This window comes from Azonexus caeni (genome assembly GCF_048146105.1).
Lineage (GTDB): Bacteria > Pseudomonadota > Gammaproteobacteria > Burkholderiales > Rhodocyclaceae > Azonexus > Azonexus aromaticus_B.
In genome coordinates this window covers 55,289-112,356 of sequence record NZ_JBKJAD010000010.1, presented here as the reverse complement: position 1 = coordinate 112,356, position 57,068 = coordinate 55,289, and the positions used below count along the sequence as shown (strand labels likewise).

The following is a 57,068-nucleotide window of genomic DNA, read 5'->3' as shown; positions in this document are numbered from 1 at the left end:
CCGGCAACACACCGCTCGAAGCCTTCGTCGCCGTCTGCGAACGGATGGGCATCGAGACCGGCTGCGACCTGTTCAAGCTGATGGACATGGCCGAAGACATCATCTTCCCGCTGATGGACCACATCGTCCGCGTCGACCGCTCGTCGCTGACGCTCGGTTTTGCCGGCGTCTATTCGACCTTTCTGCTGCACGCCAACCGGGCGGCCGAGCGCTTCGGCATCCCGGCGCGCGACATCCTGGTCGAACTCGGCCGCAAGAAGATGATCGGCGGCCAGGAAGACATGATCACCGACACCGCGATGACGATGGCCAAGGAACGCGGCCTGCTCCAGGACGCCGCAGCGGGAGTCGCGCCATGAAGCCCTACGCCGAACGCGAAGCCTGCGCCATCCTGGTCGGCGCCACCGGCGCCTTTGGCACGGCGATCACCCAACGCCTGCTCGACGCCGGCCTCGGCGTCATCGCTGTCGCCCGCTCGGCCGCCAGCCTGCAGGCGCTGACGGCGCAATACCCCGGCGTGCGTGCCTGTGCCGCCGACATCGGCAACGACTCGGCGATCGCCGCCATCGCCACCGCCATCGACAAGCCGCTGCGCATGGTCGTGCATGGTCCGGGGGTCGCGGTAGCGGGCGGCATCCTGACGGCGCCGACCGAATCGATGGTCGATGCGGTCAACATCAAGGTCGGCGGGCTGCTGCGCCTGGTGCGGGCGGCCGAGGCCCAACTGACGGCTGGCTCGCGCATCGTCGCCATCGGCGGCCACTACGGGCTGGAACCGACTGCCTACGCGGCCGCCGCCGGCGTCGCCAACGCCGCTCTGCTCAACGTCGTGCGCCAGTTGAGCATGGCCTACGGACAGCGCGGCATCACCGCCCACACCATCGTCCCCGGCCCGGCCGACACCGAGCGCCTGCGCCGGGTCGCCGCCAGCCGCGCCGAACAGCGCGGCTGCAGCACCGACGACGTGCTCGACGAAATGCGCGCCGAATCTTCGCTCGGCATCCTCAGCACACCGGAACAGATCGCCTGGGCGGTGACCCTGCTGCTCGCCCCGGAAGCCGATGCGATGACCGGTTCCAGCCTGATGCTCGACGCCGGCCGCCGCCGCGGTCTACCTTGATCAACGGAGAAAAACATGCCCGTCGCCAACCTGCACGCCCTCGCCGGCCATCCGCGCGAAAACCTCAAGCAGTGGATCCGCGAAACCTCGAACGCACTGTCGGAAATCCTCGCCGCCCCGAAAGATCGACTGGAAGTCTGGGTCACCGAAATCGATCCCGAACTCTGGGGCATCAACGGCCTGCCGGCAGACGAAGTGCTGGCGCAAACGCCGCGCCACGACGCCGAGATGCCCTTCATCCGCATGGTCCTGATGGAAGGCCGGACGACCGAGCAACTGCACCGGGTGATCGCCGAACTGACCGCCATCACCGCCCGCCTGCTCGACGTCGATGCGCAGCGCATCCGCGTCTACATCGCCCAAGCCCATCCCGACCGCTGGGGCATCGGCGGCGTCCCGGCCAGCATCCGCCGGGCTGCCGAACTTGCCGCCCGTCAGCCGGCCACCGGCTGAACCCGTCGCCTCAGCGACGCAGCCAGTCGGCCGCCAGACGGGTCAGACGCGGCATGACGAGGTAGGACATGATGACGGCGACCAGCGCCGTCACCACCGCCGTGCGCAACAGGAAAGGCAGGCCGGCGAGCAATGGCGCGACAAAGGCGAGCAAGAACGCCACCGTCGGGAAAATGCCGCACCAGCTGAGCAAGGTCATCTTCCAGCGCCGCGGCATCCGCTGCGCCGGCACCAGCGTCGGTCCGAACCAGGCATCGAGGCCGTGCAGCATCCGGTACTCCGGCTCGCCCTCGGCCACCGCCGCCAGCCGTTCCATCCATTGCGCGCGTACCGGCGACGCCTGCCAGCGCTCCAGATCGGCCTGCTGCGCAAAGCGTTGGATGATCTGGTAATCGCCCCCCGCGGCAGCCGGCGGAATCAATTCGGCCGACACGTAACCCGGGAAATGCCGCGCATCGGCAAACATCGCGCCGACCAGCGCCTCGTAAGCCTCGGCGCATCCCTCCTTGGCCCGCCGCCGTACAACACGAAACACCGCTGCGTCGCCCATAACAATCTCGACAAAATAATTAATATCGAGATTTTATAGAGTACATGCAATGAATAGCCAGCGGTTTTTCCGGATGCGCCCCGGAAAAACACCAACAAAAAACCCGCTGAGCCTTGCGCCGATGTGCCTTTTAGCAATTCTTGTCCCGAAAAAAGCAATTCCTGGCCAAAAAACACCCAAAGAATTCAATGAGTTTGCGAGCCTCAAGCACAAAATGATGGCCGCGACCAGTCGGCATCCGAAAAACCAGGAACGACACAAATCGAACTCGACGTTTTCGAACAATCGAATCGCCCAAGGGGGCGTACATGCCCTCCTGTTTGCCAAGCGCTGACGCCAAAGGATGCTGAACGACGCCCAGCGGATTCACAGTGCGGATCGACGTAGCGTTTGTCGACAGAAACCGCCGTGCTTGGAGTACCCGTGATCGGCACAACGCTTTCGGTTACATCTGCAACCCGTTCGCCGGTCAACAAAATAAGCAGCAGAAGATTGACTTGGGGATAGGCCGCAAACATGCAATAAGCGCCCGGCGAACCCAGGTTAATTTCTGACTCAGGTGGCGGATCCTGGCTTCCTGCGATGCGGGATTGACTCTACAACAGCAATGCATTGCAAGCTATGGCTTGCATTTGTACGATTTTTTCTTAAAATGCAAGCCATGACTGACAGTATACGATTGCCTGACGAATTGGGACGCCAACTGCGAGCAAGGCGCGAGGCGCTGGGCTTGAGTAAGTCTGCGCTCGCTGATAAAGCGGGCAAAGTTCGTGAGGTCGTATACAGACTCGAGGCAGGGGAGGACGTCACAGTATCGTCGTTGTTGGCTGTCATGGGGGCGTTGGGGCTGGTGCTTCGTATCGAACGTGCGGGCCTGCCATCCGCCAGTGAAGTTGCCGCCAGATTCTTGGATGAGGACGATGCTCCCTGAAAAAATTCGACTGCTAAATGTCTCCATTGGCGATGCTGACGCGGGCCAACTGCTTCGAACATCCACATACGAGTTCCGCTACCTTCAGCCCGACCCAGAGCAAGCCACTGTAGCATTGCTCATGCCCCCCCGAGAACAACTCACGTGGCAGGATGGAGACCTGTTTCCCCCTATGGACCAGAACCTCCCCGAAGGTGACTTGTTCATGAGGATTCGGGAACTCTTTCCAAAGCAACCCATGACGCCAATGCACATGTTGGCGCTGGTCGGGCGTAATGGTATTGGTCGTTTGGGTTACAGCTTGCCCGACCAAGCTGCAAGACCTTTGCCGCGCCCCCTGAGCAAAAGCGAATTGCTGGAAACGGCTTACACGCCGGAAGTGTTCAATGAGCTGGTGGCCGCCTACCTGAGTACAGGGGCAGGCATCGCAGGGATGCAACCGAAAATCATGGTACCTGACCGGCCGACAGTGCCAATTCCCTCGCTCATCGTGAAGGCTGCGAGTGCAGCCTACCCTGGACTGGCTGCGAACGAATTTCTTTGCCTGACTGCCGCTCATAAGGCGGGTATAGAGGTGCCGTCGTTCGCGCTGTCCGAGGATGGGCAGATGCTGGTACTGGACCGCTTTGACTTGGTCGTTCATGATAACGGACGGGTAGAGCGGTTGGGTTTTGAAGATATTGCGGCCCTAGCCGGCTTGCGGGTGCGCGACATCTTGTCAGACCGCAAGTACCACGGCAGCTATCAGCGCATCGCAGAACTGCTGCGCCAATTCCAGTTGCACAGCGACAACTTGCATCGATTCTTTGAGCAGGTGGCATTTTCCATCATGGTGCGAAATGGTGACGCACACCTGAAAAATTTCGGTTTACTCTACCGCTCGCCTGAAGATATGTGGCTGGCTCCCATGTTCGATGTAGTGACAACGAGCATTTACAAATACGCTCAATCACCGGGTGGGCCACTGCTTGAAGACCGAACGCTGGCCCTCAAGCTTTTCTCTGGCAAGCACCAGACAAAGGCGTATCCAACAACTGAAGAGTTACTGGATTTTGGCCGGCGGGTATGTGGTGTTGCCCAGCCCGCGCATGTGGTTCAGCGCATAGCGCATGCTATGCACCAGACGATGGCAGGGGCGAAAGAAGATTCGCGTGTTCCGAGGGAGTTGTGGGTGCAGATGAACCAGGCTTGGACCTCGGGTTACAGCTACGCGGAGTAGCCGAGAAATTGCTGTATCACTGCAGCACATTTCGCGCTATGCCATTACTTGGTAACTTTCGTTTTCGTGGGTTGGTAAGCCAGATGTGTCCCGGAACCGCGCTTTTGGTAAGCCAGGATGACAGGCCGGCGGCTTGACATACTGTGTTACCAAGTCGCCGGGACAGGCAGTCGCAGCACTCCCAGAATGCACACACATTCACTTTTCGGGAGTCTCGCGATGTCATCCATTCGTTACGCCAAATCCCAGATTGCCATTCACTGGCTGGCGGCGGCATTGATCATCTTCCTCTTGGTCACGGGCACTCTGGTGCTGGCCGACCTACCCAATACCGCCGAAAAAATCGGCAACCTGCGCTTCCACATGATCCTCGGCGTCCTCGCCGGGGTTCTGGTCATCGCCCGGGTCATCCTGCGCAAACGCCTGCCGGCGCTTCCGGCGGTGCACGGGGAGATGTTCGCCCGGCTCGGGCACATGGCGCTCAACCTGATCATCCTGCTACTGGTATTCAGCGGCGCCATGCTGATGCTGCAGAGTGGCGCGCTGGACGCCTTGTTTGGTAGCGCGGCCTTGCCGGCTGACTTCAAGGAATTCACACCGCGCCGGATTCATGGCCTGGCCTCACGGGCCGCCATGGCCCTGATCGCCCTGCATGTTCTGGCCGCCCTTTACCATCAGTTCATCGTCAGGGACGGGCTGCTCGCCCGCATGGGGATCGGTTCGAACAAGATCGGGCGGCAGTGATGAAACTGCATCTCGACAAGCGATGGAAGATCGCCATCGGCATCCTGGTGCTGGCCGGGATGGGCCTTCTGATTCTGCGCAACAGCCCGCTGGCGCCGATGACGAAAGTGACGACGGCGCCTGTGGAACGCGTCAGCTTGCAGGCTTCGCTGTTTGGCATCGGTATCGTCGAAGCGCGCCGCAATGTCCTGATTGGCCCGACGACCGCCGGACGTGTCGCCCGCGTGCTTGTTGACCAGGGCGAAATGGTGGCAGCCGGCCAGGTGCTCGCCGAAATCGACCCTGTCGATCTGCAGGCGCGCTTGGCTGCGGCTCGTCATGGGCAGGCCAGGGCCGACTCGGCGCTGGCCGCAGCCGAGGCCCTGGGCCGCGAGGCGGAAAGCCGGCTGGCAACCGCCGAGGCCAGCGCCCGGCGCTATGCCGCATTGCGTGAGCAGGGCTTTGTCAGTACCGAGGCGGAACGCGCCAAAGGCCATGAGTTCCGTGCCGCTGGCGCTGCCCAGGCGGCCAGTCTGGCCAACGTTGCGGCGGCTCGCGCCGAGAGCGAGCGCTCCAGGTCAGAGGCTGAGGCATTGGTGCGCCAACTGGGCAACATGCGTCTGCTGGCGCCGGTGGCCGGCCTGATCGTCGCCCGAGATATCGAGCCGGGCAGTACGGCTGTCGCCGGGCAGGCCGTAGTACGCATGGTCGAAACGGATTCTTTCTGGTTGCGGGTACGTATCGACCAGGGGCGTTCCGCCGGGCTGGCAACCGGCCAGACGGCCAGCATCGTGCTGCGTAGTCGACCGGGAGAGACATTCACCGGCAAGGTCGCGCGCATCGAACAGTTGTCGGATGCGGTGACCGAGGAGCGGATTGCCATGGTGGCATTCGACAGCCTGCCGGCGGGATTGACTTTGAACGAGATGGCCGAAGTCACGGTGAACATGCCGGCACGGCCGCCTGCACTGGCCGTGCCGCCGGCTGCGCTGGTGCGTCAGGACGGCCGCAGCGGTGTTTTCCTGGCCATCGACGGCAAGGCACAGTTTGTGCCGATCAGGGCCGGTTTGCGTGCGGCAAGCGGCATCGAAGTGCTCGAAGGTTTGCGTGGCGGTGAGGCCGTCATCGTCACCCGTGCCCGCCCGCTTGCCGATGGCGACCGGGTACGCGTGACGGATGCAGGGGGAGCGCAGTCGTGATCAATCTCGCTGCCCGGGATATCGGCCATCACCTCGGCCGCTTCATCTTCACCGGCATCGGCCTCGGGCTGTTGATCGGCGTCACCCTGACCATGGCCGGTGTCTATCGCGGCATGGTTGCCGACGGCCGCGCCGTGATTGCCGCCTCTGGCGCCGACATCTGGGTTGTGCAGAAGGATACGGTGGGTCCGTGGGCCGAGCCTTCGTCGATCCGTGACGACCTTTACCGCAGTCTGGCCGGGCTGGTTGGCGTCGCCGAGGCGGCCAACGTCGCCTACCTGACCATGCAGGTGCAGATCAATGGCAAGGATGTGCGCGTCATGCTGGCCGGCATCGAGCCTGGTGCGCTCGGCGAACCGGCGCAGGTGATCGCCGGGCGCCCGCTATTGCGCAGCCATTACGAAGCCGTCGCCGACGAGAAGGCCGGTCTGCTGGTTGGCGATGTCGTGCGCATCCGCCGTCACGAGTACACGGTGGTCGGGCTGGCACGGAGAGCGACCTCGTCTTCTGGCGATCCGATGATCTACATTCCGCTCAAGGATGCCCAGGAAGTCCAGTTCCTCAAGGACAACGACAGCCTGATCGCGGAGCGGGCGCGCACGACGGCGAATCCGGCCATCAATCGCCCGGGGGTGCCGGGCCTGCTCGATGCCGTAGTGGCTACGCAAACCAGCAGCCGCAACGTCAATGCCGTGCTGCTGCGTCTGGCTCCGGGCTATCCCGCAGAAGAAGTCAAAGCCGAGATCGGCCGCTGGAAACATCTGACCGCCTGGACCCGCGCCGACATGGAAGAGATCCTGGTGGCCAAGCTGATTGCCACCTCCGCCAAGCAGATCGGCATGTTCCTGGTGATCCTGGCAATCGTCAGTGCGGCCATTGTCGCTTTCATCATTTACACCATGACCATCAACAAGCAGCGGGAAATCGCCGTGCTCAAGCTGATCGGCGTGCGTGACCGGAGCATTGCCACGATGATCCTGCAGCAGGCGCTGGCCCTGGGCCTCATCGGCTACGTCGTCGGTCAGGTTTCGGCGGGCTTGTGGGCGCCCTTTTTTCCCCGCCATGTCCTGCTTGAATCGGGTGATGCCCTGCGCGGCCTGGTCGTCACCCTGGTGGTTTGTGCCCTGGCCAGCGTCCTGGCGATTCGGGCCGCCCTGCGCATCGACCCGGCCGATGCCATAGGAGGTTGATCATGCTGAATCCGACAGCAAACAAGGAAGTTGCCATCCGCCTGAGTGGCCTGACCAAGACCTACGGTCAGGGCGCAAATGCGGTGCATGCATTGCGCGGTGTCGACATGACCATCCATCGCGGCGAAGTCGTCGGTCTGGTTGGCCCCAGTGGCTCGGGCAAGAGCACCCTGCTCAAATGCCTGGGGGCGGTGATAGAACCGAGCGGCGGTCACATCGAACTCGGTGGCGAGCGCATTTTCGACGAGCCGGCCGGCGGCTGGCAGATCGATGACTTGCGTGCCCTGCGCCGTGACCGCATCGGTTTCATCTTCCAGGCTCCGTACCTGATTCCTTTCCTCGATGTGACCGACAACGTTGCCCTGCTTCCCATGCTCGCCGGCAAGCCAAACGAAAAGGCCCGGCAGCGAGCCCGTGAGCTGATCGAAGCGCTCGATGTCGGCCATCGCGTCGGGGTCCGCGTTTCCATGCTCTCAGGCGGCGAGCAGCAGCGGGTGGCAATCGCCCGCTCCCTGGTCAATCACCCGCCAGTGATCCTCGCCGACGAACCGACTGCGCCACTGGATTCGACTCGGGCGCTGGCAGTGATGCGGATACTCAACGACATGGCGCAACGCTACGGGGCTGCCATCATCGTTGTCACCCACGACGAAAAGATCATTCCGACTTTCAAACGCATTTATCACATCCGCGATGGCCGCACCGAAGAGGAAGCCGGTGAAGGCCGGGAAATCACATCATGACCCTACGCAAGCTTGTTTTGTCACTTACCCTGCTGGGCAGTGTTTCGCTGACCCAGGCCGCTGACCTGCTTGAGGTTTACCGTGCGGCGCGCAACTACGATGCAGGCTATGCGGCGGCCAGCGCCGCGCGCGATGCCGAGCGCGAGAAAGCCCCGCAGGCACGGGCCGGCCTGCTGCCCAGCATTGGCCTGGCAGCCAGCACCACCCGCAACCGGGTGGAATCCACACCGCGCGCCGGCGGGCTCGCCAGTCATGCCGAATACAACAGCAATGGCTGGACGATTTCCCTGAGCCAACCGCTGTTCCGCTGGCAAAACTGGCAGGGCTACCAGCAGGGCGAACTGCTGGTGGCGAACGCCGAGGCCAGGTTTGCGCAAGCCGGGCAGGAACTGCTGCTGCGTGTCACCCAGGCCTATTTCGATGTGCTGTTGGCGCAGGAAACCGTGGCCAGCGTTCAGGCGCTGAAGCTGGCCACGGTCGAACAACTGGCATCGGCCAGGCGCAATTTCGAGGTCGGCACTGCCACCATCACCGATACGCACGAGGCACAGGCGCGTCACGACCTGATCGTGGCCCAGGAAATCGCCGCCGCCAACGACCTGGCGGTCAGGCAGCAGTTTCTCCTTACCCTGACGGGCGAAGCGTACTCACAACTCGATGGATTGAAGCAGGACGTCAACATCGGCCGACCGGTGCCCGATGACATGGCGCAATGGGCCAGTCTGGCCGAGCACGGAAACATCGGCGTACAAGTTGCCGAAACCTCAAGGGAGGTTGCCCGTCGCGAGGTGGAAAAGCAGAGTGCCGGGCACTATCCGACTGTCGATCTGGTCGCCAGTCATGGCCGGAGTGCCACGGGCTTCAGCTCGACAGCACCGGGCGGCCTGGATAGTCGTACCACGACCATCGGGCTGCAGTTGAATTTGCCTATTTTTGCCGGCGGGTTTGTATCTTCAAAAAGCCGGGAGGCGGTCGCCCTGCACGAGAAATCACGGGCCGAACTGGAGAACGCGCGTCGCCAGGCGGTGTTGGCGGCACGCCAGGCCTATCTTGCCTTCAGCAATGGCCAGGCTCAGATCAAGGCATTCGAGGCCGGGGTCACTTCCTCGCAGTTGGCCCTGGATGCGAACAAGCTTGGCTACGAGGTCGGCATTCGCATCAACATGGATATCCTGAACGCCCAGAGTCAGCTATTCGATACTCGGGTCAAACTGGTCAAGGCACGTCTGGATACCATGCTATCGTTGCTGCGTCTGAAACAGGCGGCAGGGATTCTCGCTGAGGAAGACCTGGCGGCGATCAACACCCTCCTGAAACGATGATGACAGTACGTAGCGAGCACCTGCTGGTCGTCGATGACGACCGCGAAATCCGCCGTTTGCTGGAAGAATATCTTGAACAATCCGGCTACCGGATAAGCAGCGTTGCCGATGGCAAGGCGATGCGCAAGGCTCTGGAGAATCACCGGATCGATCTGGTGATTCTCGACCTGATGCTGCCCGGCGAAGATGGTTTGAGCCTGTGTCGCGAACTGCGGACCCATTCGAACCTGCCCGTCCTGATGCTGACCGCCCGTGGTTCGGAAATCGATCGCATCATCGGCCTGGAAATGGGGGCCGATGATTATCTGAGCAAGCCATTCAATCCCCGGGAACTGCTGGCGCGGGTCAAGAGCATCCTGCGGCGCGCGCATTCGCTGCCGCCAAATCTGCAAACCAGCGAAGCGGCAGCTTACCGTTTTGCCGACTGGACTCTGGATGTTTCGGCACGCAACGCCATTGCCCCGGACGGTCTTGTCGTCCCGTTGTCAGGGGCGGAGTTCCGGCTGCTGAGTGTCTTCCTCGAACACCCGCAACGTGTTCTGTCGCGGGACCAGATTCTTGAACTGATCGCCGGGCGGGAATCGCTCCCCTTCGAGCGCAGCATCGATGTGCTGATCGGACGCTTGCGCAAGCGCCTGCAGGATGATGGCAAGGAACCCGCCCTGATCAAGACGGTACGCGGTGAAGGCTATGTGCTGGCGGCTCAGGTGGAGGTCGTCTGATGTGCTGCTTGCCGCGCTCCCTGTTCGGACGTCTGCTCCTGCTGATGACAGCGGGACTGGTTCTCGCCCAATTGGCCGGAACCGCCATCCATTTACGGGAACGGCAACGTTCGCTGGGCGATATCGTCAGTCAGGAAATGGTCCAGCGCTTTGCCGCCATTCATCGGGCGATCGATGGCGAGCCCGAAGCGGTACGTCAGCGGCTGGCCGATCGCTTGTCGACCCCGCGGCTGGCCCTGAGTATCGAAGCATCGGCGCCGCAGGCGGGTCAGGCCCGGACGATGCTGACCGATTTTGCCCAGCGGATGCGCGAGCAACTGGGCCCCGGCATCGAGGTCCGAACCGTGGCCCTGCCGCGTTTTGGCGCCTTTGCCTTCGACATGTATCTGCAACTTTCGGATGGCAGCTGGCTGCGCATCAACGGCAGCGCACCCGATGACATTCTTGCCCAGCCCTGGCATGTTCTGATCAACCTGGGGGTGATGTTGCTGGCGATCGTCGTTCTGGTTGCCTTTGTCGCGCGCAGCACGGTTCGCCCACTGACGCGATTGGCTACCGCCGCCAACGACCTGGCTGAGGATCTGAAACATCCGCCACTGCCGGAAGAGGGACCGAGCGAAGTGCAGGAGTCGGCGCGGGCTTTCAACCTGATGCAAACCCGCATCCGCTCGGGCATCGAGGAACGCGAGCGCTTCCTTGCTGCGGTATCCCATGATCTCAAGACCCCGATCACGCGACTACGTCTGCGGGCCGAAATGATGGCCGACAAGAACCTGCGCGAGGACATCCGGCACGACGTCGACGACATGCAGCAGTTGATCGATGACGCCCTGGATTTCCTGCGCGGCAAGGCAGTCGACGAAGCCATTCAGCCCATCGACCTGGTGGCGCTGGTGGAAAGTGTGGCCGACGACTTTTCGAATGACGGCCTGGTTTCCCTGGAAGCCCCCGAGCAACTGCGTTTCAATGGGCGCCCCAGAGCACTGCAAAGGGCATTGCGTAACCTGGTCGACAATGCTTTGAAGTACGGCGGAAATGCCCGCGTCGCCCTCGGAACGAATGGCGCGGAGATCGTCCTTGGCGTGGAAGACGATGGCCCCGGCATCCCCGAGTCCGAGCTTGAATCGGTGTTCGAACCTTTCCACCGCGTCGAGAGCTCCCGCTCCCGCGAAACCGGCGGGACCGGTCTTGGTTTGGCCATCGTCCGCCAGGTAGTGCGTGGCCATGGGGGTAGGGTCGTGCTCTGCAATCGCCCCGGTGGGGGACTGCGGGTCGAAGTGAGGATTCCTTCCTGAAGACCACACACCAGCGGGTTTCAAGTGTTTCTCCGATGGTGGGCGGTACTGGGTTCGAACCAGTGACCCCTGCCGTGTGAAGGCAGTGCTCTACCGCTGAGCTAACCGCCCATCGAGGAAGGCGCGAATTTAACCATAAGTCGCGAAGCGGGTCAAACCTCGCTCAGCTAAAATAGCGAACTTTGTTTCACACAGATCGAACCGATTCCCATGAAGCCTGTCCGCACCCGTTTCGCCCCCAGCCCCACCGGTTACCTGCATATCGGCGGCGCCCGTACCGCCCTCTTCTCGTGGGCCTATGCCCGCCGCCACGGCGGCACTTTCGTCTTGCGCATCGAGGATACCGATGTCGCCCGCTCGACACCGGAAGCCGTTCAGGCCATCCTCGACGGCATGGCCTGGCTCGACCTGGGGCACGACGAAGGCCCGTTCTACCAGATGCAGCGCATGGACCGTTACAAGGAAGTGATCCAGCAGATGCTGGCGGCCGGTACCGCCTATTACTGCTACACGACGCGCGAAGAACTCGATGCGCTGCGCGCCGAACAGGAAGCCCGTAAGGAAAAGCCGCGTTACGATGGGCGCTGGCGTCCGGAAGAAGGCAAGACGCTGCCGCAACCGCCGGCCGGCGTGTCGCCGGCGATCCGCTTCCGCAATCCGAAGGACGGCGTCGTCGCCTGGGACGATGCGGTCAAGGGCCGGGTCGAGTTCGCCAACAGCGAGCTTGACGACCTGATCATCGCCCGCGCCGATGGTACGCCGACCTACAACTTCTGCGTCGTGGTAGACGACTGGGACATGGGCATCACCCACGTCATCCGCGGCGACGACCACGTCAACAACACGCCGCGCCAGATCAACATCCTCAAGGCGCTGGGTGGCGAGGTGCCGACCTACGCCCACCTGTCGATGATCCTCGGCGACGACGGCGCCAAGCTCTCGAAGCGCCACGGCGCGGTATCGGTGATGCAGTACGACGACGATGGCTACCTGCCGGAAGCGGTCATCAACTACCTCGCCCGCCTCGGCTGGTCGCACGGTGACGACGAAGTCTTCTCGCGCCAGCAATTCGTCGAATGGTTCGACCTCGACCATATCACCGCCTCGGCGGCCCAGTTCAACACCGAAAAGCTGCTCTGGCTGAACCAGCACTACATGAAGCAGCTGCCGGCGACCGAACTGGCAGCCCGCGTCAAGCCGCGGTTGGCGGCACGCGGCGTCGATACCGACAACGGCCCCAGCCTGGAAAAGGCGGTGGCGCTCTACGTCGATCGCTGCAACACGCTGAACGTCCTGGCCGATGCTGTCGAAGTCTTCTACACCCCGGTCACCCCGTCGGCGGAACTGCTGGCCCAGCATCTCACCGACGAAACGCGCCCGGCGCTGGCCGACTTCGCCGCCGGCATCGCCGGCGTCGCCTGGGAAATCCCGGCCATCGCCGCGCTGATCAAGGAAACCATCGCCAAGCACGGGCTCAAGATGCCGAAACTGGCGATGCCGCTGCGCGCCCTGCTGGTCGGTCAGACGCAAACCCCGTCGGTCGACGCGGTGATCGAACTGTCCGGTCGCGAACGCGTTGCCGCCGCCCTGAAAAAATATCTCTAAAATCTCGCGAAGGCCCTTTACAAGGGGAAAGTCGATCCCTATAATGCGGCCTTCTTTCGAGCAGGGGGGTATAGCTCAGCTGGGAGAGCGCTTGCATGGCATGCAAGAGGTCAGCGGTTCGATCCCGCTTACCTCCACCAAAGAGCTCGAAAGAATGTAGTAAAAAAAGTCCGGGTCCCCATCGTCTAGAGGCCTAGGACACCGCCCTTTCACGGCGGTAACCGGGGTTCGAATCCCCGTGGGGACGCCAAGAATTTGCAGTAGCACAGGTTCAAGTGCGGAGTGGTAGTTCAGTTGGTTAGAATACCGGCCTGTCACGCCGGGGGTCGCGGGTTCGAGCCCCGTCCACTCCGCCAATTTATTCCCAAGTGACTGATTGTATTAAGCAATCAGTCACTTCGGTAATCAAGGGTACAAAGACAGGGTACAAAGTTCAGTCAAAATGGACTGGACATGCCACCTGCCTGCCCCTCAGGAACCATACCTACCATTTCCGCCAAAGCGTTCCACCAGAGTTGCGTTCGCTCATCGGCAAGCGGGAAATCAAGAAGTCTTTGGGTCGCAATTACCCGGCAGCCGTCAGCCTTGGCAAGAAGCTTGCCGTCGAGGCTGACAAGGCAGTCTGTGATGCTCGCGCCCAATTCGACAACCTCCCTGTCGATCCCTTCTTCTCCGAGGGTATTCGCCGTACCCGGCTGGTTCCCCTGACGGAAGTCACGCCAGAACTCGAAACCCAATCTGATCCGATTTCTGATCGGCCGGCGGAACCTTGACAATTCGTTGGGGATGTCAGTCGGTGTTCAGGCTCTCTTTATGCCGAAATACGACGCTGGAACGCACGGCGATCAATAACGCGGCAAGAATGAACCCAGCGGCAATGGAAAAGGTAGCTGCGAGGCCTGAGGCGGCAATCTGCGGGGCGAGCGCTGTGAAATCGGAGGTACCCGCCCCCAAGGCAAAAGCCGCGCCCATCAAGGACGCGCCAGTGATCAGACCGAGGTTGCGCGAGAGATTGAGCAGGCCGGAAACGAGACCGCGCTGCTCGGACCCGCTGCCGGTCATCACCGCAGTGTTGTTCGCCGCCTGGAACAGCGCATAGCCGGCGGTGGTCACGGCCAGCGCGCCGACATACCCCGCCAGGCCGACGCTGGCGGACAGCGCCGGCAGCGTAACGGCACCCAGCGCCATCGTTGCCAGGCCGGCGATGGTCATCCGCTGTGCACCCAAGCGATCCACCAGACGGCCGGCGGGCATACCCGAGAGCGCAGCCACCAGCGGGCCGGTCGACATCACCAGGCCGACCGGAGTCGCTTCCAGAGCGAAGACGCTGGCGAGGTAGAACGGCCCGACGACCAGCGTTGCCATGACTACGGCGGTGACTAGGGCGCTCATCGCGAACCCGGCGCCAAGTGTGCCCTGGCGGAACAAACCTGGCCGTACAAGTGGCGCCGGCGCCCGCGCTTCGACCCACAGGAACAGCGCACCGCCACCGATCGAGGCAAGGAGCAGCGCGCCATTGATGACCCCGAAATGACCCTTGCCTAGCGTCATCGCCAGCGCATAGGCGGCGAGCGCCATGGCCAGGACGACTAAGCCAGCCTTGTCAAACGGCGGACGTGGCGCCCCGGTCGAGGGGGTATCGGTGGGCAGGAGGCGCAGCGCCAGGAGCAGCGCCGCAACGCCGAGCGGGAACATGATCAGGAAGATCGCCTGCCAGCCGCCAACAGCGATGAGCACCCCGCCGAACGTCGGCCCCACTGCCGTGCCCACCGCGGACATAGTACCGAGCAGGCCCATGGCGCTGCCGGTACGCTCCTTGGGTACGGCCTCGCCGACCAACGCCATTGTGAGCGCCATCATGATGGCCGCCCCTATGCCCTGGAGCGCACGCGCCGCGATCAGCCACCCCAGTCCAGATGCCGCGCCGCACAGCACGGAGGCCACGGAGAAGACGACGATCCCGACAAGCAGCAGTCGGCGCCGGCCGATGACATCACCCAAGCGCCCGACGCCGACGATCGTACTAGTGATGGCAAGAAGGTAGGCCAGAACGACCCACTGGACTGCCTGGAAAGACGCCGCGAAGGAGTGCACCAGCGCCGGTAACGCCACGTTGGCGATGCTAGTCCCCAGCGAGGAGAGCAACATGGGCAACGACAGGCTGGCCATCACCCAGCGTACGTCACCATTCTGCAAAACCTTTGGGCAATTCGTAAGATCAGGCTTGCTCATGACAGGCCCCGCCCGCCAACGAGACAATCGATAGCGAACCGGGGGCCGTCGCCGGTGCCGACAATGCGTTCCACGGGGTGCGCTTCCTCGATAAGCAGCTCGCGCCCAACGGCAGCCACGACCCGCTCAGCGAACCAGACGGCATTGGCCCCTTCGCTGGAGGCCAGATCCAGCGCCCGCCCGAGCGGCAGGCTTGCGGCGTCCGCGAACAGGAAGCTGTTGGCGTTAACAGGCCACAGGAACTCGCTTGCAGCGTAGCGCTGGATCCATGCCTCTCGCCCCATCGAGAGCGCAATTTCGGCGAACGCAGAGCCTGCGCCGACTGCCTCTTGATTTGCCCAACCGGGCGCGACCTTCACTTCCATTTTCCGACTCCTCGAACACGATGTCTGAATGCTAGTGTGGCGTCGAATAAGGCCGAAGGCGCATCGGTTGCAGTGAATAAGTGCATGAAACGCCATGCGTGAGGATGTCGTGCTATGGTGCGCGCATGTCACGACCCGATTTCAACCTGCTTCTCACGCTGGACGTGCTGCTGGCCGAAGGCAACGTGGCGCGCGCGGCCAAGCGCCTGCGGCTCAGCCCCTCGGCCATGAGCCGTGCCTTGGCGCGCCTGCGCAAGACGACCGGCGATCAACTGCTGGTCCGCGCCGGACGCGGACTCGTGCCCACGCCACGCGCGCTGGAGTTGCGCGAAAAGGTGAGCGAACTCGTGCAGGACGTGGAAGCCGCACTGCGCCCGGCGGAAAAGCCCGATCTGGCGACACTGGAACGCAGCTTCACCCTGCGCGCCGGCGAAGGCTTCGTCGAAAATTTCGGCCCAACGCTCCTGAACCACGTTGCCGCGGCGGCGCCAGGCATCCGCCTGGGCTTCGTGCCAAAGATCGACCGCGACAGCAGCGCATTGCGCGACGGCACGGTCGACCTGGAAACCGGTGTCCTCGGCAGCGGCATGGGCCCCGAGCTTCGCATGCAGGCACTGTTCCGCGACCGTTTCATTGGCGTGGTGCGCGCCGGACACGCGCTCTGCGCCACGCCGATCACCCCGTCCTCATTCGCCGCCGGCCGGCATGTCGGCCTCTCGCGGCACGGCGTGCCCCACGGCCCGGTCGACGAGGCACTGGCGGCGCTGGGTCTGCGCCGCAATGTCGTCACCACCGTCGGCGGCTTCTCGACGGCCGTGGCGCTGGCACGGGCCTCGGACCTGATCGCCAGCGTGCCGGAACGTCACACGGGAAACCTGCGCGACGGCATGTACTCGTTTGACCTGCCATTTCCTGCGCCCGAGATCACCGTATCACTGTTCTGGCACCCGAGACTGCACGGCGATCCGGCACATCGCTGGCTGCGCGGGGTGATGCTGGATGTCTGCGCGTTCTCCCGGTGAAATCGGCCGCCAGCTCGCGCAGCGCAACTCGCCCCCAGGCGGCCATTGCCGTCGTTGCCGATAGATGGCAGCGGATCAACAACCGGGACGCCGGGACCGCCACAGGCTTCACCCTCCACCGCCTTGAAGGGAACACGACGATCGATGGCGGGGGCTGCCAGGGCTTACGCTTCAACTCGGCAAAAAGGCCAAGCCTCGCTACCATGCAACAAAGCACTACAAAACTGTTCTACATGGCACTATTCCAATCAGCCTGAGTAGCGCAACCCCGTTCCCTGATGCAAGAGGCACGGCTCGATTTTCCATCCGCTTCCAAGATCGGATCACCAACCGCGAACCACGACCATGGCCGAAATCGAAGCTGGCAACATTACCCAGCGTGGCACCTTGCGCATTGTGCTGGCCTATGCCATTTTCGCCGGCCTGTGGATCCTGCTTTCCGACCGGGCGATGGGCCTATTGCTCGACAATCCCGAAACCCTGGTGCAAGCCAGCATGGCCAAGGGCTGGTTCTTCGTTGCGGTCACTTCCCTGCTGCTCTATGTACTGGTGCGGCGACTCATTGACCAGATCGCCGCAGCCCACAGGCGCGAACTTGCCATGGCGCACGAGTTGCAGCGCGTTCCAGCAATGCTTTCCGCACTCGCCGACAACACCGATGACGCGATTTTCATCAAGGATATCGAAGGACACTACCTGCTATTCAACCAGGCAGCTGCCCGCTTCGTCGGCAAATCCGCCAACGACATCCTAGGCCACGACGACCGTGCTCTCTTCCCGCCAGATCAGGCGCAGATGCTGATGGCGATCGGCCGCCGGGTAATCGCCACCGGCAAGACCGAAACCAACGAGGAAACACTGCACACCGCCGACGGAACGAAAGTCTTCCTCGCCACCAAAGGGCCGATCCGCGACACCAACGGAAAGGTCTTCGGCATATTCGGCATCTCGCGTGACATCACCGCGCGCAAAATGGCAGAGATTGCGCTGCACGAGCGCGATCATCGACTGGAAGCCATCATCGGCCATTCGCCCTCGGCGCTGTCGCTCAAGCACCTCGACGGCCGCTACGCCTTGGCCAACCCCAATCTGCAGCGTATCCACCACATGAGCGAAGCCGAGATCGTCGGCAAGACCGACTTCGATCTCTATCCCGAAGAATTCGCACGCGTATTCCAGGCCAACGACCGGCAGGTCTTGGCGACCATGAGCCGGCAATCCATTGAGGAAGTCGTACCGGTAGATGGCGTTCCGCGCATCTACATGTCACACATCTTTCCTGTTCTGGATGACCGTGGCCGGGCCGAGTACGTCTGCCGCATCTCGCTCGACATCACCGAGCGCAAGCGGGTCGAACAGGAGCTGAATCTTCGCCTTGCCGAACTGGAGCAGTTCAACCGCGCCACCATTGGCCGCGAACTCGACATGATCCGCATGAAGGAAACGATCAACGCACTGAACAAGGAACTGGGGCGCGCGCCCCCCTACGACCTGTCCTTTACTGAAGCGTTCGAACGGAAGGCCGAGCCATGAAGACGAAGCCGTTCTCCACCTTCCTGACCAGGTTGATCTGGCTCTGCCTGGCACCACTGTTGCTGCTGTCCATCGTGCTGGCCTGGCACCATCTGAAGGATCTCGAAGCAAAGCACCTGCGCGAAGGCGCCAACCTCGCGCACAATATTGCCTGGTCCAACCAGCGCTTCCTTGACGCACAGATCAAGGCGCTCAACATGCTGGCCATTTCTCCGCTGATTGACGATCCGGCACGTTGGCCTGAGCTCTACGCCGAGGCGAGAAGTTTCAACGAAACTTTCGGCACCCACGTGATTTTCGCCGATCACGAACGGCAAATGTTGTTCAATACACGCGTTGCCTTCGGCTCGAAATTGCCCAAATTGCCCCTTGCCAAGGGACGTAGCGCAGCACAACTCGCACTCGACACGGGCCGCCCCCAGGTCGGCGACATCGTGCTTGGGCCAGTCGCCAATCTACCGCTGGTGGCGATCGCCGTTCCTGTCTTGCGCGGTGGCAAGCCGACGCAGCTCGTGCTCAGCACCCTCGATACCACGCAGTTTCAAAAACGCATCGACCAACTGGCCTTGCCGACCGGTTGGTCGGTCACCTTGCAGGACAGTACAGGCGCCGATATCGCGCGACGCTCCCCAGCCGGGTTCGACAGTGCGCGCGATGTGGCGGAGGACCATCGTTTCGTCGTCCGGTCGGAATCCCCCCGTGGACCGTGGTACTGGAAATCCCGCGCAGCATCCATTGGGCTGCTTACACCAGAACGGCCCTCGAGATCGCAATCGCCATTCTCATCGCCACCCTGCTTGGCGTCCTGGGTGGCGCCTGGGCCGGCCGCCGTATCGGGCAGCAAATTGCGGCGCTGAACGCACCGCCCGGGAGTCCGCTACCTGCACTGCAGATCGCCGAAATTGCCAGCGCGCGTACCCAGCTGAATCAGGCCGATCATGAACGGCGCGAAAGCGAAGCGCGCTTTCGTCTGCTGTTCGATCTTGCACCACTACCGCTGGGCTACGTTGCCCACGACGGGCGGATTCTCGCCCAGAACAAGCGCTTCGGGCAGGTCTTCGGGTACACCCGGGACGAAGTTCCGAACATCGAGGCCTGGTGGCAGCTCGCCTATCCCGACCCGGACTATCGCGCCAGCGCCCGCTCCCACTGGTGTGCTGCCGTCGACCACGCCAGCAAAACCGGTGCGGATATCGAACCACAAGCCTATCGCATCAACTGCAAGGACGGCAGCACACGCAACATGCTGGTTTCGGGCATTGCATTGTCCGACGGATTCCTCACCACCTTCTTCGACATCACCGAACAAAAGAAGGCTGTCGACGCCTTGCGTGAGAGCGAGGCTCGGCTACGCCTGCTCGTCGACCATGCGCCTCTTGCGATGGCGTTGTTCGACCGTGGAATGCACTATCTGGCCGTCAGCCAGTCCTGGCTGACATTTTTCGACAAGGCCGGCCAGGACGTGATCGGCCAGTCGCATTACGAGATCTTCCCGAACCTGAAGGAAGAATGGAAGGAGGCTCATCGGCGCGGGCTGGCCGGCGAGGTGCTTGGGTCGGACGGCGATCCCTTCATGCGCAGCGACGGCATTGCAATCTGGACCCGCTGGGAAGTTCGCCCCTGGCGTGCTGCCGACGGGGGCATCGGAGGCATCGTGATCTTTGCCGAGGACATCACCGCCCGACGCCATGCGCAGGAGGCATTGGGCTCGGCATTGGAAGAGCAGAAAGCGGCGCGCCTGGCGGCGCTCAACCTGATGAACGATGCGCAGGCGGCGCAGCACCGGGCCGAAGAAGCGGCCGACGCAGTACGCAAACTGTCGATGGCCGTCGAGCAGAGTCCGGAGAGCATTGTCATTACCGATGTGCGAACGCGTATCGAGTATGTCAACGAAGCATTCCTGCGGCAGACCGGCTACACCCGCGAGGAAGTCATCGGCAAGAATCCGCGCATCCTGCAGTCGGGCAAGACGCCGGTGGAGACTTTCCAGTCCTTGTGGGCGACCTTGCAAACCGGGCAGACCTGGAAGGGCGAGTTTTTGAACCGGCGCAAGGACGGCAGCGAATACACGGAATTCGCCATCATGACCCCGATTCGGCAGCCCGATGGCCAGATCAGCCACTATGTGGCGATCAAGGATGACATCACCGAGAGGAAACGCCTCGGCCAGGAACTCGACGCCCACCGCCATCACCTCGAACAACTGGTGGCAGAGCGCACCAAGGAGCTGGAAGAGGCACGTGCGCAGGCCGTGGCAGCCAACCAGTCGAAATCGGAGTTTCTCGCCAACATGAGCCATGAGATACGGACGCCGATGAATGCGATCATCGGGCTGACCCATCTGTTGCGACAGGAGGCCACGACGACTCACCATATCGACTGGCTGGGCAAGATTGACGGTGCGGCAAAGCACTTGCTGGCGATCATCAACGACATACTCGACCTGTCGAAGATCGAAGCGGGCAAAATTGTTCTTGAAATGCGGGATTTTTCGGTCGCCGGCCTGCTCGACGAGGTCAGCTCGCTGATCGGTGAGCAAGCCCGGGCCAAGGCGCTGGCCGTGACGATGCATCTCGACGGCGTGCCCGCCTGGCTGCGCGGTGATTCCACCCGCCTGCGCCAGGGCATGCTCAACTATGCCGGCAATGCGCTGAAATTCACCACCGCAGGCAGCATCGCCTTGCGTGCCAGCCTGCTGGATCAACGCGATGGCCGCTACCTCGTACGTTTCGAGGTACAGGATACGGGGATCGGCATCGCCCCGGAGGCCCTGCCACGCTTGTTCCAGGCTTTCGAACAAGCCGACGCCTCGACCACGCGCAAATTCGGCGGAACCGGTCTCGGCCTCGCCATCACCCGGCGCTTTGCCCGTCTGATGGGCGGTGACGCCGGTGTCGAAAGCGCGCCGGAACGGGGCAGCACTTTCTGGTTCACCGCCTGGCTCGATGCCGGCCAACCGGTGACGCAGACACCCCAGTCGGCCTTCGGCACGAGTTGTGAGGAAGAATTGCGCCGCCGCCATGAGGGAACCCGACTCCTGCTTGCGGAAGACAATCCGATCAACCGCGAGGTAGCGCTGGAACTGCTGCGCAGTGTGGGACTTGTCGTGGATACCGCCCCCGACGGTCTTCACGCACTCGACATGGCGCGCATCAGTGATTACGCCTTGATCCTCATGGACATGCAGATGCCGGAAATGGACGGGCTGGAAGCGACGCGAGCCATCCGCGCCCTACCGGGACGCGGACGCGATGAGCTGCCGATTCTAGCCATGACAGCGAATGCCTTCACCGAGGACCGCCAGGCTTGCAACGAAGCGGGCATGAACGATTTCGTGGCCAAGCCAGTCGATCCGGATGCACTCTACGCAACCCTGCTGAAATGGTTGCCGGCCGTTACGCCACAGGCCGTGCCGGGCAAAAATGGCGGCGCTGGCGACGCCCTGGCGGCCGGCATGGATGACGAAGCACTGTACGCGCGGCTCAGCACGGAACCGGGCATGGATGTCACCGAAGGCATCCGGATGCTGCTCGGCAAGCGCGACCGTTACCTGAGCCTGCTGCGGGAAATGGTCGACAGTCATGGCAGCGACCCGGAACGCGTGCAGACGGCGCTGCTCGCCGGAGATCGCACAACGGCGTTGCGCGTCGCCCACACGCTCAAGGGCGTGGCAGCCCAACTCGGCGCCAGCGGACTTGCAGATGCAGCCGGGGATCTTGAAAACTGCCTGCACGATGGCGAAAGGACCGCCGGGAGCGACCTGGAAATCCTCTGTGACGCGGTCGATGCAAAGCTGCAGCGACTCAGCCTGCTGATCAACAGCACCGTTCGCAGCCATATCTCCTAAGAGCGATCCCGCAACGAAGCAATTGCCGGGTACAAATCCCGGTCCAACACTCCCCCTCCTCGCCCAGGCAATACGCCTCCCGCTACCCGCCGGATCAAGCGAGCTGAACTGACATTTTCGGCAAGGAACGGATCGCCAAAAGCGCCCTGTTCAATCGACACCGAGGCGTTGGTGATGAACGACTAACGCCCCTCGCCGATGGCGTGGCGTATGGGTGCCGGCGAAACGATCGAGGGTTCCTGAAAGGGGTTGCCCTGTACCAGAACGATCGCTGCCGTGGGCGCTGCTGCCAGGGCAAAAAGCAGGGTTGCCACGAGCGCTGCCTTGGCATTTTCGGCATGCACGACAGCCACGGAGAGCAGCGTCAGCAAACCGAGGAAAGCCATGCCCAGCCATTTGAGCGGATTGATATGGGTCTGGCTGAGGCTGATCCGCAAGTCGCGGTCGTTACGCAAATCGGCAGCCTTTTGCAGCATCAGCATTTGCCCATTGCCGCCTGCCGCCTGGGCAATTTCGGGCCTGATCAACAGGACGAGCAGTGCATCAGCTTGCGCCGCAGCATCACTGCTGACACCGCGCTGCGCCAGTTGTGGCCACTCGGCGACGATAGCCTCGCCGTAATCGATCAGTTGCCGGTTCAACTGCTGCATGATCGGCAAATCGATATTTCTCGCCATCGTCAAAATACTGCGCAAGCTGTCCGCTTCACGGTACACGGCAGTCGTTGCCCGATCATGCGCATTCCAGGTGTCGTTGGCCAGAAAGGCCAGGGTCAGGCCAAACAAAACCCCAATGATGTTGATGAACGGTGGTGCGACGCCGTGCAGGCCACGAATCCGGGTGGCACATCGCGAAGACGCCATCAGCCAGTAAATGCCCCACACCATTGCGAAGGTGCCGACCACCGCGAGAAAGGCATAGCCATAGTGGTCGTAGAGATAAAGCTGCGAAAAAGCCATGCTGGATAAGCGCCCGATTTGCCCTGATGCGCCATAACTCTAACAGGCCCGGCGCAAGGTCGCTGCAGGAAAGCCCCGACCGGCAAGCCGCCGGAACACCGGACAGTTGCTTGATCGAATGGACATGAGCTTCATGAAGGCCGACTTCCGGACTGTTGCACAATCCCCAGAAAGCCTTGGCAAGTCTGTGGATAAGATCGGGAGAAATGAGCCAAGCCACTGACTTGAAAGAAAAACACGGCGCCGCTCATTTTCCGGGCAATCAGGCGGCCTGGCGACGCATCCGGATTACCTGCAGCGGCGCCTGAACGCAGGCGGCCTCGTCGGCGAAACGATCTCCACTCGCCCCGGCAGCCAACTCAAGCCTCGTCCGGACGATTGCGATAGTGTTCCCCGGCCATCCGGGCGGCGGCCTCCCACAGCGCAGGCGCCCCACCCTCGATCGGCGGACGACAGCGCGTCGTGATCTGTTCTAGCGTCACCCCGCATTCCACCCAGGTGCCGCCATCGGTCGCCGCGTTGTGCAGCATCGGCTGGAAACGATCCAGGGCCTTGGCGAATCTGGCGTCGTCGCTCTCCGCCACCTCGAACTCCCGCCACAAGTCGTGAAACTCGCTTGCCTGGGGTTCCGGCAGCAGACCGAAGATACGCTCGGCGGCCAGACGTTCGCGCTCGGCCTGACCGACATGCGTCGCCGGCAGGTGGAAAGGCACGTCACCGGCATCGATCTCGACGATGTCGTGGATCAGCAGCATCTTGACGACGCGCAGCACATCGACGTTGCCGGCGGCGTGTTCGGCGAGCACCAGCGCGTACAGGGCGAGATGCCACGAATGCTCGGCGCTGTTTTCGCGGCGCGAGCGGTCGATCAACGGCGACAGTCGCACGATGCTCTTGAGCCGATCGATTTCCCTGAGGAAATCCAGCTGCCGTTCCAGATCGGAAGTCATCACCTTGCCGCCATCTCGCTAAAAATCTTGCAGGAAAAACCAGCCAACCCGGCCTATTTTCTCCACTTCGCCCAGGGGTCCGAAGCGTCCTTCCCGGACGCGTCCGAGCGATTCGCCGGCCGCTGTCTCGGGCCGTTGCGCTGGCCGGCATCCCGGTCGTGCGCCGCGGCCTTCCGGGCGCGCTTTTCCCGCAAGCGCTCGGCATCCTCCAGGCTCAATTCGGCAGGCAGACCGGGCAGCTGATCCGGCGGCACGATGCGATCCCGCGGCGGCAGTTCAAACTGCTCGGCAGAGGCGCGCGGCAGGCCCTTGAATTGATACAGGTAGAAGGCCTCGACCTTTTCCCGGGCCCAGTCCGTCTTCTTGAGGAACTTGACGCTGGAATCGATGCTCGGCTTGGTATTGAAGCAGTTGATGTTCAAGTAGGCGTACAGGATCTCGAAGCCGTAGTGATCGACGATTTCCGTCAGCAGTTGCTTCAGGCTGACGCCATGCAAGGGGTTGTTCTTGTAATCGATGTCAGCAGTCATGGGCCTGGATCAGCGGGGATGGCGTTTTCATGGGGAAACAAGCTTGCTACAGTAGCGCGGCGCGCAGCCTCTGACCAACAGCTTGCCTTGCTCAACCGCAAAACAAAAAGCCCTTGGTGTCCAAGGGCTTGAATTGCTTGCTGCAGAATTATTGGCGGAGAGGGCGGGATTCGAACCCGCGGTGGGCTATTAACCCACACACGCTTTCCAGGCGTGCGACTTAAACCGCTCATCCACCTCTCCGGAAGCCGCGCATTGTAGCAGAAGCGCGGCGCCGGTCAAACCGATTTGCCGAAATTTCCGGGATCAACCCACCCAGCGGCGGGCGTTGCGGAACATCCGCATCCACGGGCTGTCCTCTCCCCAGTTTTCCGGGTGCCAGGACATCTGCACGCTGCGGAAAACGCGCTCCGGGTGCGGCATCATGATCGTGAACCGGCCGTCGGCGGTGGTCACCGCGGTCAGACCGTTCGGCGAACCGTTCGGGTTGTACGGATAGACTTCGGTCGGCTCGCCCTTGTTGTCGACATAGCGCACGGCGGACAGGCACTTGCCCTGATCGTCGGCGTTGTCGAAGACGGCGCGGCCTTCGCCGTGCGAGACGACGATGGGGATCTGCGAACCTTCCATGCCGGCGAAGAAGATCGACGGCGAATCCAGCACCTCGGTCATCACGAAGCGCGCTTCGAACTGCTCGACCTGGTTGCGGCGGAAGGCAGGCCAGTGTTCGGCACCCGGGATGATGGACTTGAGCGCGCTCATCATCTGGCAGCCGTTGCAGACGCCCAAAGCGAAGGTGTCCTTGCGCTTGAAGAAGGCGGCGAATTCGTCGCGGCAGCCGTCGTGCATCAGGATGGTCTTGGCCCAGCCCTGACCGGCGCCGAGCACATCGCCGTAGGAGAAGCCACCGCAGGCGACGAGGCCCTTGAAGTCCTTCAGCGTGACGCGGCCGGCGAGGATGTCGCTCATATGCACGTCGACCGACTGGAAGCCGGCGCGGTCGAAGGCGGCGGCCATCTCGTAATGGCTGTTGACGCCCTGCTCGCGCAGGATGGCGACGCGCGGGCGGCCGCTGATGTCCAGATAGACCTTGGTGAAATCTTCCTGCGCATCGAAAGTCACCTTCGGCGTCAGACCGGGATCGGCAACGTCGAGGATGCGGTCGAATTCCTGCTGCGCGCAGTCCGGGTTGTCGCGCATCGCCTGCATGCGGAAGCTGGTTTCCGACCAGGCGCGTTGCAGGTCCACGCGCTTCTCGCGCAGCACGCGCTTGGCGTTGCGGGTGACGCGGATTTCGTCCCACTCGTTGAGGTGACCGACGAAGTGGTAAGGCACGCCACAGGCGCGCAGGATCGGCGTGACCTTCTCGCGGTCGGCCCGGCGGATCTGGATCAGCGCGCCGAGTTCCTCGTTGAACAGGGCGCGGACGATGTTCTCGAAATCGCGGCCGGCCATCAGGTCCGGACGCTTCTCGGCGCCATCGACATCGAGTGCGGCAGCGTCGAAGCAGACGCCGTCGAGGTCGAGCGAGACGCCGCGGCGGCTGGCGAAGGCCATTTCGCAAGCGGCGACGAACAGGCCGCCGTCGGAACGGTCGTGGTAGGCGAGCAGCAGGCCGTCGCGATTGAGTTTCTGCACGGCGTCGAACAGGCCCTTGAGCTTGGCCGGTTCATCGACGTCCGGCGCATCGTCGCCGGTGGCGTCATAGACCTGCGCCAGACAGGAGCCGCCGAGGCGGTTCTTGCCGAGGTCGAGCAGCAGCAGTTCGGTTTCACCTTGCTCGGTGGCGAGCAGCGGGGTTTTCGTCTTGCGCACGTCGTCGACCGCAGCAAACGAGGTGACGATCAGCGACAGCGGCGACACCACCTGCTTCTTGACGCCGCCCTCGTCCCAGGCGGTGCGCATCGACAGCGAATCCTTGCCGACCGGGATCGACACGCCGATCTGCTTGCACAGCTCGGCAATGCCTTCGACCGTCGCGTACAGGCGGGCGTCCTCACCCGGCACGCCGCACGGCGCCATCCAGTTGGCCGACAGCTTGACCTTGTCCAGGCTGCCGACGTCGGCGGCGGCCAGATTGGTTAGCGCCTCGCCGATGGCCATGCGGCCGGAGGCCGGCGCATCGAGCACGGCAATCGGCGTGCGCTCGCCCATGGCGAAGGCTTCGCCGAGGTAGCCCTGGTAGCCCATCGTCGTCACGGCGACGTCGGCCACCGGCACCTGCCAGGGGCCGACCATCTGGTCGCGCGCGGTCATGCCGCCGACCGAGCGGTCGCCGATCGAGATCAGGAAGGTCTTGTCGGCGATGGTCGGCAGACGCATCAGGCGGTAGGCGGCGTCCTTGAGTTCGATGGAAACCGCGTCGAACGGCACGAAGGTCGACGGCTGCGACGTGACATCGCGCGTCATCCGCGGCGGCTTGCCGAGCAGCGCTTCCATTTCCATATCGACCGGATTGACACCGAAATGGGCGTCGGTCACGGTCAGGTGGCCGTCGCCGGTCGCTTCGCCGACCACGGCGAACGGGCAGCGCTCGCGCTCGCACATGGCCTGGAATTCGCCGATACGGTTCGGCGGAATGGCCAGCACGTAGCGTTCCTGCGATTCGTTGGACCAGATTTCAGCCGGCGACATGCCCGGTTCCAGGGTCGGCACCTTGCGCAGGTCGAACTTGGCGCCGACGCCGCCCGAGTGAGCGAGTTCCGGCAGGGCGTTGGATACGCCGCCGGCACCGACGTCATGCACGGAAAGAATCGGGTTGCCGTCGCCCGGGGTTTGCCCGTCGCCTTTCGGGCTTCCCAGTTGCCAGCAACGGTCGATGACTTCCTGGGCACGCCGCTGGATTTCCGGGTTGCCGCGCTGCACCGAGGCAAAGTCGAGGTCTTCGGCATTGACACCGGCGGTCATCGACGAGGCGGCACCGCCGCCCAGGCCGATCAGCATGCCGGGGCCGCCCAGTTGCACGAACAGCGTACCGACCGGGAAGGTTTCTTCCTTGAACGATTGCTCGGCCTGGATCGAACCAAGGCCGCCGGCGATCATGATCGGCTTGTGATAGCCGCGCACGGTACCGGCCACGTCCTGCTCATAGGTGCGGAAATAGCCGGTCAGGTTTGGACGGCCGAATTCGTTGTTGAAGGCGGCCGCGCCAATCGGGCCTTCGAGCATGATGTCCAGCGCTGAGGCGATGCGCGACGGGCGGCCGTAGGCCTTTTCCCAGGGCTGCGGCGCATCCGGCAGGTTCAGGTTGGAGACCGAGAAACCACAGAGGCCGGCCTTCGGCTTGGAACCCTTGCCGGTGGCGCCTTCGTCGCGGATTTCACCGCCGGAGCCGGTGGATGCACCGGGGAAGGGCGAAATGGCGGTCGGGTGGTTGTGCGTCTCGACCTTGGTCAGGATGTGGGTCAGCTCTTCCTTGTAGGAATAGCCGCGGTCGGCATCCGGGTAGAAACGCGGGATGGTCGCGCCCTCAATGATCGACGCGTTGTCGGCGTAGGCCATGATCGTGCCTTGCGGCGCGGCGGCATGCGTCTCGCGGATCATGCCGAACAGCGTCTTGTCCTTCTTCTGCCCGTCGATCACCCAGGAGGCGTTGAAGATCTTGTGGCGGCAGTGTTCGGAATTGGCCTGAGCGAACATCATCAGCTCGACGTCGGTCGGGTTGCGGCCGGCCTTGCTGAAGATATCGAGCAGATAGTCGACTTCGTCGTCGGAGAGCGCCAGGCCCAGCGTGCCGTTGGCTTCGACCAGCGCGGCCTTGCCGCCAGCCAGCACGTCGACAGTGTTGAGCGGCTTCGGCTCGAAATGGCGGAACAGTTCGCCGGCTTCGGCAAAACCGGCGAGCACCGATTCCGTCATGCGGTCGTGCAGCAGGCCGGCGACGATCTTCTTCTCGCCAGCGGTCAACGCCCGGTTTTGCCGCAAAACCACGTGGAAGGCGACGACGCGCTCGATGCGCTCGATCGCCGGTTCCAGGTCACAGTTGAAGGCGATGTCGGTGGCCTTGGATGACCACGGCGAAATGGTGCCGATGCGCGGCGCCACCAGGAACAGTTCGCCTTTATCTTCACCGGCCGGCACTTCTTCCAATAGCTTGGCCAGCTTGGCGCGCTCGTCGGCGGACAGCGCGCGCTTTTGTGCAATCACGTGCCAGTAGTCGGCAGAAACCGCCTCGATGTCACTCACCGCCGCATTCAGGCGGGCGAGCAGGCGTTGCAGGCGGAAGGCGGAAAAGGCGGCGTCGCCCTTGAGGCAAAGAATGTCGGCCATGAGGTGAATTCGGCGGTGGCGGAAAGGCGGGCATTATACCCGACGCCGTCACGGCCCCGCGCCGCCCCTTGCCGCCAGCCGCGTCGCGAGCTCACCAGTTGCTGCTGGCGCCGCCGCCCCCTGAATTGCCACCGCCCCAACTGCTGCCGCCGGACGACGAAGACGACGACGCAACGCTGCCCGCCGCCGCCACACTCTCCCGCACAAGCCTGGGGATGCGGTAGGAACTCGTCTTGCGCTTGCCGCAGAACTTGCAGACATGGACCATCTCGCCCCGCCCCTGGCTTTCGTAGCTCGCCTTCTCCAGCACGGTGTCGGATTCGAGCGTGTAGGCCAGACATTTGCACGACGGACATTTCTCGTACTTCGACTCGCTCCCCGGATAGGCCGAGGTCGCCGTCGCCCCGCAGGCCGAGCACAGCCAGACGTCGTGGTCGGCCGAGCGCAGCGTCTCCTCCATCTGCTGGGCGCGCGAGAGAAATTCGTCCTCCGCCGCCTCGTCGAGCTTGCGCATCGCCGCCCGGCACTTCGGACAGGCGCGTGGATGATTGCGGTAATGCGTCCGGCGCTGCCGCTGGAAGAAATAGTGGAACAGGAAAGGCAACGGAAAGAGGACGGCCATCCAGCCCCAGAAGGCTTGCTCGCGGGAAACCAGGCTGCCGGCGGCGAAATACTCGCCCCGGGCCGCCAGCTGGCGCAGCACCACCTGCTGCCGCCACGCCTGGAACGCCGCCAGCAGCGCGAAATACCCGTACAGCGCGGCGCCGCAGACGAGCAGCGGCGAGGCCAGCGGCAACAGGTTGCAGACGACGATGATCGCTGCCGGGCCGAGCGCGAAGCCAGCCAGCCAGGCTTGCCGCGACCAGCGCAGGACAGCGTGGGGGCTTTCCTCGGCAATATCGCCGGAAAAGTAGCCGTTGGCCGACTTGAAGCCGAAGGCCAGCACCAGCGCCACACCGCCCAATGCCGAGGCAGCGATACGAAACACCTCCCAGGGCGTCGCCTCGGCCGGTTGCGGAAGTTCCGCCAGGGCCTGGACCTGCGCCGGATCGGCCAGGATGCGTTCGACCTCGACGATACCAGCGAGCAGACCGCCGCCGAAATCGCCACGCTGGAAGGCGGGCACCATGAATTCGCGCTGGATGCGCTTGCAGACCACGTCCGGCAACGCGCCTTCGAGTCCGTAACCGGTATGGAGGCGGATCGCCCGCTGGTCGCGCACCAGCAGCACGAGCAGCCCATCGTCACGCCCGGCGTGGCCGATGCCCCAGGTCTCGAACAATTGCTGGGCGAAATCGAAAACTTCGGCGCTACCGATCGAATCGAGCGCCACCACCGCCACCTGCACGCCGTTGCGCTGCTCCAGCTGGCGCAACAGGGCATCGATGCGCGCCAGGTTTTCGGCGCCGATGATCTGGTCGGGATCGGCAACATGGCTGCCGTTGACCAGCCTTGGATTGGGCACGGTCTGCGGCGTGTAGGACGCGGCCCAGCCGGGCAGCGCAATCAGGCAGAACAGGAGGAGCAGGAGGCGCATTGCGAGACACCGGAAAAACCGTTGCGCCCCCCCGCCCGGGTTGCCGGAAACCACCCGCGCGCAAGGGACGGCAGGGCAAGGACAGCGGCAAGGCGCAATCGGCGCCGAGCGGGTCAGAAAACTGGCCGGCGGGCGCCACCGACCACCGTTCAGTCCTTGTATTTTTCGGTCTTGCGGCACAGTACGGAAACCGTGCCGTCGTTGTTGCGCTGGCTGTCCCGGTATTCAAGACCGACCGCTTCCAGCTTCTCGGCGAAGAACAGGCTCATCGCCTTCGCCCGCAGGGTCACCATCGCGTAATGTTCGGACTCGTCCTGCACCTGATATTCCATTGCAATCCCCGGTTATGTCAATTGGCATATTCTAACCGCAGACCGGGAATTGCTGACTACTTGCGGATCGGCGCGTTGCGCCCGGACATGCTGTCGCTCATCCGGTAGGCGGCGTCGATGAACAGTCCTTGCGGATTCTTGCGGCAGTACTGCTCGATGTTGCGCTCGACGGTACCGGCCGAAACGTCGGTGACCTGCTGCTTCTGGTTGGCGTAGTTGTGACCGCTGAGGAAACCGCGCGCCCAGGCGACCTGCGCGGCACGCCGGTCGGGATCGTCGGCCGCCAGCTTCCAGGCAGCGCAGGAATTGTCGTCGAAGGCGAGAATTTTCAAATCGGCCGCCACCGCTGGCACTGCCCCCATGGCGGCGAGCAGCAGCCCCACCGCGAGCTTGTTACCCATCACATTCTCCAGGATCGGGATAGTCACCAGGCAGAGCATAGACCAGCTTGCCGATGTCGGGAAATCCGCGCTCGACACCAATAGACCATAGAGAAGCAAAACTGAAATTTCAATAAACAAATATCACATATCGTAATTTTGAAAAAATCGATCAATAAAGTAAAAAATAAGTAAAATCCCCAATAGACAACAACAAACCACTCGACTCAACAACGGAGAACACATGAGCATCGCCATTCGCGTCGTATTGCTGATCGCCCTGTCCATTGCCGGCCTGATCGGCCTCGGCGGATTCAGCCTGTACCAGATGTCAAGCATCAACAGCGGCATCCGGCATACCAACGAGGTTCTGCTGCCCAGCATCCTCAAACTCGAAGAAACCCAGGTGGCCTTCCTGCGTGCGCGCCCCTATCTGCTCAATGTGTTGCTTGAAGTCGACCCAAGCCGCCGGGAAAGCTCGGTGGAAAAATTCAACGCGCTGATCGGCGAGATGAATACCGCCTTCGCCGACTACGAAAAACTGGCCTCGACCGAGCGCGACCGCGAACTGCTGGCGCGTGACGTGAAAACCGCCGAGGCGTATGCGATCTTCGCCCGCAATTACATGAATGCCGCCATGCAGGGCAAACGCGAGGAAGCGGCGGAAATTTCCCGCAACGCGGCGGACACCGTCAACGGCCTGTCCAACGCACTCACCGAGCACGCCAGGTACAGCCAGGAACTGGCCAGCGCCAACGCCAAGGAGGCCTACGACATCCACGCCGCGGCGCTGCGCAACCTGATCGTCGCCATCGTCGGCATCAGCCTGCTGGTTGCCGGCGTCGGCTTCCTGATCTATCGCCACGTTGCCGGCGGCCTCGGCCGTCTGGTCGAGGTCTTCGACCAGATCGAGAAGGAACGCGATTTCACCCGCCAGCTCGACGTCAATGGCAAGGACGAACTGGCGCGGGTCGGCCATGCCTTCAACGCCTTGCTCGGCAAGCTGCGCGACAGCTTCCGCCAGATCTCGAGCCAGGCCGACAGCGTCAACAGCGCCGCCCAGCGGGTATCGGCGGCGGCTCGCCAGATGTCCTCGGCGTCCCAGTACCAGAGCGAGGCAGCCTCCGGCATGGCCGCCGCGGTCGAGGAAATGACGGTCAGCGTCAACCACGTTGCCGACCGCGCCGAAGACACCCGCCAGCTCGCCAGCAACGCCGGTAAATTCGCCCATGAAGGCGAAGGCATCATCAACCAGACGGTGGACTCGATCAACGGCATCGCCAGCACGGTGCAAGGCGCCTCTGTTCAACTCTCCGACCTGGAACGGCAAAGCAGCAAGATCAGCAGCATCGTCTCGGTGATCAAGGAAATCGCCGACCAGACCAACCTGCTCGCGCTCAACGCGGCGATCGAAGCGGCGCGCGCCGGCGAACAAGGCCGCGGCTTTGCCGTGGTTGCCGACGAAGTGCGCAAGCTGGCCGAACGGACCGGTCAATCGACCCAGGAAATCGCGGCGACGATCGAACAGATGGTTTCCGGCGCCCAGGCCGCGGTCGCCAGCATCCACAGCGTAGAGGGCGCCGTGGCGACCGGCGTCAGCTACGCCCAGCAGGCGAACGGCGCCATGCAGAAAATCGGCGACGGTTCGCAGGAAACGATCGGCATGATCAGCGACATCACCAGCGCGATCCGAGAACAGGGCCAGGCCAGCACCGACATCGCCCAGCAGGTCGAGAAGATCGCCCAGATGACCGAGGAAAACAGCGCCGCCGCGCACTCGACCGCCAGCACTTCCGACGAGATGCTGCAACTGGCCGACCAGATGCGCCAGATCGTCGCCCAGTACAAGGTCTGAACGACTCTCCCACGCCAGACCGGGCCGGCCCTGCGCCGGCCTTTTTCATGGGCAGGAGGCGAAGGGCCCAGCGACAGGCGCGGATCGGATCAGCGGCCGCAGACAATACAACTCGCGACATGCGTTTGACCCATCGCACTTGCCAGGCCCGGATTCAGGAAAGCAACGCCTTGCGCGCAAGTGGGGCAATCAGGGAAAGAAGCAACACCGATACCGCGTAGCTGCGCCATAATGAAACAAACAATTCGCGCCCAAGCGCAGCGATTCAGGCCGGGCAATCCAGCAAAGAGGAGATGCAGAAGCCATGGCAAATTATGAAATGCGCAAGTTCGTCGTCCCCGAATTCATCTTCGGCGCCGGCGCCCGGCACCGGGTCGGCGATTACGCCCGGCACTTCAGCGCCCGCCGGGTATTGATCGTCTCCGACCCCGGCGTGATCGCCGCTGGCTGGCTGAAGGAGGTACAGGACGACCTGGAAAAAGTCGGCATTCCGTGGGTGGTCTTCCAGGCCCTGACGCCCAACCCCAAGGATCACGAAGTGATGGCCGGCGCCCTGCTCTATGCCCGCGAACACTGCGACGTCATCGTCGCCGTCGGCGGCGGCAGCGTCGTCGACTGCGCCAAGGGAATCGGCATCGTCCATTCGAATCGGTGCGACATCACCGCCTTCGAGGGCGTCGACCGGGTCAACATTCCCGGCCCGCCGCTGATCTGCATCCCGACCACGGCCGGTGCCGCCGCCGACGTCTCGCAGTTCTGCATCATCTGCAACACGCCGGGCCGCTACAAGATGGCCATCATCAGCAAGAGCATGGTGCCCGACGTTTCGCTGGTCGATCCCGAAACCACGCTGACCATGAATCCCTACCTGACCGCCTGCACCGGTCTGGATGCCCTGACCCATGCCATCGAGGCCTACGTATCAACCGCCAGTTCGCCGATTGTCGATCTGCATGCGCTGGCCGCCATCAAACTGCTCTGGCACAACATCGAGACCGCCGTCAGCCAGCCAACGCTGATGCCGGCCCGCGAAAACATGGTGCTGGGCAGCCTGCAGGCCGGCATTGCCTTTTCCAACGCCAGCCTCGGCGCGGTACACGCCCTCGCCCATCCGCTGGGCGGTTATCTCGATCTGCCGCACGGCGAATGCAACGCGCTGCTGCTCGAACACGTGATCCGTTTCAATGCGGCAACAGCGCCGGAGCGCTACCAGCAGATTGCCGAAGCCATGGGCATCGACCCGCGGGGCCTGAGCCCGCGCGAAATGGTCGGCCGCATCACCGATGCCATCCTCGCCAGGCGTACCCGGCTGGGCGTCCTCGGCAGCCTCGAAACGCGCGGCGTGCGCGCTGCCGACATCCCCGAACTGGCCAGCCACGCCGTCAAGGATGCCTGCCTGGTGACCAACCCGCGGCGGGCGACGATCAACGACATCAAGGTGATCTATGGTGAAGCCCTCTGACGTGAACGATGACGAGGCAACGCTCCAGGACATGATCGTCGGCTTGAGCGGGCGTTCTTTCCGCAAGAGCTACTACCCGCAACTCAGGCAGAATCTCGAGCACCTGGAACGCTTCCGGACGCTGCTCGACCACACTTCGGATTTCGTCATCCTGATCGCCCTGCCCGAGGACAGCGTCGCCGATGCCAATGCCGCGCTCGGCCAGTTGCTCGGTCGGCCGGTCGACACCCTGGTCGGCCAGCCTTTCCTGTCGCTGGGCCTGACCGATGCCGAAAACGTCCTTGCCGTACTGCACCGCGAGATGGAAGGCACCGGTGGCGACGGCGAATCGCCGGCCTATTCCCAGGTCGTCGCCTTCAGTTCGACCCAGGGCGCGGTCTGGCTGGAAATTTCTTATCGGCTGGCCTTGCTCGGCGAACGCAATTACGGTGTCCTGGTCGGCCGCGACGTCACCGATCGCCGCCGCAACGAGCAGATGCTGGCCGAAGCGCTGGCGGAAAAGGCGGCGCTGCTCGACAACGCGATGGTCGGCATCGGGCTCCTGCACAATCGGCGGATCGCCAGTTGCAACCGTCGTTTCGAGGAAATCTTCGGCTATCCCCCGGGGGGTATGCTCGACCTGTGCACCCGTCAGCTCTATCCCTCGGAAGCCAGCTTCCAGATGCTGGGCGACGAAGCCTACCGGCAACTGGCGCACGGTGAGAACTTCAGCCACACGCTGCCCCTGATCAAGGCCGACGGTAGCAGTTTCTGGGCCGAGATCACCGGCCATTCGCTGAATCCGGCGGCGCCGCAAGAAAGCAGCATCTGGATCGTCAACGACATCACCGAGAAGAAGCGGGCGCACGAACTGAGCGTTGCCAAGGAAGCCGCCGAAGCCGCTAACCAGGCGAAAAGCGCTTTCCTGGCCAGCATGAGCCACGAAATCCGCACCCCGCTCAACGCCATCACCGGCATGGTGCATCTGGTGATGCGTTCGGGCGTGACGCCGGAGCAGAAGGATCGCCTGGAAAAAATCGATGCCGCCAGCAAACACCTGCTGGAAATCATCAACGCGATCCTTGATCTGTCGAAGATCGAAGCCGGCAAGTTCACGCTGGAAACGGTACCGGTCAAGCTCAACGAAATCTTCAGCAGCGTCGCCACGATGATCGCCGAGCGCGCCCATCTCAAGGGGCTGAGCCTGCTCACCGAAATCCATCCGCTGCCCGACAACCTGCTCGGCGATCCGACCCGTTTGCGCCAGGCGCTGCTCAACTACGCCAACAACGCGGTCAAATTCACCGACCACGGCAGCGTCACCCTGCGCGCCAGCCTGCTGGAAAATACCGACGACCACGTCCTGGTGCGCTTCGAAGTCAGCGACACCGGCCACGGCATCCCGCCGTCCGCCCTGCCCCGCCTGTTTTCCAGCTTCGAACAGGCGGACAACAGCATCACCCGCAAATATGGCGGCACCGGCCTCGGACTTTCCATCACCAAAAGCATCGCCAAACTGATGGGCGGCGAGGTCGGCGTCAGCAGCGAACCGGAACAGGGCAGCACTTTCTGGTTCACCGCCCGCCTGCTCAAGGACAGCCGCAAACCGCCGGCCAGCGACCGGCATGCGGGCATCGACAGCGAAGCGATCCTGAAATCGACTTACGCCGGCGCCCGCATCCTTCTCGTCGAAGATGATCCGATCAACCGCGAAGTCGCCCAGATCATGCTGGGCGACGTCGGCCTGCGCATCGACCAGGCCGAGGACGGCACCGAAGCCGTGCGGCTGGCCGAAAAGAACGACTACGCGCTGATCCTGATGGACATGCAGATGCCCAACATGGACGGCGTCACGGCAACGCGCATCCTCAGGCAGGCGCAGCGGATGAAGGAAGTGCCGATCATCGCCATGACCGCCAATGTTTTTGCCGAAGACAAACGGAACTGCCTCGCTGCCGGCATGAACGACTTCCTTGCCAAGCCAGTCGATCCCGACGATCTCTATGACAAGCTGCTGATCTGGCTAGCGCGCACCGCCAACCGCGGCTAGTCGCCAAGGCCTTGCCGACTGCCCCATGGGCCCGCGCCGCGTCCGTGTTGACGACGGCAACGCTTAGAATGCCATCTTTTTCCCCTTCCCCCGCATGCGCCTCCTCCACACCTCCGACTGGCACCTCGGCCAGCATTTCATGGGCAAGAGCCGGCAGGCCGAGCATCAGGCGCTGATCGTCTGGCTACTCGAACAGGTAGCGGAACACAGTGTCGACGCGGTGCTGATCGTCGGCGACATCTTCGACACTGGCACGCCGCCGAGTTACGCCCGCGAGCTGTACAGCCAGCTGGTCGTGCGCCTGCACGAGGCGGGCGTCGCGCTGCTGCTGCTCGGCGGCAACCACGATTCGCCGGCGACACTGGGCGAAAGCCGCGAGCTGCTGGCCCGCCTGGGAACAACGGTGATCGCCGCGACGCACACCGATCCGGCGACGCAGGTGGTCGTCCTGGCGCAGCGCGACGGTGCGCCCGGCTGCATCGTCGCCGCCGTGCCCTTCGTCCGCCCGCGCGATGTGCTGCAGAGCCAGGCCGGGCAGAGCGCCGAAGACAAGCAGTTGTCGCTGCAGCAGGCGATCCAGCAGCACTACGACGCGGTCGACGCCGCCGCCCGGGCAAAAATGGCCGAGCTCGGCGTCACCCTGCCCGTCGTCGCCACCGGCCACCTGACCACGGTCGGCGCCAGTGCCAGCGAATCGGTGCGCGAAATCTACGTCGGCGCGCTCGAAGCCTTCCCCACCGCCGCCTTCCCGCCGGCCGACTACATCGCGCTCGGCCACATCCACCGGCCGCAGAAAGTCGGCGGGCTGGAACACATCCGCTACTGCGGCTCGCCGCTGGCGCTCGGCTTCGACGAGGCGAAGCAGCAGAAGGAAATGCTGCTCGTCGACCTCAACGCCAACGGCCTGCAGGCGGTGACGCCGCTGCCGGTGCCGCGCTTCCAGGGGCTGGTGGCGATCGCCGGCAAGCTCGTCGACCTGCCGGCGCAGATCGGCGCCGCCGCCGCCCAGGGCACGCCGGAACGCCCGACCTGGCTTGAAGTCACCGTCGCCGAGGACGACTACCTCGCCGACCTGCCGGCGCGCATCGAGCAGATGACCGACGGCTGGCCGGTCGAAGTCCTGCGCATCCGCCGCCAGCGCGGCAACGCCACCGCCCGCCTGGCAGCCGCCGCCAGCGAGACGCTGGACGAACTCGACCCGCACGAAGTCTTCGCCCGCCGCCTGCAGCAGGAGGAACTCGACGCCGAATTGCAGCAGGCGCTGAGCGAGCGCTATCGGCGCGTTCTGGCGGAAATCACCGCTCCCCTCGAATACGACGCTGACGCCGGGAAGGCCTGAACGCTCATGCAGATCGTCCTTATGCGTCATGGCCGACCGGCCATCGATACCACCCAGTGGCTCAACGCCAGGGACTTCGGCGCCTGGGTCGAGCGCTACGAAGCCGCCGCCATCGATCCCGCCTACCCGCCCCCGGCGACAGCGATCGAACAAGCCCGGCAAGCCGCTTATCTCCTGTGCAGCACACTCCCCCGCTCGCTGAGTTCGGCAAACGCACTGGGGATGGAAACCCCCGATGGCCATGATGCTGCCTTCCGGGAAATGGAAATGCCCAGCGCCGATTGGCGCTACCCCATGCTGCCAGTTACCGCCTGGGCCGTGTTGTTCCGTCTCGCCTGGACGTTCGGCTACCACCGCGATACGGAATCCTTTACCGCCGCCAAGGCCCGGGCTGACGACTGCGCCGATGTCCTGGCCCGGTTGGCGGTAGCACACGGCAAGGTACTGTTCATCGGTCACGGCACGCTCAACTGGTTCATCGCCCGGGCGCTGCGTCGGGCCGGCTGGCACAGCCCGGACAAGGCAGCGCGTCATCACTGGCAATCCGCCATTTTCAGCCGCACCACGCCCCAATCCCCATGAAGATCCTCTCCCTGCGCCTGAAGAACCTCAATTCGCTGAAAGGCGAATGGACCATCGACTTCACCCGGCCGCCGTTCGCCGACAACGCGCTGTTCGCGATCACCGGGCCGACCGGCGCCGGCAAGTCGACGCTGCTCGACGCCATCTGCCTCGCCCTCTACCACCAGACGCCGCGCCTGAAGACGATCTCGGCCGCCGACAACGACATCATGACGCGGCACACCGCCGACTGCCTGGCCGAGGTCGAATTCGAGGTCAAGGGTGCCGTGTACCGCGCCTTCTGGAGCCAGCGCCGCGCCCGCGACAAAGCCGACGGCGCGCTGCAGGCGCCGAAAGTCGAGCTAGCGGCCGGCGACGGCACCATCCTCAGCAGCCAGACCAACGACAAGCTGAAACGCGTCGCCGAAATCACCGGCCTCGATTTCCCGCGCTTCACCAAATCGATGCTGCTCGCCCAGGGCGGCTTCGCGGCCTTTTTGAACGCCAGCGCCAACGAACGCGCCGAACTGCTCGAAGAACTAACTGGCAGCGAAATCTACGGCGAAATCTCGCGCAAGGTCTTCGAGCAGGCGCGCGAGGCCAGGGACAAACTCGCCCAACTCAAGGCCCGCGCCGACGGCATGGAACTGATGAGCGACGAGCAGCGCGCCGCGATGCTGCAGGAAAGCACCGTGCTGGAAACACAGCTCGCCGACATCCAGCGCCAGCACGCGCAGACGCAAGCGCAGCGCCAATGGCGCCTTGATCTCGCCCAGGCCGAACAGGAAGTCACCGCCGCGCTCACCCGCCAGCAAACCGCCGACGCCGCGCTGACCGCCGCCGCGCCCGAACTCAAACGCCTGGCCGACAGCGAACCGGCCGCAGCGCTGCAGCCGCTGCACCAGCAATGGCAACAAGCCGACGCCGCCGTCCGCCAGATCACCGCCGAACGGCAGGCGCTGCACGGCGAACGCGCCCGCCTGCTGGCCGAACAACTGGCCGACCATCTCGCCGCCGCCAGCCATGCCGCCACCGTCGCCGCCCAGGTGCAACAGGCCCTGCAACAAAGCCGGCGCGAAGCGAAGGAGATCGACGACTTCTGCGCCGCCCACCCACAGCGCGCCCAGCTCGGCGAACGCCTCGGCGCCTGGCGCCAGCAGTTCGAACAGCGCGCCCGACTGGCCCGCGAACTCACTGCCCAGCAGCAAGCGCAACAGAAACTCGCCGCCGAGCAAGCCGCCAACGAACGGCAACGCGCCGCCCAGCAGTTGACGGTCGACACCGCGCAGAAGGCAAAAACCGCCGCCGACGCCGCGCTCGACGCCAGCCGCGCCGAACAGAACCAGCGCCTCGCTGGGCAGACACTGGCCGAGCTGCGCGCCCACTGGCAGCGCGAGCAGGCCGCCGGCAACCGCTGGCAGCAGCTCGACGCCCTCGCCCGCCAGCGCCGCGAACTCGCCGCCCAGCAGGGCGCGCAGGCGCAGCAACTGCAGCAGGGCGAACCGCAGATCGCCGCCCGGGAAAGCAGGCTGGTGGCGCTACGCGAGCAGCACAAGGTGCTAAACGCCCAGGTCGCCGACAAGCAGAAGCTGCTCGAACAGGAACGCCTGATCCGCAGCCTCGCCGACCACCGCCGCCAGCTCCAACCGGGCCAGCCCTGTCCGCTGTGCGGCGCGCACGAGCACCCGGCGATCGCCGACTACGCCGCGCTCGACGTCTCGGCCACCGAAGCCGCGCTGCAGGCGACGCAGAAGTCGCTCGCCGAGCTGGTCGAAAAAGGCCAGCAACTGCGCGACGAGCAGACCAAGGCCAAGACCGCGCATGCCGCGCTGCAGGAACAGCAGACGAAAACCGCCCGCGACCTCGCCCGCCTCGCCGACGACTGGCAGAACCAGCTCGCCGCGCTACCGGCCGGCACGCTGCCGGTCGACGCCTGGCAGGACGAACCAACTCTCGCCGCCGCCCGCAGCCAGGCCGAGCAGTCGCTCAACGCCCTCGCCGCCCGCCTGCAAGCCGCCGAACGCGGCGAACAGGCGGTCAACGCCGCCGCCAAAACCGCCGCCGACGCCGCCCAGGCCCTGCTCGCCGCCGGCAACCAACTGCAACTGCTGATCCAGGCCGGACAAGCCACCGAGCTGCGCCAGGCGGAAATCATCAAAGCCGGCCAGGGCATCGCCGCCGAACAGGCCGAACTCGACGCCCGGCTCAAGGTAACCCAGGCCGACATTCCCGCCGATCCCGCCGCCTGGCTCGCCGAGCGCGACGCCGAATGGCAGCACTGGCAGCAGACCCAACGCCGCCGCCAGGAACTCGCCACCCAGTTGGTCCAGCAACAGGAGCGCGCCGACGCCGCGCAGACCCAGGCCACCCACTGGGCCGAACAGGCCGCGCAACGACGGGCCGCCGCCGACGCCCACCCGCCGGCACCGGCCAGCGCCGAAGCCGACCCCGCCGCCGCCCTCGCCCGCTGCACCGAGCACCTCGCCGAACTCGGCCAGCAACTCGCCGCGCTGCAGGGCCGGCAGGCGCAACTCGACGCCAACCTCGCCCGGCAGCAGCAAACCCTCACCGACGCCGCCCGCGCCTGGCAAACGGCGCTCGCCGCCAGCCCGTTCAAAGACCTCGACGCCTACGCCGCCGCGCTGTTGCCGCCAGAAGAACGCCAGCGTCTGCAGCAAGCCCGGGAAACCCGGCAAGCCGCCAAGCAGCAGGCCGACGCGCTACTCCAGGCGGCCCGCGAAAAGCTCGCCCGCCTGCACGCCACGCCCGTCGTCGCGACGGCAAGCGACGACACGCCTAACGCCGGCGGCGAAACCGAAGTACCGCAGCTCGCCGACCTCGACGCCGCCCTCGCCCGACTCGACCAGCAACGCCGCGAACTCAGCGAACAGCTCGGCGCCCGGCGCGCCCTGCTCACCCGCGACCAGGAGGCACGGCAGAGCCAGCAGGCGCTATTCAAGGAAATCGCTGCGCAAACCGCCGACGCCGATCTCTGGCAGCGCCTCGACGGCCTGATCGGCTCGGCCAGGGGCGACAAGTTCCGCAAGTTCGCCCAGGGACTCACCCTCGACCACCTGCTGCACCTCGCCAACGGCCACCTGGCCCGCCTGCACGGCCGCTACCTGCTGCGCCGCAAGAGCAGCGGCGAACTCGAACTCGACATCGTCGATAGCTGGCAGGGCGAAGTCGCCCGCGACACCCGCACCCTCTCCGGCGGCGAAAGCTTCCTGGTCAGCCTGGCGCTGGCCCTCGCCCTCTCCGACCTGGTCAGCCACAAGACCAGCATCGACTCGCTCTTCCTCGACGAAGGCTTCGGCACGCTCGACGCCGACACCCTGGAAATCGCCCTCAACGCCCTCGACACGCTCAACGCCAGCGGCAAGATGATCGGCGTGATCAGTCACGTCGACGGCATGAAGGAGCGGATTCCGGCGCAGATCCGGGTGGAAAAGGGCGGCGGGGTCGGCTATTCGCGACTGCGGATCTAGGCAGCCGTCCCGCTCACCCCGCCGCCGCCGCCGCTGCCGTCCGCTGCGGCGCCGGCCACACCAGCCACAGCGCCGCGCCGGCGATCATCAGGCCGCCGAGCCAGGCTTCGCCGGCCAGCGATTCGCCCAGCCAGAGGACGGCGAAGAGCGCGCCCCACAGCGGTTCGCTGCCGAGCAACAAGGCGACCTTGCTCGGGCTGCCGGCGGCGAGCGCGCGGTTCATCGCCCAGAAGGCGAACAGCGTGCAGGCCAGCGTCAGCCAGGCGATGGCGCCCCAGAATTCCAGGTTCGTCGGCAGCGTCGGCAGGCCGCCGGCGAAGCACGGGGCGACGGCCAGCGCGCCAGCGCCGACAAGCAGGCCCTGGGCCGCAGTCAGGCCCATGCTGTCGATGGCGCGGCCGGCGGTCAGGCGCGTCGTCAGGCAGGTCTGGAAGGCGCGGATCAGCGCCGCCAGCAGCATCAGCAGGTCGCCCGGGTTGAGGCTGCCGCGGCCGATGCCGGTGAGCAGCGCGGTGCCCAGCAGCGACAGCGCGCCGGCCAGCCAGAGGCGGGCGCCGGGGCGCTTGCCGAACCACGCCCACTCGACCGGCGGCGTCAGCAGCAGGCAGAGGCTGACCAGGAAAGCCGCGTTGCCGGCGCTGGTCTGCGCCACGCCGGCGGTTTCGGCCAGGAAGATGGCGAGCAGGCCGAGGCTGGTCGGCAGCGCGACGAGGAAGGTGTCGCGCCGTTGCGCAGCCGGCAGCGCCAGCCAGTAGCGGGCGAGCAGCAGCGCGGTGAGCAGGAAGCGGATGGCGATCACGCCGGCCACCGGGTAGTGCAGCAGCGCCGTCTTGACGACGCTGTAGCTGCTGCCCCAGATGGCGGCAATGAGCAGCAGGAGCGGTTCGGGGGGCAGGCGGCGGAAAAACATGGGGCGGTCCTCATCAGGTCAGGCCGCCAGTATGAAAGGGGGTGATTTCGGCGATAATCCATCGCCAAAGCAAATGATCTGTGCCCTATGAGAACAAATGAACTCCTGCCGCTGTTGCCCGACCTGGCCGTGCTGGTCAATGTCGTCGAAACCGGTTCCTTCAGCGCCGCCGCCCGCCTGCAGGGCGCGACGCCGTCGGCGGTCAGCCGGCAGATCGCCCGGCTCGAGGCGGCGCTCGGCCTGACATTGCTCGAGCGCAGCACGCGCCGGCTGCGCCTGAGCGCCGGCGGCCAGGAAGTCGTGCGCCACGCCCGGGTCATGCTCGACGCCGCCCGCGCCGCCTGCGACGGGGCGGCCGGCCACGCCAGCCGGGTCGAGGGGCGGGTCCGCCTGGCGGCGCCAAAGGCAGCGCTGCGCCAGTTGATCCACCCGCGCCTGCCGGAACTGCTGGCGGCGCACCCGCAACTGGCGCTCGAACTGCAGGTCACCGACCAGGTCGTCGACCTGATCGCCGAAGGCGTGGACATCGCGCTGCGCCTGGGCGATCCGCCACCGGGTTACGTCGCGCGGCCGTTCATGGAGGTACGCACCCTGCTCTACGCGACGCCGGCCTACCTGGCCGCCGCCGGCACGCCGCAGCAGCCGGCCGACCTGGCCCGGCACAGTTGCCTGCACCTGGCCGAACTGCCGGGCGACGACGAATGGTGCCTGGTCAGCGGCGACTGGCGCCAGGTGGTCAACGTGCGCGGGCGTTACGCCAGCAACCACAGCGAGATGCGCCGCGAAGCCGCCGAGGCCGGGCTGGGCATCGCCTGCCTGCCCGATTTCAGCGTCCGCCGCCAGGTCGCCGACGGCACGCTGCTGCGCGTGCTGCCGGAGTGGCAGTTGCTCGGCCGCTACCAGGGCAGCAGTTGGCTGGTGTATACCGCCGACCGCTACCGGGCGCCGCGGGTGCGGGTGGTGGTCGATTTCCTGTTGCACATCGCCGACCAGCTCGGGCGCGGCCAGCCGGTCAACTGACGCCGCGCTCAGGCGGCCTGGCAGCTTTCGACGGAGTTCATCGCCGGCGGTGCTTCGCTGACCGCCACCACCCGGTTGCGTCCGCTGCGCTTGGCCTGGTAAAGCGCCACGTCAACGCGCGCCACCAGTTGCTGCAGCGACTCGTCGGCGAGATATTCGGCACAGCCGAGCGAAATGGTAACCTGGCCGGCGCCAGGAAAATCGGTCGCCGCAATGTGGGCGCGCAGTTTCTCGCCCAACTGCACCGCACCGGCAAGCTGGGTTCCCGGCAACAGGATGACGAACTCCTCGCCGCCGTAACGCGCCAGGAAATCCTGTCGCCGGAGGATGCTGCGCGCTTCCGCGGCCAATCGCTCGAGCACGGCATCGCCGACCGGATGACCTTGGGTGTCGTTGATCCGCTTGAAATAATCGATATCGAAGATCAGGGCCGACAGGCTCTCGCCGGTACGCCGCACGCGTTCCAGCAGCCATTGGCCATGGTCGTGGAAACGCCGCCGGTTGGGCAGATTGGTCAGCGAATCCAGCGTGGCGACGAGAACCAGCCGACGTTCGGCGCTGCGCCGCGAGCGGTCGATCGATTCCTGGATGACCGCGGTGAAGGCGACCAGCATGGAAATGAAGGCGCTGATCAGGACACAGAACAGACCGAACTGCTGCAGCGGATTGTTGGCGATGGTCAGCGCCAGACAGTAACCGATCAGGAAGGGGACAAAATAGCCGAGCAGGATCTGCACGCGCGCCACCTTGCCACCGATCCACGGGCTCAGGATCGAGCGCAGGAAACTGCGGTGGGCGCCGCTCAACAGGATGCCGGCGCCAACCATGCTGCCGCCGAGCGCCGTCGTCATCGCCATCTGCCCGTAAAACTTGTCGATCCCGTAGGCGTAACCGGTTAAGGAGATCATCGGAAAACCGAGGCCGACAAAGGCCAATTGCTGGGCCAGGGCATAGCGCTTGCAGCCGATGGCGATCAAGGCCAGAGCGAAACACAGGCACATCAGCGCCGTATTGATGCCGGTCGATATCGGATGGCCTGCAGCCGCCTGTTCAGCCAGTTGGCGACTGAACGGCGTCAGCCAGTCGAGCAGCGTCACGCCTTTCGCCAGTTCGAGCAGGCGTAGCGAGACCAGGGTCACGACGAACACCCCGGCAAGCACCACGACCCGGTTGCTTTGCCGCGGATGCCAGCAGAAAGCGCCGAGACCGAGCACGAGCAAGGCCACGGCGCTCAGCGGATGCGTCGCCGGGCCACCGAGCATGGGACGGAAAAACACTTCGAGGCCAAGCGCGTAACCGGCCAGGATGAGCAGGGAAAAGAGCGCGCCGGCAAGCCCCAGGGGCCGCACCAGACTGAGCGCCCGAATGATTTGCGGAAAACGCATCGATACCCCGGAAAAATGCAGGAAGAATGGCGCGGCAGAGGGTATCACCAAAGTAATAGCCGAGCTATGCCAAAGGCGAAAAACATGCCATCGATTTGACCTACATCAAACCATGCTCCCAGAATGGCTATTGATGGAATGTACAAACAAAAACCCCCGCAGTTTCCCGCGGGGGTTTTTCCGACGCCACCGGACGGCTGTCCGGTGCGCCAGCGGATCTGATCGATCAGGCAACCTTCTTGGCGGCAGCCTTCGGGGCAGCGACGTTGGCGGCCTTGATGGTCGCTTCGGTGGCGGCGGAAACGCTGGCTTCGGCAACTTCGGCAGCCTGCTTGGCAACCTTGTTCAGGCCGTCCATCGCTTCGTTGGCCGACTTCATCGCGGTCTTGACCGCAGCGACGGCGACTTCAGAACCAGCCGGAGCGGATTCCAGGGCCTTTTCGACCATGCCGGAAACCTTGGCGCTGGTGTCGGCAACATGGGTTTCGACTTGCTTGGCGATCTTTTCCTTGGCATCGGTGGCGATGGCGATCACGTTGCGCGAGTACTCGATGCCCTTTTCCAGCGTCGGCGCGGCCAGTTCCTTCTGGACTTCGACGAAGGACTTGAAATCCTTGACGCCGAGCAGCGTGTTGACGTTGCTGACGAAAGCTTCGAAAGCGGAACGCGAGGCGGCCAGGTTCAGGACGGCCAGACGCTCGATGCCGTCGAACGTGGTGTTGGCGAAGAACAGGGCGAAATTGAAGCCGGACTTGGCGAACTCTTCGGGTTTGATCATGATGAATCTCCTGGATGGGTTGGGGGCGTATCGGTCTTGAAACAGTCCTGCGGAACTCACACCATCAACATGGTGCAATGCAGCATGATTCAATTCTATCCATCGACGAAATGGAGTCAAGCGCTTTTTGTGCGCCGCACCATTTTTCGTTCAGCAGGACAGCTTCGGGTAGAAAATGCTAGCCTGCCGAGGTTGCAGGCTGACGACAGCCCGATGACCGCCGCCCCGGGATCACCACATCGGGCCGCCGCCCTGCCCCGGCCCTCCGTTGCCACGCCCCGGACCGCCACCGCCCATCGGCCGCCCACCCCGCGCCCGCCTTGCGCCCGGCGTGGCGCATCCGGCATCGAGCGAGGGAACGGTGGCAGCGAGCACGCGATCGGCGACTTCGCGCTGGCGTGGATTGAGCGTCTGGTAGAGCCTGGTCGCGGCGTCCTGGATTTCCTCCATGGCCGACAGCCGATTGCGTACCACGTCAAGCTTGCCGGCAAGCTGCTGCACGGCCGACTGACTGGCCCGCTGGGCGCTGCCGCGAGCCTGATCGGCGAGCAAGGCGCCGAGCGCTTCCTGATAGTCGTCCCAAAGCGGCTGTTGGGCCGGGGTCAGGGCGAGCGCCGCCGCCAGCCGCGCCAGTTTCTCCTGGAGCGGATCGGCCATCGGCATCGCGCCTTCTTCCGCATCCTGCCCCGGTAGCATCTCCGGCCGCTCCCCTGGCCCGGAAGGGCCGCCCAGCGGGGCGCAGGCGACGAGGTTGAAAGCGAGGAGGAAGATTGCGAGGGGGCGTCCGGGAAAGCTCATGGTTACTCATCGTTGTTGTCGATAACGGCGAATTTTCCGCGCAGCCTGGGTTAATCCGGGTAAGCCGGGGTAAATTGATGGCTATCCAGGAAAAATCAGGTCATTCGCCATGCAGATCTATCTCGCCGGTCCCGATGTCTTCCAGCCCGACGCCTTGCAGCGCGCCGAATCAGCGCGCCGTCTGGTGAGCCGTTACGGACATCGGGCATTGATTCCGCTAGACAACGAAGCGAGCACGGCAGCGGAGATCTACCGCGCCAACCTGGCCCAGATTGCCGCCGCCGACCTGGTGATCGCCAACCTCAACCCCTTCCGCGGCTTCGAGCCGGATTCGGGAACGGTGTTCGAAGTCGGCTACGCGGTGGCGGCCGGCAAGCCGGTAATCGCCTACGTGGACGACGACCGGCCGCTGGCCGACCGGCTGGCCGGCCATCTCGGCTGCGACCTGCTGCACGTCGGCGAACGGCTGGTCGATAGTGAGGGGATGAGCGTCGAGAACCACGGGCTGCCGCTCAACCTGATGCTCGGCATTCCCCTGCGCATCGTCCGCGGCGGGCTCGAACAGGCGCTGCAGGCGCTCGCCGCCGACTAACGCGGCACCCAGCCGCCGCACATCGGGAAAATCTGGCCGACGAAACAATTCGCCGCCTCGCTGCACAGGTAGGCGGCGAACGACGCGTCCTCGAGGGGCGTCACCAGCCGGCCGAGCGGCACCTGCCAGCGCAGCCTGTCCTTGAACTCAGGCCGGGCCTGGACTTCCGGCGGAAAGTAGGTCGGGTTGTCGACAAAGTTCTGGGCGATGGCGTTGGCGCGGATGCCCTGCCCCGCCACCTCGACACCGAGCGCCTGGATATAGGCGAGCTGGGCGCCGCGCGCGGCGGCGTAGCTGGAGCGGCCGGCCATGCCGCGCAGCGCCGAGGCGCTGCCCATGAGGACGATCTTCCCCGCCTGCCGTTCGATCATCTGCGGCAGCACTGCCCTGACCAGTTGCTGCATCGGGTCGACCATCACCCGGAATACCGCGCGCCATTCGTCGTCGCCGACCTGCTCGGCACGAGTGGACGGCGCCGGCAGCGCCAGGTTGAGGATCAGCGCGTCGATCCGGCCGGCCGCCGCGATCATCTGCCCGGCCGTCTCCGGCAGCACCGGCGAACTCTCGTCGGCCAGCACCTCGGCGCCGGCCGCGGCAAAGACCTCGCACAGCGCCGGCCCCATGAAATCGCGGGATTGCGTGATCAGCACGCGCATTCCGGAAAGCTTCGTGTCGGACATGTTCACCTCCGTCAAAAAAAATGGGGGCACGCGGCCCCCGTAAAGTGTGGAGGCTGCCGGATTCGGCACCCTCCCGCAGAGACACCCGGCATGGGTGTTGGTGACGGCGGGATCAGTCTCCGCCGCGCAGGTTCTGGACCTGGAACAGACGGGGCGGGTTCTTCTTCGGGTCCACCTGTCCCTTGAACTGACCGGTCGTGCAATGCTTGGACTGGACGTCGACCATCGAGAAGGCATCGTCGATCCCGATCCCGGCGCCCTTGTTCACCGGCAGGTGATGATCGGCGTGCGACTTGCCGACCATGAACACCTTCCACAGCTCGCCCTTGCGGTCGTAGATTTCGTTCGAGCCGTTCAGGTTCTGCAACTGCACGTCCATGTAGAAGACACGCTTGCTGACCGGATGGTTCGGATTGACCGGTACCGCTTCCAGCACATAGACCTTGCGCAGCTGCCAGGTGCCTTCGGCGAAGCAACCGCCCTGACCGGCGAAATCGACATACTTGTAGCCGTCGGACTCGGTACGCTCGGCGGACAGCTTCAGTTCGTTGTGATTCCACATCGGCAGCATGACGTTCTTGGTGCCCTTGTAGGTCCACTTCATGTCGGAAACGCGGCCGTTGTAGCCTTCGAAGTCCTCGATCATCAAGTCGGAGCCGAGGAAGGAGTCGGTCGCCTGGCCCTGCGCCAGGCGGCGCACGCGGCGCTGGAAGCCGAGGTAGAGGTAGGCATCGTCGAGCTTGGCGTCGTCTTCGAAACGCTGGATCAGCAACTGCGTGTTCTTCAGATCCTGCGGCTCATGCGCCTTGACGTAGATGGCGCGGAAGATGCCCGACGGGTTCGGGGTGATTTCCGGCACCGGCGCGTCCTTGGTGCGGTGCATGAAGTTGAGGAAGTGGAAGTCCCAGTTGATTTCCTTTTCCACCTTGCCGGTCTGCATGTTGCGGTACTGCCAGTAGAACGGCGAGATGATCGCGCCGTCACCCCAGTTCACGCCGTACTTGTAGTTCCAGGCGAGCTTCTCGCCGGCACGCGGGTCCTTGGCATCCGGCTCTTCCGGGAAGGGGCGGCCGGCGACGTAGCCGCTGATCATGTCGCCCGGCTTGGCGCCGAGCTGGGTCTTGTTGAGGTTGGCGCGAGTGGCGTCGATGTAGGCCTTGGAAATGCTGAACTGGGTGGTCGGCCCAACCTTCATTTCGAACATGCCTTCCTTGATCAGCTTGAAGACGCCGGCACCGAGGATGTCCTTGAACTGGTCGACGTTGCCCTTGTTGATCGTCATCCCCGCCTTCAGGCCGGCGAAGCTGGGCATGCCGGCCTTGTAGGGATTGAAGGTGTTCTCGACGTCGGCTTCGGTCGCCGCCTGGGCGGTGCCGAAGCTGGCGGCGACGAACAAGGGCAGCAGTTTGCGTAGTGATTTTTTCATGAAATGTCTCCTCCGGTTGGGTTCAGAACTTGTAGTTCAGCTTGACGAACAGGTCGTTTTCCTTGAATGCCGCACCGATCGGACCGGCGCGGAAGCGGCCGAGCGGTTCCATGCCGGCCAGGCCACGGGAATAACTGGTGAAGGGGTCGGGATCGCCGTTCGGCGCGGTGAATGGTGCGAACGGGTTGCACGCGCGGCAATCGTCGAACTCCCAGCGGCTGCGGCCTTCGGCCAGCTTGTAGTTGGCACCGATGGTGACCTTGAGGTCGTTGCTCAGGTGCATCTCGACCTGCGGCGCGACGACGGTGGCGCGCGCCTTGAAGTCGTGGGCGAAGATGACCTGCGGGCTGACCATGCCGTTCTTCAGGAAGGCCTTGATCAGCAGGGTGCCGATCACGTTGTCTTCCCAGTCCGGCATGCCGACCGGCCCAAGCGAGCCGCGCTTCCATTCGTGGTCGAAGATGTGCTGGTAGAACAACTGCCCGGAAATCAGCGTCGCCTGGGTTTCGCTGATGAAGGGGATGAAGGTCGGCCGGTCGATGCCGATCACGGTACGGAAGACGTTGTTCTTCGAGTACAGCTCCGGCCGGTTGGTGTTGGCGAACTCCTCGCCATCCGTGTACGCCGCCTCGACGCGCACCGCAGCGTTGGCCGCCGGTACCTGGAAGTCCATCGAGCCGCCGATCAGGTTGACGCGCGGGTAATGCATGTCGAAGGAGATCAGGTAGGGCCAGGCATCCTGATAGACACCGGTGAACGAGTTGGTCGCCCGCTTGCCACCGCGCAGCGACGGCAGTTGCGAACGATAGGTCAGCGCGTTCAGCGAGAAGGACAGGCCGTCCTGGGTCACGCCTTCGTATTTCATGCCGAACTGGGTGTTCGACAGACTCCACGACGGCAGGTGAACCTTGTCCAGACCGATCTGGCCGGGACCGAAGTTGGTCGCCAGCAGCGTGCCCGGCGCGACGTTGGCGAAGTTGGAGACGGTGCCGCCGTTGTCCCACAGGTTGGCCATGCCGCGGAAGAAGCAGCCGGCATCCAGGATCGAGTTCGGCGAACCGCACTGACCAAGGTTGTTCGGGCGGAACTTGTCGACGTTCCAGACGAACTGCAGGTTGCGGTCCTGCATCGTGTCGCTGGCGCCCATCCGGTATTCGACCTGGGCGATCCACATCGGGATGCGGATGTCGGACAGTTCGTCGTAGATGTTGTTGCGCGAGAAGTCGACCGGGTTGATCACGTCGAGGACGCGGAACAGGTCAGTGCGCCCCCACACCACTTGCTGCCGGCCGAGCTTGACGAACAGGCTCTTGCCGTCGCCGAGGTCGAAGTCCTTCTTGGCATAGAGTTCGCGGAGAAAATCGAGGCGGTCGTTGAATTCCGGCGCTTCCAGCTCGGAACGCTTGAGGTCGCCGTAGCCGCCGAAATCCCGGCAGCCGCGCTTGTCCACGTCGCAGGGACGGACCGGCACGGCAAAGGCGACACCGCCGTTGATGCTGTGCCAACGGTCGCCGAGAACGCGCAGACCGGCGTTCGGGTTGCTCGCCGGGTAGGCATCGACAAAGGCGTTGTTCACCAGGCCGAAGGCGCCATTGACCAGCGAGTAGGTCACCGGCCCGGTACCCCACGGCGTCGTCAGGTAGCCACCGGGCGTCGTCGACTGCATGTTGATCGAACCGCCCGCCTTGTTGCCGTACTCGTCGCTATTCATGCGATAGACGCCGTCCCAGCTGCCGCGCATGATGCCGTGCACCTTCCAGCCGTTGCCGACGCCCTTGTCGAACTCGGCCTGCAGCGTGTTGCGGAACTTGGCCAGGCCGACGTTCTCGCGCCGCACGGTATGGTTTTCGTAGGTCACGTCCACCTGCCAGGGCGAGTCCTCTTCGCCCATCGCCGGCAGGTCGTCGGCCGCCGCCGGAGCGGCGAAGGCGCAGCTCACCGCGATTGCGAGCAGGCTGCGCTGCCATGCTCCGTTACTGAGTGTCTCCATGTTTTTGATCCCCCATCTGGTTGTGAACAAAGGTTTTGCTGTTCCCCGGTTTGCCGGGTCTTGTTAGTCGTTTTCCAGGACGCCGTCCTCGTCGTAATGCACCGCGGTGACGAACTTCGGCTTGAAGACGACGCACCAGGACGGCACGATCAGCACGGCGGCGATCGCATTGACGATGAGCATGAAGGACAGCAGGATCGCGGCGTCCGACTGGAAGCGCAGGTCGGACATGAAGATCCACATCACGACGCCGGCGATCAGCGTCGCCGCGGTGAAGCTGACGGCGTAGCCGGTGGTGGCGACGGCGTTGATCACCGACTGCTTGATGTCGCGCAGGACGGCGAACTCCTCGCGGATGCGGTCCATGAAATAGACCGCGTAGTCGATGCCGACGCCGACGCCGACGGCGATCACCGGCACCGTGTTGACGTTGATGCCGATGTCGAGCGCGCCCATGAAGGCATAGGTCATCAGGGTGGCGAACAGCATCGGCAGGACCATCAGCCAGCCGGCGTGCAGCGAGCTGTAGTAGGCCATGACGATGACGAAGGCGAGCAGCATGACGGCCGGGATGATGATCATGTGGTCGGTGTGCAGCGCCTGGTTGCCGGCAGCGGTGACGCCGATGATGCCGCCGCCCAGTTCGATGTGCAGGCCCGGCACTTCGGCCTCGATCTTGCGGATGCCTTCTTCGGCCAGGGCGACGATGCGGTTGATCGTTTCCGCCTGGTGGTCCTTGTAATAGAACACCATGTCCGCCTCGTTCTCGTCCGGGCTGACGAACTCCTTGAGCGCCCCCGGGATCGGGCTCGACGCCATGTAGGTGAACATCAGGCCGCCGATCTCGTCCTGGCTGTCCGGCAACTGCATCCAGCGCGGATCGTCGTTGTGGATCAGCTTGTTGACCACGCGCACGACGCCGGGGATCGCCTTGGTGCCGCCCAGCGTCGGGTCGGACAGCATGTGCGCCTGGAAGCGTTCGATCGCCGCCATCACTTCCGGTCGCTTGATGCCGCCGGGTTCGTCGGTGCGGGCGATGACGTGCAGTTCCTCGGAACCCGGGAAGCGGGTGTTGATCGCCGTCGTCGACACGTTGTAGTCGTGGTCGCGGTGGAGCAGCGGCGAACCCGGCTCGGATTCGCCGAGCTGCACCTTGCCCACCAGGTAGGTCGCACCGATGGCGCCGATCAGCGTCAGGATCAGGATCGAGCGGGCACCGCCATCGGTGCCGCCGGTCATTGCCATCGCCTTACCGAGGAACTGGCGGATGCCTTCGTTGCCGTTCTCGTGCTTCTTCGGCGCCGGCAGGATGGTGAGCGCCAGCGGCACCATGAAGTGCACCGTGAAGATCACCGCGAAGCCCCAGAAACCGGCGGCAATACCGAGCTTGTGGTTGAACGGCGCGGCACCCAGCACCAGCACGGCAATGCCGACGGCGTCGACGATGATCGCCAGCGAGCCGGGCCGGAACAGCGCGTCGAGCGCGTTGCGCGCCGCCTGCGGGCCGTTCTTGACCAACGCCAGTTCCTCGTAATAGCGCACCACCAGTTGCACGCCGTGAGAAGTGGCGCGGGCCGCAATGAGGAAGGGAATCGGCAGCGACAGCGGCTCGAGGTTGATGCCCATGATCGCCATGAAACCGAGGCCCCAGATCGACGACAGCGCAATCCCCAGCAAGGGCAGCGCGACGCCGTAGAAGCGGCGGAAATAGACGATCAGCAGCGTCGCCAGCAGGGCCAGCGTGTAGGCGAGGATTTCGACGATCTGGTTGAGGTAGGTGTAAACCCAGCCGGTGAGCACCGGGTTGCCGGTGACGTAGATCTTGTGACCGGGCTTCTCCAGCTTGGCGCGCACTTCCTGCAGCGCGGCGAAGGTGGCGGCGTAGTCGATGTCGGCCTCGTTCAACTGGGCCTTGATCAGCGCCGCCTTGAGGTCGGGCGAGACGAGCAGGCCGTAGATCGTCGGGCTGGCGATGACGTCGTTCTTCAGCCGTTCCAGTTCGGCGACGCTGCGCGTCGGCTGCAGCGGATCGTAGTAGGACTCGGAGGCGAAGCCGCCCTGGTCGTCGAGGAAGACCTTGCGCGCGGTGCGGTGGGTCAGGCTGGAAACCAGGTTGTGGTTGACCCCGGGCAGGTTGTCGACGCCCTGCGTCGCCTCGTGGATCAGGCTCAGGGTGTCGTCGTTGAAGATCGTTCCCTGCTCGACTTCGACCGACATGATGATCATGTTGGCGCCGCCGAAGTTTTCCTTCAGCCGGTTATAGACCTTGATGTAGGCGTGGTTCTGCGGCAGCAGGTCGGAGAAGTCGGTGAAGATGCGCAGCTTGGGCAGCGCCAGGCCGAACAGGAAAGTGACTGCCAGGATGATCGAGAGGACGATCTTCGGGTTGCGGAAAATCCACTCTTCGCCGACGTGCAGGCGATGCGTGATGGAATGACGGAGTTGGCTGACCATGATGCTTGCTTCCTGTTCTACTTGTTGTTCGCCGTGCTGATCGTGCGCAGCAGGCCGCCCGGGCCGCCGACGACGATCGCCGCCTGACCGGCGATGGAAGCGCCACCGCCGAGGAACATCGGCAGCGGATCGGGATACGGCACGTTGCGCCAGACCTCCCCTTCCAGCCGCGCCACGACACCGCCGTTGCCGACGCCGAACGGCGCGCCGTCATGCATGAACAGGCGGTTGAGCGGCAGTTGCGTGGCGTTCTCCTGCTTCTGCCAGGTCTGCCCGCCGTCGCGGGTGCGCAGGATCTGGCCGGCGATGCCGCTCACCCAGCCTTCGCCGGCATTGCGAAAGAGCGCGGCGTAGGGGTAGAACTCGCCGGGCAGTGGCGGATTCTTCTGCCAGCTGGCGCCACCGTCGGTCGACACGAGCGACAGGCCGAACTCGCCGAAGGCAACGACGCGCTGCGCGTCGATGAACTGCAGGGCGGTGATCTGGGTATCCTCGCCGAGGTCGGTGACCTGCCAGGTCTTGCCCTGATCGGCGCTGCCGGCGATCGTCGCGTTGTTGCCGGCCACCCACCAGCCGCCCTGCGGGCTGCAGGCGACGGCAATCGGAATGCGCGGCTGTTCGAGCCCGACCGACTGCCAGTTGGCGCCGCTCGCGTCGGCATGCCAGAGCTTGCGATAGTGGTCGATGGCGATGAAGGTCTTGTCGCTGCAGACGGCGATATCGACCAGCGACACGTGGCCGAGCGCCTGCCGTTCCCAGGTCTTGCCCTGGTCGTGCGAAACCAGTGCGACGCCACTCTGGGTGCCGACGACGATGGCCTCGCCGTTGCTGGCGATGGCCTGGCTGATGTCGTAACGCTGCACCGGCCGCGCCCGCTCGCTGGCAATGCCGGACATGTCCGGCGCCTGCGTGCACGCGGCCAGCAGGAAACTCGCTGCGATCGCCGAGGTGGTCGGCAATCGTCTTGCGGCAGAAATCCGCCCCATAAAACTTCCTCCTTTGCGGGTCGGTCGCTTACCGACCAACCCTGACTTGCCTTGTCTCCTGCGGTTGCCGGCAGCATCTGGGCTGCGGCCCCACAAAATCTCGATATTTTTTTACTGACCCTACTATGGCCGAATGGCGCCAATACCGTCCAATACCATTTACTGCCTCAATAGATACCTTTCAGGTATTGCCTGAGCCAGGCCGACCCGGCGCTGCCCGGCGCTTCGCCGGGCAGCCCGTTGCATCGTTCGGCTAGCGCCCGAGGTCCTTGGCGGTCTTGCCGCCGATGCCCCATTGCCCTTTCGGCACGTCCTGGATCCACACCCGGGTGTTTTCCAGCGGCGCGCCGAGGGCTTCGGCCATCGCGGCGCTGACCTTCTCGATCAGCAGCTTCTTCTGTTCGTCGGTGCGACCTTCGATCAGGTAAATCTGGGCGAACGGCATGGCTGTCTCCCTTCCGGATCAGGCGAACTTCAGGCTGACGTTACCCAGCGACTGGATGCGCAGGTTGACGTGATCGCCGGCCGCGACCGAGACCGCTTCGGTGACGCCACCGGAAAGGATCATCGTCCCGGCCGGGATTTCCTCGCCGCGCGCGCCAAGATGGTTGGCCAGCATGGCGACCGCCGCCGCCGGGTGGCCGAGCACCGCGGCCCCGGCGCCGATCGAGACGACCTGGCCGTTCTTCTCCATCACCACGCCCAGCGTGCGCAGGTCGAGATCGGCCACCGGCACCGCCATGCCGCCCAGCACATAGCGCGACGACGAGCAGTTGTCGGCGATCACGCTCTTCAGGTCGAACTTGAAGTCGCGGTAGCGCGAGTCGATGACTTCGATGCCGGCCATCACGAAATCGGTCGCGGCGAGCACCGAGCCGACATGGCAGCCCGGCCCGCTGAGCGCCTTCTTCAGCACGAAGACGATTTCCGGCTCGACCTTGGGGTGGATCAGTTCCTTGATCTTCACTTCGCCACCGTCGGGGACCGTGAAGTAATCGACCAGGAAGCCGAAGCACGGCGTGTCGACGCCCATCTGCTTCATCTTGGCGTGCGAGGTCAGACCGCACTTGAGGCCGACCACCTTGTTGCCGCGCGCCAGCTTGCGGCGCAGGATCTCGGCCTGAATGGCGTAGGCGTCGTCCCAGTCCATCTCGGGATGGGCGTCGGTGATCTTGACGACGTCGTGCGCCTGCAGCTCGGCGTTTTCCAGCAGTTCGGCCAGCTCGGCGATGGTGTTCTGGTTCAGTTTCATGCGATCAGTCCCCGTTCTCTTGCCATCGTGATGGCGGTGTCTTCAATCATGTCTTCCTGGCCGCCGACCATGCCGCGCCGGCCCAGTTCGACCAGGATTTCGCGCGCCGGCACGCCGTACTTGGCGGAGGCGCGCTTGGCGAACAGCAGGAAGGAGCCATAGACGCCGGCATAACCCAGGGTCAGGGCGTCGCGGTCGATGCGGATCGGGAAGTCCATGATCGGCACCACCAGGTCTTCGGCGACGTCGGTGATCCTGGCGACATCGACGCCGGTCTCGATCCCCATCAGGCTGCACACGGCAATCAGCACTTCCATCGGCGTGTTGCCGGCGCCGGCACCGAGCCCGGCGGCCGCCGCGTCGATGCGGTTGGCGCCGACTTCGATCGCCGCGATGCTGTTCGCAACGCCCATCGCCAGGTTGTGGTGGCCGTGGAAGCCGAGTTCGGTTTCCGGCTTCAGCGCCTCGCGCACCGCGCTCAGGCGTGCCTTGACCGTCTCCGGCAGCAGGTGACCGGCGGAGTCGGTGACGTAGATGCAGTTGGCGCCGTAGGACTCCATCAGCTTGGCCTGCTTGACCAGGCCTTCCGGGCTGTTCATGTGGGCCATCATCAGGAAGCCGACGGTGTCCATGTCGAGCTTCCTGGCCATCGTGATGTGCTGCTCGGAAACGTCGGCCTCGGTGCAGTGGGTGGCGACACGGATGGTGTTCACCCCGAGGTCGCGCGCCATCTTCAGGTGATCGACGGTGCCGATGCCCGGCAGCAGCAGCGCCGAAACCTTGGCCTGCTTCATCTGCGGGATCACCGCGCCGAGGTATTCCTCGTCGGTGTGCGCCGGGAAACCGTAATTGACCGACGAGCCGCCGAGGCCGTCGCCGTGGGTGACTTCGATCAGCGGAATGCCGGCTTCGTCGAGTCCGGTGGCGATGCTGACCATCTGGTCGAGCGTCATCAGGTGGCGCTTGGGATGCATGCCGTCACGCAGCGTCATGTCGTGGACGGTGATTTTCTTGCCCTGCAGTGTCATCTCGTTT

General features: G+C 64.2%; 49 protein-coding genes and 5 tRNA genes (1 of these 54 cut by a window edge). 30 read left to right on the top strand and 24 right to left on the bottom strand.

Going from position 1 to position 57,068, the window contains the following annotated elements:
- The 3 genes in view from dmpG (ACLIIZ_RS11715) to ACLIIZ_RS11705 are tightly spaced (at most 15 nt apart) and all read left to right on the top strand, a layout consistent with a single transcriptional unit that may run on beyond the window.
- Nucleotides 1-359 carry the 3' portion of a 4-hydroxy-2-oxovalerate aldolase gene (gene dmpG, locus ACLIIZ_RS11715; protein WP_416692304.1) on the top strand. It extends 706 nt beyond the left edge of the window, so 359 of the gene's 1,065 nt are visible here — the last part of the coding sequence; the start codon falls outside the window, past its left edge; it ends in the stop codon at nt 357-359.
- Nucleotides 356-1,120, top strand: a complete 765-nt coding sequence (locus ACLIIZ_RS11710) for an SDR family NAD(P)-dependent oxidoreductase (protein WP_416692303.1) — start codon at nt 356-358, stop codon at nt 1,118-1,120. The genes dmpG (ACLIIZ_RS11715) and ACLIIZ_RS11710 overlap by 4 nt, the downstream gene beginning before the upstream one ends.
- 15 nt (nt 1,121-1,135) lie before the next feature.
- Nucleotides 1,136-1,573, top strand: coding sequence for a tautomerase family protein (locus ACLIIZ_RS11705; protein ID WP_416692302.1), 438 nt, complete (start codon nt 1,136-1,138; stop codon nt 1,571-1,573).
- Nucleotides 1,574-1,583: 10 nt separating this feature from the next.
- On the opposite strand, the gene ACLIIZ_RS11700 is transcribed toward ACLIIZ_RS11705, so the two are convergent.
- Nucleotides 1,584-2,108 (bottom strand): antibiotic biosynthesis monooxygenase, encoded by a 525-nt coding sequence (locus ACLIIZ_RS11700; RefSeq protein WP_416692300.1) that lies wholly within the window; start codon nt 2,106-2,108, stop codon nt 1,584-1,586.
- A 64-nt stretch (nt 2,109-2,172) separates the two neighbouring features.
- On the opposite strand from ACLIIZ_RS11700, the gene ACLIIZ_RS11695 reads away from it, so the two are divergent.
- From ACLIIZ_RS11695 to ACLIIZ_RS11650, 10 genes are all read left to right on the top strand, one after another.
- Nucleotides 2,173-2,457, top strand: coding sequence for a hypothetical protein (locus tag ACLIIZ_RS11695; protein WP_416692299.1), 285 nt, complete (start codon nt 2,173-2,175; stop codon nt 2,455-2,457).
- Nucleotides 2,458-2,730: 273 nt separating this feature from the next.
- Nucleotides 2,731-3,054: a helix-turn-helix domain-containing protein gene (locus ACLIIZ_RS11690; protein WP_416692315.1), complete on the top strand. Its 324-nt coding sequence runs from the start codon at nt 2,731-2,733 to the stop codon at nt 3,052-3,054.
- On the top strand, nt 3,035-4,273 hold the full coding sequence (locus ACLIIZ_RS11685; protein WP_416692298.1) for a type II toxin-antitoxin system HipA family toxin: 1,239 nt from the start codon (nt 3,035-3,037) through the stop codon (nt 4,271-4,273). Before ACLIIZ_RS11690 ends, ACLIIZ_RS11685 begins: the two co-directional genes overlap by 20 nt.
- A gap of 219 nt (nt 4,274-4,492) precedes the next feature.
- Nucleotides 4,493-5,017 (top strand): cytochrome b, encoded by a 525-nt coding sequence (locus tag ACLIIZ_RS11680; protein WP_416692297.1) that lies wholly within the window; start codon nt 4,493-4,495, stop codon nt 5,015-5,017.
- The gene (locus ACLIIZ_RS11675; RefSeq protein ID WP_416692296.1) at nt 5,017-6,195 is read left to right on the top strand and encodes an efflux RND transporter periplasmic adaptor subunit; all 1,179 of its coding nucleotides are present in this window, start codon (nt 5,017-5,019) and stop codon (nt 6,193-6,195) included. The genes ACLIIZ_RS11680 and ACLIIZ_RS11675 overlap by 1 nt, the downstream gene beginning before the upstream one ends.
- Nucleotides 6,192-7,385: an ABC transporter permease gene (locus tag ACLIIZ_RS11670; RefSeq protein ID WP_416692295.1), complete on the top strand. Its 1,194-nt coding sequence runs from the start codon at nt 6,192-6,194 to the stop codon at nt 7,383-7,385. The genes ACLIIZ_RS11675 and ACLIIZ_RS11670 overlap by 4 nt, the downstream gene beginning before the upstream one ends.
- A gap of 2 nt (nt 7,386-7,387) precedes the next feature.
- The gene (locus ACLIIZ_RS11665) at nt 7,388-8,128 is read left to right on the top strand and encodes an ABC transporter ATP-binding protein (protein ID WP_416692294.1); all 741 of its coding nucleotides are present in this window, start codon (nt 7,388-7,390) and stop codon (nt 8,126-8,128) included.
- Entirely contained in the window at nt 8,125-9,450 is a 1,326-nt protein-coding gene (locus tag ACLIIZ_RS11660) for a TolC family outer membrane protein (protein WP_416692293.1), read from the top strand. Before ACLIIZ_RS11665 ends, ACLIIZ_RS11660 begins: the two co-directional genes overlap by 4 nt.
- The gene (locus ACLIIZ_RS11655) at nt 9,450-10,172 is read left to right on the top strand and encodes a response regulator (protein ID WP_416692292.1); all 723 of its coding nucleotides are present in this window, start codon (nt 9,450-9,452) and stop codon (nt 10,170-10,172) included. Before ACLIIZ_RS11660 ends, ACLIIZ_RS11655 begins: the two co-directional genes overlap by 1 nt.
- 8 nt (nt 10,173-10,180) lie before the next feature.
- Nucleotides 10,181-11,467, top strand: a complete 1,287-nt coding sequence (locus tag ACLIIZ_RS11650) for an ATP-binding protein (protein ID WP_416692291.1) — start codon at nt 10,181-10,183, stop codon at nt 11,465-11,467.
- A gap of 36 nt (nt 11,468-11,503) precedes the next feature.
- On the opposite strand, the gene ACLIIZ_RS11645 is transcribed toward ACLIIZ_RS11650, so the two are convergent.
- Nucleotides 11,504-11,578: transfer RNA gene (locus ACLIIZ_RS11645), tRNA-Val, on the bottom strand.
- Between the two features lie 99 nt (nt 11,579-11,677).
- On the opposite strand from ACLIIZ_RS11645, the gene gltX reads away from it, so the two are divergent.
- From gltX to ACLIIZ_RS11620, 5 genes are all read left to right on the top strand, one after another.
- Complete coding sequence (gltX, locus tag ACLIIZ_RS11640; RefSeq protein ID WP_416692289.1) at nt 11,678-13,072, top strand: glutamate--tRNA ligase; 1,395 nt, start codon at nt 11,678-11,680, stop codon at nt 13,070-13,072.
- A 64-nt stretch (nt 13,073-13,136) separates the two neighbouring features.
- Nucleotides 13,137-13,212: transfer RNA gene (locus ACLIIZ_RS11635), tRNA-Ala, on the top strand.
- 34 nt (nt 13,213-13,246) lie between these two features.
- Nucleotides 13,247-13,322, top strand: a tRNA-Glu gene (locus ACLIIZ_RS11630).
- A gap of 29 nt (nt 13,323-13,351) precedes the next feature.
- A tRNA-Asp gene (locus ACLIIZ_RS11625) sits at nt 13,352-13,428 on the top strand.
- A gap of 12 nt (nt 13,429-13,440) precedes the next feature.
- Complete coding sequence (locus ACLIIZ_RS11620) at nt 13,441-13,845, top strand: DUF6538 domain-containing protein (protein ID WP_416692288.1); 405 nt, start codon at nt 13,441-13,443, stop codon at nt 13,843-13,845.
- Between the two features lie 16 nt (nt 13,846-13,861).
- Here the strand turns inward: ACLIIZ_RS11620 and ACLIIZ_RS11615 are convergent, their stop codons facing one another.
- Nucleotides 13,862-15,304: an MFS transporter gene (locus tag ACLIIZ_RS11615; protein WP_416692287.1), complete on the bottom strand. Its 1,443-nt coding sequence runs from the start codon at nt 15,302-15,304 to the stop codon at nt 13,862-13,864.
- Nucleotides 15,301-15,669: a hypothetical protein gene (locus tag ACLIIZ_RS11610; protein WP_416692286.1), complete on the bottom strand. Its 369-nt coding sequence runs from the start codon at nt 15,667-15,669 to the stop codon at nt 15,301-15,303. Before ACLIIZ_RS11610 ends, ACLIIZ_RS11615 begins: the two co-directional genes overlap by 4 nt.
- Nucleotides 15,670-15,794: 125 nt before the next feature.
- Here ACLIIZ_RS11610 and ACLIIZ_RS11605 point away from each other — a divergent pair, with 125 nt between their 5' ends.
- The 4 genes from ACLIIZ_RS11605 to ACLIIZ_RS11590 all read left to right on the top strand — a co-directional run bounded on the left by ACLIIZ_RS11605 (nt 15,795) and on the right by ACLIIZ_RS11590 (nt 22,071).
- Nucleotides 15,795-16,691 (top strand): LysR family transcriptional regulator, encoded by an 897-nt coding sequence (locus tag ACLIIZ_RS11605; RefSeq protein WP_416692285.1) that lies wholly within the window; start codon nt 15,795-15,797, stop codon nt 16,689-16,691.
- 345 nt (nt 16,692-17,036) lie between these two features.
- Entirely contained in the window at nt 17,037-18,224 is a 1,188-nt protein-coding gene (locus ACLIIZ_RS11600; protein ID WP_416692284.1) for a PAS domain-containing protein, read from the top strand.
- Nucleotides 18,221-19,081 carry a cache domain-containing protein gene (locus tag ACLIIZ_RS11595; protein WP_416692283.1) on the top strand — a complete coding sequence of 287 codons (861 nt, stop codon included), beginning with the start codon at nt 18,221-18,223 and terminating at the stop codon, nt 19,079-19,081. Before ACLIIZ_RS11600 ends, ACLIIZ_RS11595 begins: the two co-directional genes overlap by 4 nt.
- The gene (locus ACLIIZ_RS11590; RefSeq protein WP_416692313.1) at nt 18,991-22,071 is read left to right on the top strand and encodes a PAS domain-containing hybrid sensor histidine kinase/response regulator; all 3,081 of its coding nucleotides are present in this window, start codon (nt 18,991-18,993) and stop codon (nt 22,069-22,071) included. The genes ACLIIZ_RS11595 and ACLIIZ_RS11590 overlap by 91 nt, the downstream gene beginning before the upstream one ends.
- 182 nt (nt 22,072-22,253) lie before the next feature.
- Here ACLIIZ_RS11590 and ACLIIZ_RS11585 read toward each other — a convergent pair whose 3' ends face one another.
- From ACLIIZ_RS11585 to ACLIIZ_RS11550, 8 genes are all read right to left on the bottom strand, one after another.
- Nucleotides 22,254-23,030: a bestrophin-like domain gene (locus ACLIIZ_RS11585; protein WP_416692282.1), complete on the bottom strand. Its 777-nt coding sequence runs from the start codon at nt 23,028-23,030 to the stop codon at nt 22,254-22,256.
- A gap of 359 nt (nt 23,031-23,389) precedes the next feature.
- Nucleotides 23,390-23,980, bottom strand: a complete 591-nt coding sequence (locus ACLIIZ_RS11580) for an HD domain-containing protein (RefSeq protein ID WP_416692281.1) — start codon at nt 23,978-23,980, stop codon at nt 23,390-23,392.
- Between the two features lie 53 nt (nt 23,981-24,033).
- On the bottom strand, nt 24,034-24,477 hold the full coding sequence (locus ACLIIZ_RS11575) for a VF530 family protein (protein ID WP_416692280.1): 444 nt from the start codon (nt 24,475-24,477) through the stop codon (nt 24,034-24,036).
- Nucleotides 24,478-24,662: 185 nt separating this feature from the next.
- A tRNA-Ser gene (locus ACLIIZ_RS11570) sits at nt 24,663-24,753 on the bottom strand.
- Between the two features lie 63 nt (nt 24,754-24,816).
- Nucleotides 24,817-28,779, bottom strand: coding sequence for a phosphoribosylformylglycinamidine synthase (gene purL, locus ACLIIZ_RS11565; protein WP_416692278.1), 3,963 nt, complete (start codon nt 28,777-28,779; stop codon nt 24,817-24,819).
- Nucleotides 28,780-28,870: 91 nt separating this feature from the next.
- Complete coding sequence (locus tag ACLIIZ_RS11560; RefSeq protein ID WP_416692277.1) at nt 28,871-30,316, bottom strand: TPM domain-containing protein; 1,446 nt, start codon at nt 30,314-30,316, stop codon at nt 28,871-28,873.
- Between the two features lie 149 nt (nt 30,317-30,465).
- A complete protein-coding gene (locus tag ACLIIZ_RS11555; protein WP_416692276.1) occupies nt 30,466-30,648 on the bottom strand; it encodes a hypothetical protein in 183 nt (60 codons plus the stop codon).
- A gap of 56 nt (nt 30,649-30,704) precedes the next feature.
- On the bottom strand, nt 30,705-31,049 hold the full coding sequence (locus ACLIIZ_RS11550) for an HdeA/HdeB family chaperone (RefSeq protein WP_416692275.1): 345 nt from the start codon (nt 31,047-31,049) through the stop codon (nt 30,705-30,707).
- A 223-nt stretch (nt 31,050-31,272) separates the two neighbouring features.
- On the opposite strand from ACLIIZ_RS11550, the gene ACLIIZ_RS11545 reads away from it, so the two are divergent.
- The 6 genes from ACLIIZ_RS11545 (at nt 31,273) to ACLIIZ_RS11520 (ending at nt 41,762) form a co-directional block, all read left to right on the top strand.
- A complete protein-coding gene (locus ACLIIZ_RS11545; protein ID WP_416692274.1) occupies nt 31,273-32,883 on the top strand; it encodes a methyl-accepting chemotaxis protein in 1,611 nt (536 codons plus the stop codon).
- Nucleotides 32,884-33,187: 304 nt separating this feature from the next.
- Entirely contained in the window at nt 33,188-34,345 is a 1,158-nt protein-coding gene (gene ercA / locus ACLIIZ_RS11540) for an alcohol dehydrogenase-like regulatory protein ErcA (RefSeq protein ID WP_416692273.1), read from the top strand.
- Nucleotides 34,332-36,374: a response regulator gene (locus ACLIIZ_RS11535; RefSeq protein ID WP_416692272.1), complete on the top strand. Its 2,043-nt coding sequence runs from the start codon at nt 34,332-34,334 to the stop codon at nt 36,372-36,374. The genes ercA and ACLIIZ_RS11535 overlap by 14 nt, the downstream gene beginning before the upstream one ends.
- A 94-nt stretch (nt 36,375-36,468) precedes the next feature.
- Nucleotides 36,469-37,713, top strand: a complete 1,245-nt coding sequence (gene sbcD, locus ACLIIZ_RS11530) for an exonuclease subunit SbcD (RefSeq protein ID WP_416692271.1) — start codon at nt 36,469-36,471, stop codon at nt 37,711-37,713.
- A gap of 6 nt (nt 37,714-37,719) precedes the next feature.
- Entirely contained in the window at nt 37,720-38,295 is a 576-nt protein-coding gene (locus ACLIIZ_RS11525; RefSeq protein ID WP_416692270.1) for a histidine phosphatase family protein, read from the top strand.
- Nucleotides 38,292-41,762: an AAA family ATPase gene (locus ACLIIZ_RS11520; RefSeq protein ID WP_416692269.1), complete on the top strand. Its 3,471-nt coding sequence runs from the start codon at nt 38,292-38,294 to the stop codon at nt 41,760-41,762. The genes ACLIIZ_RS11525 and ACLIIZ_RS11520 overlap by 4 nt, the downstream gene beginning before the upstream one ends.
- 13 nt (nt 41,763-41,775) lie before the next feature.
- On the opposite strand, the gene ACLIIZ_RS11515 is transcribed toward ACLIIZ_RS11520, so the two are convergent.
- Nucleotides 41,776-42,672 (bottom strand): DMT family transporter, encoded by an 897-nt coding sequence (locus tag ACLIIZ_RS11515; RefSeq protein WP_416692268.1) that lies wholly within the window; start codon nt 42,670-42,672, stop codon nt 41,776-41,778.
- 87 nt (nt 42,673-42,759) lie between these two features.
- On the opposite strand from ACLIIZ_RS11515, the gene ACLIIZ_RS11510 reads away from it, so the two are divergent.
- Nucleotides 42,760-43,692 (top strand): LysR family transcriptional regulator, encoded by a 933-nt coding sequence (locus ACLIIZ_RS11510; RefSeq protein WP_416692266.1) that lies wholly within the window; start codon nt 42,760-42,762, stop codon nt 43,690-43,692.
- Nucleotides 43,693-43,700: 8 nt separating this feature from the next.
- Here ACLIIZ_RS11510 and ACLIIZ_RS11505 read toward each other — a convergent pair whose 3' ends face one another.
- From ACLIIZ_RS11505 to ACLIIZ_RS11495, 3 genes are all read right to left on the bottom strand, one after another.
- Entirely contained in the window at nt 43,701-45,077 is a 1,377-nt protein-coding gene (locus ACLIIZ_RS11505; RefSeq protein WP_416692265.1) for a GGDEF domain-containing protein, read from the bottom strand.
- Nucleotides 45,078-45,303: 226 nt separating this feature from the next.
- Nucleotides 45,304-45,855 (bottom strand): phasin family protein, encoded by a 552-nt coding sequence (locus tag ACLIIZ_RS11500; RefSeq protein ID WP_416692264.1) that lies wholly within the window; start codon nt 45,853-45,855, stop codon nt 45,304-45,306.
- 231 nt (nt 45,856-46,086) lie between these two features.
- Nucleotides 46,087-46,653 carry a Spy/CpxP family protein refolding chaperone gene (locus ACLIIZ_RS11495; RefSeq protein ID WP_416692263.1) on the bottom strand — a complete coding sequence of 189 codons (567 nt, stop codon included), beginning with the start codon at nt 46,651-46,653 and terminating at the stop codon, nt 46,087-46,089.
- 109 nt (nt 46,654-46,762) lie between these two features.
- Here ACLIIZ_RS11495 and ACLIIZ_RS11490 point away from each other — a divergent pair, with 109 nt between their 5' ends.
- Entirely contained in the window at nt 46,763-47,245 is a 483-nt protein-coding gene (locus ACLIIZ_RS11490) for a nucleoside 2-deoxyribosyltransferase (protein WP_416692262.1), read from the top strand.
- Here the strand turns inward: ACLIIZ_RS11490 and ACLIIZ_RS11485 are convergent.
- From ACLIIZ_RS11485 to dmpG (ACLIIZ_RS11450), 8 genes are all read right to left on the bottom strand, one after another.
- Entirely contained in the window at nt 47,242-47,925 is a 684-nt protein-coding gene (locus ACLIIZ_RS11485; RefSeq protein ID WP_416692261.1) for an SDR family NAD(P)-dependent oxidoreductase, read from the bottom strand. The genes ACLIIZ_RS11490 and ACLIIZ_RS11485 overlap by 4 nt on opposite strands.
- A 112-nt stretch (nt 47,926-48,037) precedes the next feature.
- Nucleotides 48,038-49,351, bottom strand: coding sequence for a DUF1329 domain-containing protein (locus ACLIIZ_RS11480; protein ID WP_416692260.1), 1,314 nt, complete (start codon nt 49,349-49,351; stop codon nt 48,038-48,040).
- Nucleotides 49,352-49,373: 22 nt separating this feature from the next.
- Complete coding sequence (locus tag ACLIIZ_RS11475) at nt 49,374-51,341, bottom strand: DUF1302 family protein (protein WP_416692259.1); 1,968 nt, start codon at nt 51,339-51,341, stop codon at nt 49,374-49,376.
- A 63-nt stretch (nt 51,342-51,404) separates the two neighbouring features.
- Nucleotides 51,405-53,795: an efflux RND transporter permease subunit gene (locus tag ACLIIZ_RS11470; RefSeq protein ID WP_416692258.1), complete on the bottom strand. Its 2,391-nt coding sequence runs from the start codon at nt 53,793-53,795 to the stop codon at nt 51,405-51,407.
- Between the two features lie 17 nt (nt 53,796-53,812).
- The gene (locus ACLIIZ_RS11465; RefSeq protein WP_416692256.1) at nt 53,813-54,781 is read right to left on the bottom strand and encodes a WD40/YVTN/BNR-like repeat-containing protein; all 969 of its coding nucleotides are present in this window, start codon (nt 54,779-54,781) and stop codon (nt 53,813-53,815) included.
- Between the two features lie 253 nt (nt 54,782-55,034).
- Nucleotides 55,035-55,226 carry a 2-hydroxymuconate tautomerase gene (locus ACLIIZ_RS11460; RefSeq protein WP_416692255.1) on the bottom strand — a complete coding sequence of 64 codons (192 nt, stop codon included), beginning with the start codon at nt 55,224-55,226 and terminating at the stop codon, nt 55,035-55,037.
- A gap of 18 nt (nt 55,227-55,244) precedes the next feature.
- Nucleotides 55,245-56,033: a 2-oxo-3-hexenedioate decarboxylase gene (dmpH, locus tag ACLIIZ_RS11455; RefSeq protein WP_416692254.1), complete on the bottom strand. Its 789-nt coding sequence runs from the start codon at nt 56,031-56,033 to the stop codon at nt 55,245-55,247.
- Nucleotides 56,030-57,061 (bottom strand): 4-hydroxy-2-oxovalerate aldolase, encoded by a 1,032-nt coding sequence (gene dmpG / locus ACLIIZ_RS11450; protein ID WP_416692253.1) that lies wholly within the window; start codon nt 57,059-57,061, stop codon nt 56,030-56,032. Before dmpG (ACLIIZ_RS11450) ends, dmpH begins: the two co-directional genes overlap by 4 nt.
- Nucleotides 57,062-57,068 lie beyond the last annotated feature (7 nt).

Bases quoted from the DNA above. Each gene is read 5' to 3' on its own strand.
- ACLIIZ_RS11710 (WP_416692303.1), top strand. From the start codon at position 356: ATGAAGCCCTACGCCGAACGCGAAGCCTGCGCCATCCTGGTCGGCGCC.
- ACLIIZ_RS11705 (WP_416692302.1), top strand. From the start codon at position 1,136: ATGCCCGTCGCCAACCTGCACGCCCTCGCCGGCCATCCGCGCGAAAAC.
- ACLIIZ_RS11695 (WP_416692299.1), top strand. From the start codon at position 2,173: ATGAATAGCCAGCGGTTTTTCCGGATGCGCCCCGGAAAAACACCAACA.
- ACLIIZ_RS11690 (WP_416692315.1), top strand. From the start codon at position 2,731: ATGCATTGCAAGCTATGGCTTGCATTTGTACGATTTTTTCTTAAAATG.
- ACLIIZ_RS11685 (WP_416692298.1), top strand. From the start codon at position 3,035: ATGAGGACGATGCTCCCTGAAAAAATTCGACTGCTAAATGTCTCCATT.
- ACLIIZ_RS11680 (WP_416692297.1), top strand. From the start codon at position 4,493: ATGTCATCCATTCGTTACGCCAAATCCCAGATTGCCATTCACTGGCTG.
- ACLIIZ_RS11675 (WP_416692296.1), top strand. From the start codon at position 5,017: ATGAAACTGCATCTCGACAAGCGATGGAAGATCGCCATCGGCATCCTG.
- ACLIIZ_RS11665 (WP_416692294.1), top strand. From the start codon at position 7,388: ATGCTGAATCCGACAGCAAACAAGGAAGTTGCCATCCGCCTGAGTGGC.
- ACLIIZ_RS11660 (WP_416692293.1), top strand. From the start codon at position 8,125: ATGACCCTACGCAAGCTTGTTTTGTCACTTACCCTGCTGGGCAGTGTT.
- ACLIIZ_RS11655 (WP_416692292.1), top strand. From the start codon at position 9,450: ATGACAGTACGTAGCGAGCACCTGCTGGTCGTCGATGACGACCGCGAA.
- gltX (WP_416692289.1), top strand. From the start codon at position 11,678: ATGAAGCCTGTCCGCACCCGTTTCGCCCCCAGCCCCACCGGTTACCTG.
- ACLIIZ_RS11615 (WP_416692287.1), bottom strand. From the start codon at position 15,304: ATGAGCAAGCCTGATCTTACGAATTGCCCAAAGGTTTTGCAGAATGGT.
- ACLIIZ_RS11610 (WP_416692286.1), bottom strand. From the start codon at position 15,669: ATGGAAGTGAAGGTCGCGCCCGGTTGGGCAAATCAAGAGGCAGTCGGC.
- ACLIIZ_RS11605 (WP_416692285.1), top strand. From the start codon at position 15,795: ATGTCACGACCCGATTTCAACCTGCTTCTCACGCTGGACGTGCTGCTG.
- ACLIIZ_RS11600 (WP_416692284.1), top strand. From the start codon at position 17,037: ATGGCCGAAATCGAAGCTGGCAACATTACCCAGCGTGGCACCTTGCGC.
- ACLIIZ_RS11595 (WP_416692283.1), top strand. From the start codon at position 18,221: ATGAAGACGAAGCCGTTCTCCACCTTCCTGACCAGGTTGATCTGGCTC.
- ACLIIZ_RS11585 (WP_416692282.1), bottom strand. From the start codon at position 23,030: ATGGCTTTTTCGCAGCTTTATCTCTACGACCACTATGGCTATGCCTTT.
- ACLIIZ_RS11580 (WP_416692281.1), bottom strand. From the start codon at position 23,980: ATGACTTCCGATCTGGAACGGCAGCTGGATTTCCTCAGGGAAATCGAT.
- purL (WP_416692278.1), bottom strand. From the start codon at position 28,779: ATGGCCGACATTCTTTGCCTCAAGGGCGACGCCGCCTTTTCCGCCTTC.
- ACLIIZ_RS11560 (WP_416692277.1), bottom strand. From the start codon at position 30,316: ATGCGCCTCCTGCTCCTCCTGTTCTGCCTGATTGCGCTGCCCGGCTGG.
- ACLIIZ_RS11555 (WP_416692276.1), bottom strand. From the start codon at position 30,648: ATGGAATATCAGGTGCAGGACGAGTCCGAACATTACGCGATGGTGACC.
- ACLIIZ_RS11550 (WP_416692275.1), bottom strand. From the start codon at position 31,049: ATGGGTAACAAGCTCGCGGTGGGGCTGCTGCTCGCCGCCATGGGGGCA.
- ACLIIZ_RS11545 (WP_416692274.1), top strand. From the start codon at position 31,273: ATGAGCATCGCCATTCGCGTCGTATTGCTGATCGCCCTGTCCATTGCC.
- ercA (WP_416692273.1), top strand. From the start codon at position 33,188: ATGGCAAATTATGAAATGCGCAAGTTCGTCGTCCCCGAATTCATCTTC.
- sbcD (WP_416692271.1), top strand. From the start codon at position 36,469: ATGCGCCTCCTCCACACCTCCGACTGGCACCTCGGCCAGCATTTCATG.
- ACLIIZ_RS11525 (WP_416692270.1), top strand. From the start codon at position 37,720: ATGCAGATCGTCCTTATGCGTCATGGCCGACCGGCCATCGATACCACC.
- ACLIIZ_RS11520 (WP_416692269.1), top strand. From the start codon at position 38,292: ATGAAGATCCTCTCCCTGCGCCTGAAGAACCTCAATTCGCTGAAAGGC.
- ACLIIZ_RS11515 (WP_416692268.1), bottom strand. From the start codon at position 42,672: ATGTTTTTCCGCCGCCTGCCCCCCGAACCGCTCCTGCTGCTCATTGCC.
- ACLIIZ_RS11510 (WP_416692266.1), top strand. From the start codon at position 42,760: ATGAGAACAAATGAACTCCTGCCGCTGTTGCCCGACCTGGCCGTGCTG.
- ACLIIZ_RS11505 (WP_416692265.1), bottom strand. From the start codon at position 45,077: ATGCGTTTTCCGCAAATCATTCGGGCGCTCAGTCTGGTGCGGCCCCTG.
- ACLIIZ_RS11500 (WP_416692264.1), bottom strand. From the start codon at position 45,855: ATGATCAAACCCGAAGAGTTCGCCAAGTCCGGCTTCAATTTCGCCCTG.
- ACLIIZ_RS11495 (WP_416692263.1), bottom strand. From the start codon at position 46,653: ATGAGCTTTCCCGGACGCCCCCTCGCAATCTTCCTCCTCGCTTTCAAC.
- ACLIIZ_RS11490 (WP_416692262.1), top strand. From the start codon at position 46,763: ATGCAGATCTATCTCGCCGGTCCCGATGTCTTCCAGCCCGACGCCTTG.
- ACLIIZ_RS11485 (WP_416692261.1), bottom strand. From the start codon at position 47,925: ATGTCCGACACGAAGCTTTCCGGAATGCGCGTGCTGATCACGCAATCC.
- ACLIIZ_RS11480 (WP_416692260.1), bottom strand. From the start codon at position 49,351: ATGAAAAAATCACTACGCAAACTGCTGCCCTTGTTCGTCGCCGCCAGC.
- ACLIIZ_RS11475 (WP_416692259.1), bottom strand. From the start codon at position 51,341: ATGGAGACACTCAGTAACGGAGCATGGCAGCGCAGCCTGCTCGCAATC.
- ACLIIZ_RS11470 (WP_416692258.1), bottom strand. From the start codon at position 53,795: ATGGTCAGCCAACTCCGTCATTCCATCACGCATCGCCTGCACGTCGGC.
- ACLIIZ_RS11465 (WP_416692256.1), bottom strand. From the start codon at position 54,781: ATGGGGCGGATTTCTGCCGCAAGACGATTGCCGACCACCTCGGCGATC.
- ACLIIZ_RS11460 (WP_416692255.1), bottom strand. From the start codon at position 55,226: ATGCCGTTCGCCCAGATTTACCTGATCGAAGGTCGCACCGACGAACAG.
- dmpH (WP_416692254.1), bottom strand. From the start codon at position 56,033: ATGAAACTGAACCAGAACACCATCGCCGAGCTGGCCGAACTGCTGGAA.
- dmpG (WP_416692253.1), bottom strand. From the start codon at position 57,061: ATGACACTGCAGGGCAAGAAAATCACCGTCCACGACATGACGCTGCGT.